The organism is Cupriavidus sp. USMAA2-4, from assembly GCF_001854305.1.
Lineage (GTDB): Bacteria > Pseudomonadota > Gammaproteobacteria > Burkholderiales > Burkholderiaceae > Cupriavidus > Cupriavidus malaysiensis.
The window spans coordinates 1,017,990-1,071,404 of record NZ_CP017749.1 but is presented as its reverse complement, the minus strand read 5'-3'; the positions used below and the strand labels follow the sequence as shown (position 1 = coordinate 1,071,404).

57 protein-coding genes and 1 pseudogene (2 of these 58 running past the window's edge) are annotated in these 53,415 nt (G+C 71.4%); 24 read left to right on the top strand and 34 right to left on the bottom strand.

Features of this window, described 5'->3' with window-relative positions; all coding sequences use genetic code 11:
• Together BKK79_RS24855 and BKK79_RS24850 are read right to left on the bottom strand one after the other, a co-directional pair.
• Positions 1 to 744: the 5' portion of an IclR family transcriptional regulator gene (locus BKK79_RS24855; RefSeq protein ID WP_071017781.1), read on the bottom strand. Its footprint begins 42 nt before the window's first position; 744 of the gene's 786 nt are visible here — the first part of the coding sequence; it begins with the start codon at positions 742 to 744; its stop codon lies off the left edge, out of view.
• On the bottom strand, positions 734 to 1,549 hold the full coding sequence (locus BKK79_RS24850) for an IclR family transcriptional regulator (RefSeq protein ID WP_071039134.1): 816 nt from the start codon (positions 1,547 to 1,549) through the stop codon (positions 734 to 736). Before BKK79_RS24850 ends, BKK79_RS24855 begins: the two co-directional genes overlap by 11 nt.
• A gap of 232 nt (positions 1,550 to 1,781) precedes the next feature.
• On the opposite strand from BKK79_RS24850, the gene BKK79_RS24845 reads away from it, so the two are divergent.
• From BKK79_RS24845 to BKK79_RS24830, 4 genes are read left to right on the top strand one after another with little or no spacing between them, the layout of a single operon-like run.
• Complete coding sequence (locus tag BKK79_RS24845) at positions 1,782 to 2,936, top strand: acyl-CoA dehydrogenase family protein (protein WP_071039133.1); 1,155 nt, start codon at positions 1,782 to 1,784, stop codon at positions 2,934 to 2,936.
• Positions 2,937 to 2,958: 22 nt separating this feature from the next.
• Positions 2,959 to 3,942, top strand: coding sequence for a Bug family tripartite tricarboxylate transporter substrate binding protein (locus BKK79_RS24840; protein ID WP_071039132.1), 984 nt, complete (start codon positions 2,959 to 2,961; stop codon positions 3,940 to 3,942).
• A 20-nt stretch (positions 3,943 to 3,962) separates the two neighbouring features.
• The gene (locus tag BKK79_RS24835; RefSeq protein WP_071017788.1) at positions 3,963 to 5,141 is read left to right on the top strand and encodes an acyl-CoA dehydrogenase family protein; all 1,179 of its coding nucleotides are present in this window, start codon (positions 3,963 to 3,965) and stop codon (positions 5,139 to 5,141) included.
• Between the two features lie 17 nt (positions 5,142 to 5,158).
• Positions 5,159 to 6,391, top strand: coding sequence for a CaiB/BaiF CoA transferase family protein (locus tag BKK79_RS24830; protein ID WP_071017790.1), 1,233 nt, complete (start codon positions 5,159 to 5,161; stop codon positions 6,389 to 6,391).
• 21 nt (positions 6,392 to 6,412) lie between these two features.
• On the opposite strand, the gene ftsH is transcribed toward BKK79_RS24830, so the two are convergent.
• Together ftsH and BKK79_RS24820 are read right to left on the bottom strand one after the other, a co-directional pair.
• Positions 6,413 to 8,350 (bottom strand): ATP-dependent zinc metalloprotease FtsH, encoded by a 1,938-nt coding sequence (gene ftsH, locus BKK79_RS24825; RefSeq protein ID WP_071022022.1) that lies wholly within the window; start codon positions 8,348 to 8,350, stop codon positions 6,413 to 6,415.
• A gap of 55 nt (positions 8,351 to 8,405) precedes the next feature.
• Complete coding sequence (locus BKK79_RS24820; protein ID WP_071017792.1) at positions 8,406 to 8,633, bottom strand: hypothetical protein; 228 nt, start codon at positions 8,631 to 8,633, stop codon at positions 8,406 to 8,408.
• Between the two features lie 1,070 nt (positions 8,634 to 9,703).
• Here BKK79_RS24820 and BKK79_RS24810 point away from each other — a divergent pair.
• From BKK79_RS24810 to mbnC, 5 genes are all read left to right on the top strand, one after another.
• Positions 9,704 to 10,243, top strand: a complete 540-nt coding sequence (locus BKK79_RS24810) for a hypothetical protein (protein ID WP_071039130.1) — start codon at positions 9,704 to 9,706, stop codon at positions 10,241 to 10,243.
• Between the two features lie 18 nt (positions 10,244 to 10,261).
• The gene (locus BKK79_RS24805; protein WP_071022023.1) at positions 10,262 to 10,891 is read left to right on the top strand and encodes a phosphoribosyltransferase; all 630 of its coding nucleotides are present in this window, start codon (positions 10,262 to 10,264) and stop codon (positions 10,889 to 10,891) included.
• A gap of 169 nt (positions 10,892 to 11,060) precedes the next feature.
• Complete coding sequence (mbnA, locus tag BKK79_RS41195; protein WP_083384345.1) at positions 11,061 to 11,153, top strand: methanobactin; 93 nt, start codon at positions 11,061 to 11,063, stop codon at positions 11,151 to 11,153.
• A 63-nt stretch (positions 11,154 to 11,216) separates the two neighbouring features.
• On the top strand, positions 11,217 to 12,074 hold the full coding sequence (gene mbnB, locus BKK79_RS24800) for a methanobactin biosynthesis protein MbnB (protein ID WP_071039129.1): 858 nt from the start codon (positions 11,217 to 11,219) through the stop codon (positions 12,072 to 12,074).
• Positions 12,064 to 12,678 (top strand): methanobactin biosynthesis protein MbnC, encoded by a 615-nt coding sequence (gene mbnC / locus BKK79_RS24795; RefSeq protein ID WP_083384346.1) that lies wholly within the window; start codon positions 12,064 to 12,066, stop codon positions 12,676 to 12,678. Before mbnB ends, mbnC begins: the two co-directional genes overlap by 11 nt.
• Before the next feature lie 26 nt (positions 12,679 to 12,704).
• Here mbnC and BKK79_RS24790 read toward each other — a convergent pair whose 3' ends face one another.
• The 3 genes from BKK79_RS24790 to BKK79_RS24780 all read right to left on the bottom strand — a co-directional run bounded on the left by BKK79_RS24790 (position 12,705) and on the right by BKK79_RS24780 (position 17,021).
• Positions 12,705 to 13,907 (bottom strand): methanobactin export MATE transporter MbnM, encoded by a 1,203-nt coding sequence (locus BKK79_RS24790; RefSeq protein ID WP_071017801.1) that lies wholly within the window; start codon positions 13,905 to 13,907, stop codon positions 12,705 to 12,707.
• Between the two features lie 3 nt (positions 13,908 to 13,910).
• Positions 13,911 to 14,876 (bottom strand): MbnP family copper-binding protein, encoded by a 966-nt coding sequence (locus BKK79_RS24785; RefSeq protein WP_071039128.1) that lies wholly within the window; start codon positions 14,874 to 14,876, stop codon positions 13,911 to 13,913.
• Positions 14,877 to 14,957: 81 nt separating this feature from the next.
• On the bottom strand, positions 14,958 to 17,021 hold the full coding sequence (locus BKK79_RS24780; RefSeq protein ID WP_071039127.1) for a TonB-dependent hemoglobin/transferrin/lactoferrin family receptor: 2,064 nt from the start codon (positions 17,019 to 17,021) through the stop codon (positions 14,958 to 14,960).
• A 267-nt stretch (positions 17,022 to 17,288) separates the two neighbouring features.
• On the opposite strand from BKK79_RS24780, the gene BKK79_RS24775 reads away from it, so the two are divergent.
• Positions 17,289 to 19,577, top strand: a complete 2,289-nt coding sequence (locus BKK79_RS24775) for a TonB-dependent receptor (protein ID WP_084085134.1) — start codon at positions 17,289 to 17,291, stop codon at positions 19,575 to 19,577.
• 23 nt (positions 19,578 to 19,600) lie between these two features.
• On the opposite strand, the gene BKK79_RS24770 is transcribed toward BKK79_RS24775, so the two are convergent.
• Positions 19,601 to 19,888, bottom strand: a complete 288-nt coding sequence (locus BKK79_RS24770; protein ID WP_071017807.1) for a DUF1840 domain-containing protein — start codon at positions 19,886 to 19,888, stop codon at positions 19,601 to 19,603.
• 209 nt (positions 19,889 to 20,097) lie between these two features.
• Positions 20,098 to 20,886, bottom strand: coding sequence for a helix-turn-helix domain-containing protein (locus BKK79_RS24765; RefSeq protein ID WP_083384348.1), 789 nt, complete (start codon positions 20,884 to 20,886; stop codon positions 20,098 to 20,100).
• Between the two features lie 409 nt (positions 20,887 to 21,295).
• On the opposite strand from BKK79_RS24765, the gene BKK79_RS24760 reads away from it, so the two are divergent.
• Together BKK79_RS24760 and BKK79_RS24755 are read left to right on the top strand one after the other, a co-directional pair.
• Complete coding sequence (locus tag BKK79_RS24760; RefSeq protein ID WP_442873290.1) at positions 21,296 to 22,573, top strand: PAS domain-containing sensor histidine kinase; 1,278 nt, start codon at positions 21,296 to 21,298, stop codon at positions 22,571 to 22,573.
• Positions 22,570 to 23,214, top strand: a complete 645-nt coding sequence (locus BKK79_RS24755; protein WP_071017809.1) for a response regulator — start codon at positions 22,570 to 22,572, stop codon at positions 23,212 to 23,214. Before BKK79_RS24760 ends, BKK79_RS24755 begins: the two co-directional genes overlap by 4 nt.
• 65 nt (positions 23,215 to 23,279) lie before the next feature.
• Here BKK79_RS24755 and BKK79_RS24750 read toward each other — a convergent pair whose 3' ends face one another.
• Positions 23,280 to 23,939 (bottom strand): SagB/ThcOx family dehydrogenase, encoded by a 660-nt coding sequence (locus BKK79_RS24750; protein WP_071039126.1) that lies wholly within the window; start codon positions 23,937 to 23,939, stop codon positions 23,280 to 23,282.
• Positions 23,940 to 24,155: 216 nt separating this feature from the next.
• On the opposite strand from BKK79_RS24750, the gene BKK79_RS24745 reads away from it, so the two are divergent.
• Positions 24,156 to 24,998 carry a universal stress protein gene (locus BKK79_RS24745; protein ID WP_071039125.1) on the top strand — a complete coding sequence of 281 codons (843 nt, stop codon included), beginning with the start codon at positions 24,156 to 24,158 and terminating at the stop codon, positions 24,996 to 24,998.
• A 114-nt stretch (positions 24,999 to 25,112) separates the two neighbouring features.
• Here the strand turns inward: BKK79_RS24745 and BKK79_RS24740 are convergent, their stop codons facing one another.
• From BKK79_RS24740 to BKK79_RS24725, 4 genes are all read right to left on the bottom strand, one after another.
• The gene (locus tag BKK79_RS24740; protein WP_071017813.1) at positions 25,113 to 25,589 is read right to left on the bottom strand and encodes a CBS domain-containing protein; all 477 of its coding nucleotides are present in this window, start codon (positions 25,587 to 25,589) and stop codon (positions 25,113 to 25,115) included.
• A 284-nt stretch (positions 25,590 to 25,873) separates the two neighbouring features.
• A complete protein-coding gene (locus BKK79_RS24735) occupies positions 25,874 to 26,698 on the bottom strand; it encodes a universal stress protein (protein WP_071017814.1) in 825 nt (274 codons plus the stop codon).
• Between the two features lie 112 nt (positions 26,699 to 26,810).
• A complete protein-coding gene (locus BKK79_RS24730) occupies positions 26,811 to 27,233 on the bottom strand; it encodes an Hsp20/alpha crystallin family protein (protein ID WP_071017816.1) in 423 nt (140 codons plus the stop codon).
• A 57-nt stretch (positions 27,234 to 27,290) separates the two neighbouring features.
• Positions 27,291 to 27,956: a BON domain-containing protein gene (locus BKK79_RS24725; RefSeq protein ID WP_071017818.1), complete on the bottom strand. Its 666-nt coding sequence runs from the start codon at positions 27,954 to 27,956 to the stop codon at positions 27,291 to 27,293.
• Positions 27,957 to 28,126: 170 nt separating this feature from the next.
• Here BKK79_RS24725 and BKK79_RS41190 point away from each other — a divergent pair, with 170 nt between their 5' ends.
• Positions 28,127 to 28,591 (top strand): TraR/DksA family transcriptional regulator, encoded by a 465-nt coding sequence (locus BKK79_RS41190; RefSeq protein WP_083384350.1) that lies wholly within the window; start codon positions 28,127 to 28,129, stop codon positions 28,589 to 28,591.
• 49 nt (positions 28,592 to 28,640) lie between these two features.
• On the opposite strand, the gene BKK79_RS24715 is transcribed toward BKK79_RS41190, so the two are convergent.
• The 4 genes from BKK79_RS24715 to BKK79_RS24700 form a co-directional block, all read right to left on the bottom strand.
• Entirely contained in the window at positions 28,641 to 29,192 is a 552-nt protein-coding gene (locus tag BKK79_RS24715; protein WP_071017820.1) for a hypothetical protein, read from the bottom strand.
• 97 nt (positions 29,193 to 29,289) lie between these two features.
• Positions 29,290 to 29,571: a DUF1488 domain-containing protein gene (locus BKK79_RS24710; RefSeq protein ID WP_071017822.1), complete on the bottom strand. Its 282-nt coding sequence runs from the start codon at positions 29,569 to 29,571 to the stop codon at positions 29,290 to 29,292.
• Between the two features lie 103 nt (positions 29,572 to 29,674).
• Positions 29,675 to 30,142, bottom strand: a complete 468-nt coding sequence (locus BKK79_RS24705) for a universal stress protein (RefSeq protein WP_071039124.1) — start codon at positions 30,140 to 30,142, stop codon at positions 29,675 to 29,677.
• Between the two features lie 47 nt (positions 30,143 to 30,189).
• Positions 30,190 to 30,681 carry a universal stress protein gene (locus BKK79_RS24700; protein ID WP_071017825.1) on the bottom strand — a complete coding sequence of 164 codons (492 nt, stop codon included), beginning with the start codon at positions 30,679 to 30,681 and terminating at the stop codon, positions 30,190 to 30,192.
• 368 nt (positions 30,682 to 31,049) lie between these two features.
• On the opposite strand from BKK79_RS24700, the gene BKK79_RS24695 reads away from it, so the two are divergent.
• Entirely contained in the window at positions 31,050 to 31,568 is a 519-nt protein-coding gene (locus BKK79_RS24695) for an arsenate reductase (azurin) small subunit (RefSeq protein WP_071039123.1), read from the top strand.
• Between the two features lie 15 nt (positions 31,569 to 31,583).
• Positions 31,584 to 34,070: an arsenate reductase (azurin) large subunit gene (locus tag BKK79_RS24690; RefSeq protein ID WP_071039122.1), complete on the top strand. Its 2,487-nt coding sequence runs from the start codon at positions 31,584 to 31,586 to the stop codon at positions 34,068 to 34,070.
• An 88-nt stretch (positions 34,071 to 34,158) separates the two neighbouring features.
• Here the strand turns inward: BKK79_RS24690 and BKK79_RS24685 are convergent, their stop codons facing one another.
• Together BKK79_RS24685 and BKK79_RS24680 are read right to left on the bottom strand one after the other, a co-directional pair.
• A complete protein-coding gene (locus BKK79_RS24685) occupies positions 34,159 to 35,460 on the bottom strand; it encodes a type II toxin-antitoxin system HipA family toxin (RefSeq protein ID WP_071017829.1) in 1,302 nt (433 codons plus the stop codon).
• Positions 35,461 to 35,463: 3 nt separating this feature from the next.
• On the bottom strand, positions 35,464 to 35,805 hold the full coding sequence (locus BKK79_RS24680) for a helix-turn-helix domain-containing protein (protein ID WP_335582885.1): 342 nt from the start codon (positions 35,803 to 35,805) through the stop codon (positions 35,464 to 35,466).
• A gap of 283 nt (positions 35,806 to 36,088) precedes the next feature.
• Here BKK79_RS24680 and BKK79_RS24675 point away from each other — a divergent pair, with 283 nt between their 5' ends.
• From BKK79_RS24675 to arsB, 4 genes are read left to right on the top strand one after another with little or no spacing between them, the layout of a single operon-like run.
• Positions 36,089 to 36,418 carry an ArsR/SmtB family transcription factor gene (locus BKK79_RS24675; protein ID WP_071039121.1) on the top strand — a complete coding sequence of 110 codons (330 nt, stop codon included), beginning with the start codon at positions 36,089 to 36,091 and terminating at the stop codon, positions 36,416 to 36,418.
• 11 nt (positions 36,419 to 36,429) lie between these two features.
• Positions 36,430 to 36,930 (top strand): ArsI/CadI family heavy metal resistance metalloenzyme, encoded by a 501-nt coding sequence (locus tag BKK79_RS24670; protein ID WP_071017834.1) that lies wholly within the window; start codon positions 36,430 to 36,432, stop codon positions 36,928 to 36,930.
• A 10-nt stretch (positions 36,931 to 36,940) separates the two neighbouring features.
• A complete protein-coding gene (locus BKK79_RS24665; protein ID WP_071039120.1) occupies positions 36,941 to 37,444 on the top strand; it encodes an arsenate reductase ArsC in 504 nt (167 codons plus the stop codon).
• A 3-nt stretch (positions 37,445 to 37,447) separates the two neighbouring features.
• Positions 37,448 to 38,527 carry an ACR3 family arsenite efflux transporter gene (gene arsB, locus BKK79_RS24660; protein WP_071039119.1) on the top strand — a complete coding sequence of 360 codons (1,080 nt, stop codon included), beginning with the start codon at positions 37,448 to 37,450 and terminating at the stop codon, positions 38,525 to 38,527.
• Positions 38,528 to 38,828: 301 nt separating this feature from the next.
• On the opposite strand, the gene BKK79_RS24655 is transcribed toward arsB, so the two are convergent.
• A complete protein-coding gene (locus BKK79_RS24655; RefSeq protein ID WP_071039118.1) occupies positions 38,829 to 39,191 on the bottom strand; it encodes an ArsR/SmtB family transcription factor in 363 nt (120 codons plus the stop codon).
• Between the two features lie 373 nt (positions 39,192 to 39,564).
• Here BKK79_RS24655 and BKK79_RS24650 point away from each other — a divergent pair, with 373 nt between their 5' ends.
• On the top strand, positions 39,565 to 39,825 hold the full coding sequence (locus BKK79_RS24650; RefSeq protein WP_156811422.1) for a hypothetical protein: 261 nt from the start codon (positions 39,565 to 39,567) through the stop codon (positions 39,823 to 39,825).
• Positions 39,826 to 39,853: 28 nt separating this feature from the next.
• Here BKK79_RS24650 and BKK79_RS24645 read toward each other — a convergent pair whose 3' ends face one another.
• Entirely contained in the window at positions 39,854 to 40,507 is a 654-nt protein-coding gene (locus tag BKK79_RS24645; protein WP_071017842.1) for a BON domain-containing protein, read from the bottom strand.
• 151 nt (positions 40,508 to 40,658) lie between these two features.
• On the opposite strand from BKK79_RS24645, the gene BKK79_RS24640 reads away from it, so the two are divergent.
• Both BKK79_RS24640 and BKK79_RS24635 read left to right on the top strand, forming a co-directional pair.
• Complete coding sequence (locus BKK79_RS24640; protein WP_071017844.1) at positions 40,659 to 41,114, top strand: universal stress protein; 456 nt, start codon at positions 40,659 to 40,661, stop codon at positions 41,112 to 41,114.
• A gap of 30 nt (positions 41,115 to 41,144) precedes the next feature.
• Positions 41,145 to 42,677 (top strand): thymidine phosphorylase family protein, encoded by a 1,533-nt coding sequence (locus BKK79_RS24635; protein ID WP_071039117.1) that lies wholly within the window; start codon positions 41,145 to 41,147, stop codon positions 42,675 to 42,677.
• 88 nt (positions 42,678 to 42,765) lie between these two features.
• Here the strand turns inward: BKK79_RS24635 and BKK79_RS24630 are convergent, their stop codons facing one another.
• The 10 genes and pseudogenes from BKK79_RS24630 to atpD form a co-directional block, all read right to left on the bottom strand.
• Positions 42,766 to 43,050, bottom strand: coding sequence for a hypothetical protein (locus BKK79_RS24630; RefSeq protein ID WP_071017847.1), 285 nt, complete (start codon positions 43,048 to 43,050; stop codon positions 42,766 to 42,768).
• Between the two features lie 196 nt (positions 43,051 to 43,246).
• Positions 43,247 to 44,125, bottom strand: coding sequence for a F0F1 ATP synthase subunit gamma (locus tag BKK79_RS24625; protein ID WP_071039116.1), 879 nt, complete (start codon positions 44,123 to 44,125; stop codon positions 43,247 to 43,249).
• A complete protein-coding gene (locus BKK79_RS24620) occupies positions 44,122 to 45,897 on the bottom strand; it encodes a F0F1 ATP synthase subunit alpha (RefSeq protein WP_084085130.1) in 1,776 nt (591 codons plus the stop codon). Before BKK79_RS24620 ends, BKK79_RS24625 begins: the two co-directional genes overlap by 4 nt.
• Complete coding sequence (locus tag BKK79_RS24615) at positions 45,881 to 46,636, bottom strand: F0F1 ATP synthase subunit B family protein (protein WP_071039115.1); 756 nt, start codon at positions 46,634 to 46,636, stop codon at positions 45,881 to 45,883. The genes BKK79_RS24620 and BKK79_RS24615 overlap by 17 nt, the downstream gene beginning before the upstream one ends.
• Before the next feature lie 12 nt (positions 46,637 to 46,648).
• On the bottom strand, positions 46,649 to 46,897 hold the full coding sequence (locus tag BKK79_RS24610) for a F0F1 ATP synthase subunit C (RefSeq protein ID WP_071017853.1): 249 nt from the start codon (positions 46,895 to 46,897) through the stop codon (positions 46,649 to 46,651).
• A 128-nt stretch (positions 46,898 to 47,025) separates the two neighbouring features.
• Positions 47,026 to 47,700 (bottom strand): annotated as a pseudogene (locus tag BKK79_RS24605) (F0F1 ATP synthase subunit A); the annotation flags it as partial.
• Complete coding sequence (locus BKK79_RS24600) at positions 47,697 to 48,038, bottom strand: N-ATPase subunit AtpR (RefSeq protein ID WP_084085126.1); 342 nt, start codon at positions 48,036 to 48,038, stop codon at positions 47,697 to 47,699. The pseudogene BKK79_RS24605 and the gene BKK79_RS24600, both read right to left, overlap by 4 nt.
• Positions 48,035 to 48,475 carry an AtpZ/AtpI family protein gene (locus BKK79_RS39280; RefSeq protein WP_084085124.1) on the bottom strand — a complete coding sequence of 147 codons (441 nt, stop codon included), beginning with the start codon at positions 48,473 to 48,475 and terminating at the stop codon, positions 48,035 to 48,037. Before BKK79_RS39280 ends, BKK79_RS24600 begins: the two co-directional genes overlap by 4 nt.
• The gene (locus tag BKK79_RS24590) at positions 48,472 to 48,930 is read right to left on the bottom strand and encodes a F0F1 ATP synthase subunit epsilon (RefSeq protein WP_071022048.1); all 459 of its coding nucleotides are present in this window, start codon (positions 48,928 to 48,930) and stop codon (positions 48,472 to 48,474) included. The genes BKK79_RS39280 and BKK79_RS24590 overlap by 4 nt, the downstream gene beginning before the upstream one ends.
• Positions 48,931 to 48,938: 8 nt before the next feature.
• Positions 48,939 to 50,333, bottom strand: coding sequence for a F0F1 ATP synthase subunit beta (atpD, locus tag BKK79_RS24585; protein WP_231908198.1), 1,395 nt, complete (start codon positions 50,331 to 50,333; stop codon positions 48,939 to 48,941).
• A gap of 369 nt (positions 50,334 to 50,702) precedes the next feature.
• On the opposite strand from atpD, the gene BKK79_RS24580 reads away from it, so the two are divergent.
• On the top strand, positions 50,703 to 51,425 hold the full coding sequence (locus BKK79_RS24580; protein WP_071017857.1) for a response regulator transcription factor: 723 nt from the start codon (positions 50,703 to 50,705) through the stop codon (positions 51,423 to 51,425).
• Between the two features lie 38 nt (positions 51,426 to 51,463).
• Here BKK79_RS24580 and BKK79_RS24575 read toward each other — a convergent pair whose 3' ends face one another.
• Both BKK79_RS24575 and BKK79_RS24570 read right to left on the bottom strand, forming a co-directional pair.
• Entirely contained in the window at positions 51,464 to 53,086 is a 1,623-nt protein-coding gene (locus tag BKK79_RS24575; RefSeq protein ID WP_231908199.1) for a sensor domain-containing diguanylate cyclase, read from the bottom strand.
• A gap of 322 nt (positions 53,087 to 53,408) precedes the next feature.
• Positions 53,409 to 53,415: the 3' end of a glycosyltransferase family 2 protein gene (locus BKK79_RS24570; RefSeq protein WP_083384354.1), read on the bottom strand. 1,028 nt of this gene lie beyond the right edge of the window; only the last 7 of its 1,035 coding nucleotides appear in the window; its start codon lies off the right edge, out of view — the gene reads right to left on this strand; its stop codon occupies positions 53,409 to 53,411.

Below are 53,415 nucleotides of genomic sequence, written 5' to 3'. Positions count from 1 at the left end.
GGCGAGGCGCGCGCCCGCCTGGGCCTCGACGGTGGCGAAGCGGCCGCGCTTGCGGTGCACCGCGCAATTGAGCACGAACCACTGCGAGTCGACCTGCGCGCACAGCGGCGTGGCGAAGCCGTAGACGTCGGGGTGCCATTCGGCCGGGCTGGAGCAGAAGCCACGCCGCTCCAGGCTCTCGCGCGCGGCGGCCAGCGCCGGCATGGCGCGCCGCACCGCCTCGGCATCGTGCAGGCGCAGCCGGTTCAGCACGGCTTCGCGCTCGGCGGCGCCGCAGCGGCATAGCCAGGCGCGGCCGATGGCGGTGCTCAGCATCGGCACCGCCGCGCCGATGTCCGGCGCGGTCAGCAATTCCTCGGTGGAGCGCGCCGTCTCCACGTACAGCATCTGCGTGCGGTCGCGCACGCCGAGCGATACCGCGCCGCCCAGTTCGTCGGCCAGCGCCTTCATCAGCGGCCGCGCGACCTGGCGGATATGCATGCCGGCCAGCAGCGGATAGCCGCTCGCCAGCACCGCCGCGCCGAGCCGGTACTTGCCCAGCGCGCGCTCGTGGCGCAGGTAGCCGAGCACCGTCAGCGTATGCGTGAGCCGCGCCACGGCCGACTTGGACAGGCCGGTGCGCAGCACCAGCTCCCGGTTGCCCAGCAGCGTCTCGCCTGGGCGGAAGGCCAGCAGGATGTCGAGGCCCTTGGCCAGCGTGCTGGCGAACTGCGGGTCGCGCCCGCTTTCCGCTTCAGCCGCCATGCCGGCGCTCCAGGTCCTGCCCCAGGTTCTGCTCCAGGTCCGCCTCCACCGCCGCCACCAGCCGCGCCAGTTTCGGGCCCATCTCGCGCTCGAGCTTGCGCGGCGTCATGCGCAGCGCCGGCACGCCGCAATTGAAGACCAGGATCTCGCCGTCGGTCTCGGCGCGCATCGGCACCGCCACCGCGTGCACGTCGCGCTGCCAGTCGCCGCGCGAGCGGCAGAAGCCCAGCGCGGCGAGGTCGTCGCAGGCCTGCGCCACGGCGCCGGCGCAGCGCTCCCATAGCTCCGGTTCGCCGGCCCGCAGCGCCTCCAGCACCGGTGCGCGCGCCTCGGCCCCGGCGCGCGCCAGCCAGGCGCGGCCCATGGCCGTGCTCAGCATGGGCAGCGCGGCGCCGATGTCCGGCCGGAAGGCGACCGCGTCGTGGCCGCGGCTGGTCTCGACGTAGACCATCTGCAGGCGGTCGCGCATGCCCAGCGAGACCGAGCCGCCGACCTCGTCGGCGAGCGCGCGCATGCGCGGCCGCGCGACCTGGCGCACGCGCAGTCCCGCCAGCAGCGGATAGCCCAGCGACAGCGCGGTGGGGCCGAGCCGGTAGCGGCGGTACTGCTGGTCGTACAGCAGCAGCCCGCGCGCCGCCAGCGTATAGGTCAGCCGGCTGATGGTGGCGCGCGACAGCCCGGTGCGCGCCGCCAGCTCGGCATTGCCGAGCATCGGCTCGCCGACGCGGAAGCACTGCAGCAAGGCCAGGCCGTGCGCCAGCGTGGTGGAGAACTCGTGGTCGGGATGGCGTGGGCGCGGCGGCATGCGGACGGCGACGGGCGGGCGGTGGGGGCGGTGGGGGCAGTGGAAGTGGATGGAGGCGTCGCAGGGGCGAGCGGCGGCTCGGCTCGATCATACGCCGCGCCGTGCGGGCCGGCGCGGCGCGCGTTCCGGATATCGAAACAGCAGTCTCGCATTCCGGGCCCCGCTGCTAGGCTGTGCCTGACCTGCTGCCCCGGCGGCACGGAACGATGCACAGCACGATGGAGACAGACAGATGATCCGCGACCCCGGCGCCTTCGACGCCTTCCTGCACAGCCTGCGCCGCTTCGTGCGCGAGCGCCTGATCCCGCAAGAGGCCGAGGTGGCCGCGCGCGACGAAGTGCCGCCGGCGCTGGTCGACGCGATGGCCGCGCAGGGCCTGTTCGGCTATTCGATCCCCGAGGCCTACGGCGGCGCGGGCATGAGCACCGAGGAACTGGTGCTGGCGGCGATCGAACTGTCGCAGTGTTCGGTCGCCTTCCGCGCGCGCGTCGGCACCAATACCGGCATCGGCTCGGAGGCGCTGGTGGCCGACGGCACGCCGGAGCAGAAGCAGCGCTACCTGCCGCGCCTGGCCCGCGGCGAGCTGACCGGCGCCTTCGCCCTCACCGAGCCCGAGGCCGGCTCCGATGCCACCGCGCTCGCCACCAGCGCGCGCCGCGAAGGCGACCACTACGTGCTCAACGGCACCAAGTGCTTCATCACCAACGCACCCATCGCCGGCCTCTTCACCGTGATGGCGCGCACCGATCCGCAGCAGGCCGGCGCGGCCGGCATCTCCGCCTTCATCGTCGAGCGCGGCACGCCGGGGCTGACCACCGGCGCGCCCTACCAGAAGATGGGGCAGGCCGGCTCGCCGGTGTCGGAGGTGCACTTCCAGGACTGCCGCGTGCCGGCCGCCAACCTGATCGGCGGCGTCGAGGGGCAGGGCTTCCGCACCGCGATGAAGGTGCTCAACAAGCAGCGCATCCACCTGGCCGCGCTGTGCACCGGGCCCGCCATCCGCATGCTCGACGAGGCGCTGCGCTTCGTCAGCGGCCGCAAGCAGTTCGGCCAGCCGCTGGCCGACTTCCAGCTGGTGCAGGCGATGATCGCCGACTGCCAGACCGAGATCCACGCCGCGCGCGCGCTGATCCTCGAAACCGCGCGCCAGCGCGACCGCGGCGAGGACGTGACGATGCAGGCCTCGATCTGCAAGTACTTCGCCTCCGAGATGTGCGGGCGCGTGGCCGACCGCTGCGTGCAGATGTTCGGCGGCTACGGCTATATCGCCGACTTCGGCATCGAGCGCTTCTACCGCGACGTGCGCCTGTTCCGCCTCTACGAAGGCACCAGCCAGATCCACCAGCTCAATATCGCCAGGCGCACGCTGGCCCAGGCTGCGCGCTGAGCCCCCGCAGGAGACCTCCGCCATGTTCAAGTTCCTCATCGCCGCCGCCCCGCTGCTGCTGGCGCTGCTGTGCCCGCCGGCGTCCGCGCAGGCGCAGGCCGCCGCCACCTATCCGAACCGCGTGATCCGCCTGGTGGTGCCGTTCGCGCCGGGCGGCTCCACCGATCTCGTCGCGCGCCTGCTGGCCGAGCAGCTGCGCGCCGAGCTCGGCCAGACCGTCATCGTGGAGAACAAGCCCGGCGCCGGCGGCAACATCGGCGGCGAAGCGGTGGCCAAGGCCGCGCCGGACGGCTACACGCTGCTGCTGGCCGCGGCCGGCCCGACCGTGATCAATCCCAGCCTGTACGCGCACATGCCGTTCAGCCCGCTGCGCGACCTGGCGCCGGTCACCATGATCGCGCGCGAGCACAACCTGATGGCGGTCAACGCCGCGCTGCCGGTGCGCAACGTCAAGGAGTTCGTCGCCTACGCCAAGGCGCATCCGGACTCGCTCACCTTCGGCTCGCCCGGCAACGGCAGCCCGGCCCAGCTTGCCGGCGAACTGCTCAATCGCAGCGCCGGGCTCAAGCTGCAGCACGTGCCCTACAAGGGCACCGGTCCCGCGGTGGCCGACCTGGTGGCCGGCCACATCACGCTGCTGATCGACAATATGCCGGCGCTGCTGCCCCAGGTGCAGGCGGGCCGGCTGCGCGCGCTGGCGGTGGCCAGCGAGCAGCGCGCGAGCGCGCTGCCGGACCTGCCGACCGCCGAGGAGGCCGGGCTCAAGGGCTTCGTGGTGACCGCCTGGAAGGGGCTGATGGTGCCGGCCGGCACGCCGCCGCAGGTGATCGCCCGCCTGCATGGCGCGGTGGTGAAGATCCTGGCCCAGCCCGCGCTGCGCAAGCGCCTGACCGACCTCGGCGCCGAGCCGGTCGGCAATACGCCGGAACAGTTCGCGCAGCAGATCCGTGCCCAGACCAGCTGGTGGGCGGCGCTGGTCAAGGCCACCGGCACCAGCCTGGAGTGAGCGCCGTGGAGCCTGCCGCCATGACCGCCCCCGCCGAACTGGACGCGCTGCGCGCCAAGGTGCGCGACTTTATCGAGCAGCATGCCATCCCGCGCGAGGATCCCGCGCTGGCCCATGATGTCGGCCGGCTCGACGCGGCGGTGGCCGAGCTGCGCGCCATCGCGCGCGCCGCCGGCATCTACGCCCCGCACCTGCCGGTGGAGATCGGCGGCCTCGGCCTGGACTGGCAGCAGCGCGCCGCCATCCTCGAAGAGGCCGGCCGCAGCTTCCTCGGCGCGCCGGCGCTCAACTGCGCGCCGCCCGACCAGCCGAACATGGTCAACCTGCTGCGTCACGGCACGCCGGCACAGCGCGAGGCCTACCTGATGCCGCTGGTGCGCGGCGAGCTGCGCTCCTGCTTCGCCATGACCGAGCCGGCACCCGGCGCGGGCTCCGATCCCGCCATGCTGCGCACCACCGCCACGCGCGTGCCGGGCCGCGGCGGCGCGCCCGGCAAGTGGGTGATCGACGGCCACAAGTGGTTCATCAGCGGCGCGGTCGGCGCCGCCTTCGCCATCGTGCTGGCGCGCACCGGGGACGGCGCCACGCTGTTCCTGGTCGATACCGGCAATCCTGGCTACCGGCTGCTGCGCAATATCCCGGGCATGGACGGCTACCAGGTCGGCGGCCATGGCGAGATCCTGCTGGAGCGCTGCGAGGTCGGCGACGGCGCCGTGCTGGGCGAGCCCGGCCAGGGCTTCGCCTACGCGCAGGCGCGCCTGGAGCCGGCGCGGCTGTCGCACTGCATGCGCTTCATCGGGCGCGCTGCGCGCGCGATGGAGATCGCGCAGGACTACGCCCTGCGCCGCGAGTCGTTCGGCCAGCGCCTGGCCGACCTGCAGCAGGTGCAGGCCATGGTGGCCGATTCGCACATCGACCTGCACGCCAGCCGGCTGCTGGTGCAGGACTGCGCGCGCCGCATGGATGCCGGGCAGTCGGTCAAGCACGAGTCGGCCATGGCCAAGATCTTCGTGTCGGAAGCGGTCTGGCGCGTGGCCGATCGCGCCGTGCAGATCCTGGGCGCGCTCGGCATCTCCGACGACACGCCGGTATCGATGATCCAGCGCGAGCTGCGCCCCTTCCGCATCTACGACGGCGCCTCCGAACTGCACCGCGCCACGCTGGCGCGCCGCATCTTCACCCAGGGACTGCGCCCCTGAGACCTGACGAGACAACCATGACGACGAAGCAAGGCGCCGCCGCGGCGCATGGCGCGGGCCCGCTGGCGGGCATCCGCATCCTCGACATGGCCACCGTGGTGGCCGCGCCGTTCTCCAGCACCCTGTGCGCCGACATGGGCGCGCAGGTGGTCAAGCTGGAGCTGCCCGGCGGCCCCGACCCGCTGCGCGGTCTCGCCCCGGTCAAGGACACGCTGCCGCTGTACTGGAAGGTGACCAACCGCGGCAAGCGCGGCATCACGCTGGACGTGCGCCAGCCCGCCGGGCGCGCCCTGTTCCTGCGCATGCTGCCGGAATTCGACGTGCTGGTGGAGAACTTCCGCACCGGCACGCTGGACCGCTGGGGGCTGGACCTGGCCACGCTGCATGCGGCCAACCCGCGCCTGACCGTGCTGCGCCTGACCGGCTTCGGCCAGACCGGCCCCTATGCCGGGCGCGCCGGCTTCGCGCGCATCTTCGAGGCCATGAGCGGCTTCACCAACCTCGCCGGCGAGCCGGGCGGCCCGCCGCTGCACATGAACTATCCGATGGGCGACATGGTTGCCGGGCTGTTCGGCGCCTTCGCCATCGCCAGCGCCATGGCCGAGCGCCGCCGTCCGGAAAGCGCCGGCATGCCCGGCCGCGAGATCGACCTGTCGGCCACCGAGGCCCTGTTCCGCCTGCTCGAACCGCTCGCGGTCGAGTACGAACAGCTCGGCGTGGTGCGCCAGCGCGCCGGCAACCGCGCCACCTATACCGCGCCGTCGAACATGTACGCCTGCGCCGACGGCCAGTGGGTGTCGCTGGTGGCGTCGTCGGACCCGATCTTCCGCCGCCTGTGCCGCGCCATGGGCCGGCCCGACCTTGGCGACGATGCGCGCTTCGCCAGCAATCCGCTGCGCACCGCCAACCTGGAAGCGCTCGACGCGGAGATCCGTGCCTGGTTCGCCGCGCAGCGCTACGCCGACCTCGCCGCCGTGCTGGCCGCGGCGGAGATCCCCTTCTCCAAGATCTTCACCATCGCGGACATCGTCGACGACCCGCATTTCCAGGCGCGCGAGGCCATCGTGCGCCTGCCCGACCCGGACCTCGGCAGCATCCCCGCGCCCTGCGTGGTGCCGCGCTTCTCCGGCCACGCACCGGCGCCCGCGCGCAGCGGGCCGGGCGTGGGCGAGCACAATGCGGAGGTCTACGGCGCGCTCGGGCTGGGCGCGGCCGAGCTGGAAGCGCTGAAGCGCGAGGGCGTGGTGTAGCGCAGCCTGCGCGGCGCGGCCTCAGGGTTGCTGCAGGTCCTGATCCGGCCTTGGCGCGGCGCGCCCGGGTGTACTGTCCGCCTGCGGCCGCGCGGGCGGCAGCGGCAGCACCTTGCCGCTCAGCAGGCGGTCGAGATCGTTGCGGTCGACTACCTCGCGTTCCAGCAGCAGCCGCGCCAGCGCGTCGAGCCGGGCGCGCTGGCCGGCCAGCGTGGCGCGCACGCGCAGGCCGGCCTCGGCCAGCGTCTTGCGTACCTGCGCATCGATCATCTGCGCGGTGCGTTCGCTGTACTCCTTGCGCTCGCGCTGCGGCAGGCCGCTGCTGGAGAAGAGTGGATTGGGCGGGCTTTCGTAGGTGGCCAGGCCGAGCGCCTCGTCCATGCCGAACTGGGTGATCATCCGGCGCGCCATGTCGCTGGCGCGCTGCAGGTCGTCCTGTGCGCCGGTGGAGACGTCGCCGAACACCAGTTCCTCGGCGATGCGACCGCCCAGCAGCACGTCGAGGCGGTCGAGCAGTTCACTGCGCTTGAGCAGGTAGCGGTCCTCGGCCGGGGTCTGCTGCGTGTAGCCGAGCGCCGCGATGCCGCGCGGGATGATGGAGATCTTGGTGACGCGGTCGGCATGCGGGCGCAGCTCCGCCACGATGGCATGGCCGGCCTCGTGGTAGGCGATGGTTTCCTTTTCCAGCGCGTTCATCACGCGGTTCTTGCGCTCCAGGCCGCCCACGATGCGGTCCAGCGCCGCATCGAAGTCGGACATCGAGACCGCCGCCTTGCCCTCGCGCGCGGCCAGCAGCGCGGCCTCGTTGACCAGGTTGGCGAGGTCGGCGCCGGCGAAGCCGGGGGTGCGCGCGGCCAGCGCGGCGAGTTCGACGTCGGGGCCGAGGGTCACGCGCCTGGCATGCACCTTGAGGATCTGCTCGCGCCCGCGCAGGTCGGGCCGGTCCAGCGCGATGTGGCGGTCGAAGCGGCCGGGCCGCAGCAGGGCCGGGTCAAGGATCTCCGGCCGGTTGGTGGCCGCCATCAGGATCACGCCCTTGTTGGTGTCGAAGCCATCCATCTCCACCAGCAACTGGTTCAGCGTCTGCTCGCGCTCCTCGTTGCCGCCCACCGCGTTGAGGGCACGGGTCTTGCCCAGCGCGTCGAGTTCGTCGATGAAGATGATGCAGGGCGCGCGCGTCTCGGCCTGCTGGAACAGGTCGCGCACGCGTGCCGCGCCGACACCGACGAACATTTCGACGAAGTCGGCGCCGCTCAGGCTGAAGAAGGGCACCCCGGCCTCGCCGGCCACCGCCCGCGCCAGCAGCGTCTTGCCGGTGCCCGGCGCGCCGAGCAGCAGCACGCCCTTGGGAATCTTGCCGCCCAGGCGCTGGTAGCGGCCCGGCTCCTTGAGGAAGTCGACGATCTCCGCCAGTTCCTGCTTGGCTTCGTCGATGCCGGCGACATCGGCGAAGGTCACGCCGGTCTCGGTCTGCATATAGACCTTGGCCTTGCTCTTGCCGATCTCCATCAGCCCGCCGGCGGCGCCGCCGATGCGGCGGATCAGCAGGCTCCAGATGGCGAAGAAGATCAGCGCCGGCAGTACCCAGGAGAGCACGGTGCCGAGCACCTTGTTATCCATCTGACCCGTGAAACGCACGTGGGCAGCTTCCAGCTCCTGCACCAGCGAGGGATCGGCCACGCGCACGCTGCTGAAGGCGCGCGGGCCGTCGCCGTGGCCGCGCGCGGCTTCGGCGCGCGCCTTGCCGAGCACGTCGTCGATGCCGGCGGTGGAGAAGGTGCCGCTGATGACCTGCTCGCCGACCGACACTTCCTCGATCTTGCCGGCGTGCAGCAGCGCCTTGAAGTCGCTGTAGGGCAGCGTCTCCACCTCGCCGGAGAAGAGATAGGCCTGTAGCGCAAACATGGCCAGCATGGCCGCGGCCAGGTACCAAAGGGAGAACTGCCGGCGCGATTCCATCGGCTTCATGGGGGGCTGTCCTGGTATGGCGGCGAGCCGCGATGCGCTCTGGCGCTCACGCCAGCCAGCGCGCCGCCGCGTCCGGCGCAGCGCGGCGGCTGCGCACGGCCTGCAGCAGGCGCAGGCCTTCGTGGGTGAGCTGGATGCGCTGGGCTGGCGCCTGGGCATCGAGCTGCACCAGGCGGCGCTCGACCAGCACACGAATGTCCTCGGGATCCATGCCGGCTGGCGGCTGTGGATGGCCCAGTACCATCAGCGTCGCGATTTCGTGCGGGCTCAGCATGACTTCGTCTCCCCGTGCATGGGCACCCTGGGTGCAGCGCGTGTCGTGGCCGCAGCGCGGATGCCGCGGCCCGTGCGCAGGCAAATATAGCCGCTGCGCCGGCACCGGGCGCAGCGCTGCGCGCTGCGTTTGCGCCAGGTCAAGCCGTGCGGGCGGGTGGTGCTTCCGGCGCCACGCCGGCCGTGGGAGCCGAGGGCTACGAGGGCGGCGTTGCAGGCCTCGGCCTGCCCTGCAGGTGTGCCGCGCGCGGGCGGCTTGATCCGGGTCAAGCCGCGCGGACGACGCTCGCCTAGCCTTTCCATGGCCAGGGGCGCGCGCATGGCACGGTCGCGCCATCGGACGGCGTGGACAGGAGGTGGAGCATGGAGCGGATGCGGCAGGCGGGCCGACAGCGGCATGGCCGATGGCGCGGGTACGCGAGGCGCTGCGCCGGCCTCGTGCTGTGCGCCGCTTGCGCGGCTTGCGCCGGCCCGGATTGGCTGCGCCCGCCCAGGCCCAGGGCGGATGCCGTGCCGGCCGCGCCCGCGCAAGGGCTGGCCAAGGTGCGCCCGCTGGCCGACGAACTGGTCTGCCTGACGGCGCCGGCGGGCGAGCGCATCGATCTCGCCGAGCATTTCGCGGATTTTCCCCTGATCACCGCCGCGCGGGACGAAGCCGGCGAGATGCACCAACACCGAGCGCCAAGCATAGTGTCTTGGCTCCCTCTCCCCGCACGGGGAGAGTGTGGGGGAGAGGGGTGGTTTAGCAAGGCGCCGCATCCAGCGAAGCCAACGGTGTGATCCAGCACGCGAGCGCAGAGACGAAGCCAACGGTGCGATCCCGGCCACCACGGCCAGCCAGCGCCTGCCCTCACCCCCGGCCCCTTTCCCATGGGCGGAAAGGGAGCACACCGGTCGGCTGGTTCGAGCGGCTTGGGCGCATCCTGCCCGCACTCACGTCTTTCTTGATCCACGCCAAGCCCTGCCGCGCCGCATGGCCTAGTCTCGAAGCAAGCATCGCGGCGTGGCCCCGTCCGCTCCGCGTGAGCCGGCCGGGGCGCCCCGACGCCTCCAACCAGCGAGGAGGGCAGCATGCGCGCCCTGGCAAGGAAACTGAGTCTGCTCGGCATCACCGGCCTGGCGCTGGCGGCTGGCGTGCCGGCCGTCGGCATCGCGGCGGACGCGCCTGCCGTGCAGGAAGGCGGTGTGCCACCGCTGCACCATGTGAACGGGATCACCTACGTGTCCGGCGGCATCGGCAGCGATGAGGCCGCCGCGCTGCGCCGCATCGCGCCGCGCTTCAATGTGCGCATGCATTTCCTCGACAGCGGCGGCGACGGGTCCTTGTCCGATGTGTCGGTGACCCTGTTCAACGCGCGGCGCGAGATCGTGCTGCTGGTGCTGAGCGAAGGCCCCTACCTGTTTTTCAAACTGGAGCCGGGCACCTACCGCGCGGTGGTCCGCTATGGCGTCACCATCGAGTCCCACGGCATCGAGGTCAAGCCGGGCGGGCGCGCGCTCGACCTGCAGTTGCGCTTTCCCGCGCGGAACGAACCGGCCGAGCTGCTGGCCGCGCCGCCACAGGCCGGCGCGCCTTGCCAGCGCGCGGCGGCACCTTGCGGGCGGCGGTGAATGGAAGAGGGGCCGAAGATGCGATTCGTAGACAGGCAGGACGCGGCCGCGCAGCTGGCCGATGCGCTGGGCCACTACCGCGGGCAGCGTGCCCTGGTACTGGCCCTGCCGCGCGGCGGCGTGCCGCTGGGGCGCGTGCTGGCCGACGCGCTGCAGGCGGACCTGGACGTGGTGCTGGTGCGCAAGCTCGGCGCGCCGGGCGACCCCGAGTTCGCGCTGGGCGCCGTGGCCGAAGACGGCTGGACCTATCTGGCGCCCTACGCCGAGCCCACTGCCGGCAGCGCCTACCTGGAGCGCGTGCGCGCCGAGGAACTGGAGCGCATCCGGCAGCGGCGCGCGCGCTATACGCCGGGCCGTGCGGCGGCACCCTCTGCGGCCGGCCGCGTGGCCATCGTGGTGGACGACGGGCTGGCCACCGGGGCCACCATGATCGCCGCGCTGCACGCCGTGCGCGCGCAGGCGCCGGCGCGGCTGGTATGCGCGGTGCCGGTGGCAGCGCCCGATGGCCTGCGGGAGGTGCAGGCGTATGCCGACGAGGTGGTCTGCCTGTACGCGCCGGCAGGCTTCCAGGCGGTGGGGCACCACTATCTGTCGTTCCCGCAGGTCAGCGACGAGGAGGTGGTGGACTGCCTGGCGGGCAGGGCCTGACAGCGCACGGGCCGGAGGCGATCGGGGTTGCGGCAATCCGTCACGCTGCGCCGGAGGGCGCCACTGCTTATGCTGTGGACGCTCCTGCATGTGCGATATGGCGCGCAGGGGCTTGCAGATATTCCCTGTCCCAACCCCAACCCCAACCCCGACAGCAAGAGGAATCGACATGAAGATCCGTATCGCAAGCCAGCAGACCATCGAAGTCCCCGGCCGCGCCGGCGCCTGCTGCGGCGCCTGCTGTGCCGCCCTGGGTGCCTGACGGCACCGGTGCAACGGCGCCCGCGGTGCGGGCGCCGCCCTTCCTCCGTTGCGCTCCCGACCCATGCTGATCGGCTTCAACTACACGCTGGGCAGTACCTATCCCTTCGTACGGCAGATGGCGCAGGACGGCGAGATCGACTACTGCGAACTGCTGATCGACAACTTCCTGCAGGTCCCGCCCGCCGAACTGGCCGCCGCCTTTCCCTGCCCGCTCGGCCTGCACATCATGTTCTCGCGCTTCCTCGAGAACGACCAGGCCGCGCTGGAGGCGCTGGCGCAACGCCTGCGCGACTACATCGCGGTGCTGCGCCCGCTCTATGTCTCGGACCATGTGGCTACCTTCACCCACCAGGGCCGCCACCTCTACCACCTGGCCGAGGTCGACTACCGCGCGGGCTATGCCGCGCTGCGCGCGCGTGTGCAATGGTGGCAGCAGCAGCTGGGCGTGCGCCTGCACCTGGAGAACTACCCCTCGCTGCTGCCGGGCGGGCACGATGCACCGGACTGCTTCACGCGCCTGATGGACGATACCGGCTGCGGCCTGCTGTTCGACCTCTCCAACGCGGTCTGCGCGCAGCGCAACTGCGGCCTCGCGCTGGATGCCTGGCTGCCGGTGGCGGCGCGTGCCAGCCATTTCCACGTGGCCGGCTATGGCGAATCGATGCTGGCGCCGAAGCTGGCGCTCGATACCCATGACGCCGACCTCGCCGACGACACCATGGCCTGGCTGCGGGCGCTGCGCCCGCTGATCGACGCGCCCGGCCATACCCTCACCTACGAGCGCGACGCCGCCATCGATGCCGCTGCGGTGCGCGCGGAGGTGCGGCGCCTGCGCGCGCTCTTTGCCGCCGACCCCGCTCCCGCCGACCCAGATCGCGACCCAGATCGCGACCTTGATGCCGACCTTGATGCTGACTGACATTCACGCCACCCGGCCGGCGTACGCGGTCCCGCCACGCACGGTGCGCACTGATGCCGAACTGCTGCCGGCGCTGAGCGTGCCGGCGCTGCAGTCGGATTTCGCGCGCGAGTCCGCCGCCTTCGTGCGCATCGATACCAGCCTGCGCGCCTACTGGCACACGCTGTTCGACGTCTGTCCCGCGCTGCTGGAGCTGTCCGGCCCCGACGGGCTGCGCATTTTCCGCCCGTTCATGGCCTGGGCCGAGGCGCAGCGGCTGTCGCTCGGCTGGAGCGTCTACCTCTGGGTCTACCGCTGGCTGTGCCAGTCGGAATTCGCCGCGCGGCTGCCGCCCACGCTGGCCGAGACCCTGCTGGCCGCCTCGGCGGCGCGCTGGGCCGCGGTCGATCGCGGGCGCCACGCCGGCATCGTGCTGGCCGACGCGCAGGCAGCCTCGCCTGTGCTGGTGGCGGGCTGGAAATGCGCCAGCGTGGACGGCGCGCGCCGGGTCGAACGCATCGCGCTGGACGAGCCGCTCGACGCGCCGCCGGACCGCTTCGGCCATTTCCTCGTGCCCGGCTTCACGCTCGACACCTTTCCCGGCTGGATGGCGGTGCCGCGCTGAGGCGGCGCGCCGGGCCGACCGCCGCCTCAGCGCGCCGCCGCGCCGCCGGCCGGCCACGGATCGGCCAGGCGTGGGTCGGTGAGGAAGCCGTGGTCGGTCAGCGCTTCGAGGAAGGCCACCACGTCGTCGAGTTCCTGCGCGCTGAGCGTGAAGCCTTCGATGAACTCGCTGCGCAGCGGGCTGGGGCCGTGCGGGCCGCTGGCGGCGCGGCCCTGGATCGCATAGTGGTCGCGCAGTACCTCGCGCAGCGTGGCGATGGAACCGTCGTGCATATAGGGGGCGGTCACCGCGACGTTGCGCAGCGAGGGTGTGCGCATCCTGCCCTCGTCGGCGGGGTCGCCGGTGAACTCGCGGAGGCCGTGGTTGCCGGCCGGATAGCCACCGTGGCCGTCCCGGTTGTAGAGGCCGGTGTTGTGGAAGCCGGACTCGGCATCGGCCAGGCGTGCGTGCAGGTTGTTGTCGGTGAAGTTGAAGCCGCCGTGGCAGTGCGCGCATTCGAGCCGCTCGCTGAAGAACAGCGCCTCGCCGCGCTTGGCGGACGCGCTGATGGCGTCGGGCCGGCCGCCGTACTTGTAGCGGTCGTAGGGCGCATCGAAGCTGAGCAGCGTGCGCTCGAAGGTGGCCAGCGCGCGGCTGATGGTGGCCAGCGAGACCAGGTCCGGCGTGCCGGCGCGTTCGGGGTAGGCGGCGCGGAACAGCGCCGGGTAGCGCGGGTCGGCGCGCAGGGTGTCGAGCAGGCGCGCCTCCTGGCCGGCCATGCCCATTTCCACCGGCGTCTCGCCGAACAGCGGCACCAGCAGCTGGCGCTCCAGCCGCTTGAGGTTGGGGTTGGCCCAGGTCAGCACCGGCAGGTAGGCCACGTTGCCCAGGCTCATCGCATTGCGCACGCCGGGTGTGCCGTGCACGCCGAGCGGCAGCTGGCGGCCGTCGGTGAAGGCGCGCGCCTGCAGGTGGCAGCTCGCGCAGGCGATGCTGCCGTCGGCCGACAGGCGCTTGTCGTAGAACAGGTGGCGTCCCAGTTCGGCTTTGGCGGCCGACATCGGATTGTCGGCCGGTACCACCGGACGGGGCATCCAGTCGGGCAGCGCCCAGCGGTAGTCGTCCGCGGGGGTGGCGGCCGGGGTGGCGGCGGAGGTGGCCTCGGGTGCGGCCGCTCCGGTCAGGCCGGCCAGCGCGACCACCACCGCGGCCGCCAGGGCCAGGCCGGTGCGCAGGCGTCGCATCGGCATGGCTCAGCCGCGCGGCGCGGCGCGGAAGACGCGCTGCGGCAGCGCCGGCTGGCCGTCGAAGGGCAGGCCGAAGGCCGGCATCACGAAGCGGCAGTCGGCATCGTCCGGGCCGGCCATGCAGCCGGGCGCGCTGTCCGGCGCGTTGACGTCCACGTCGGTGTCGCGCAGCAGCGCGGCGAGATCGAATTCGACCTGCTCGGTGGCTACGTCGAAGGCGTCCAGGCGCACCGTGACGCGGTTGGGCCGCGCGCACGAAGACGGCGCCGCGGTGGCCGCCGGCGACACGCAATCCGTGCTGCCCAGGTGGATGGGGAAGCCGGCCGCGCGGCGGCGCGGTGCGGCCGCCGGCACGGGGGCGGCGTCTGCGGGAGGGGCGGTGCCGCCCCGTGCCTGGCCGCGCGTGGCCATGTCGATCTTGACGAACTTGTAGCCGGCCTGCCAGCTCCAGAACATCGCGCTCAGGTTCAGCGGCGGTGGCGCCACGGCAGGGTCGCCGTGGTTGAGGTCGGCCGGCACGCCCAGCGTGAACTGCAGGCCGCGGTAGCGGCCCGCCGGCACGTGCCCGGTGACGGCCTCGTGCAGGCCGGCGTTGCCGTTGCGGCAGGGACCGCTGCCGTCCTCGAAGTCGAGCAGGGCCACGTCGCGGTACTGCCAGCGGCCGTCCTGCTCCAGGCGTAGCGGCACGGCGCGCCCATCCTCGTCGAGCAGCGCCACCGACGACACGTAGAAGCGGAAGTCGGACGGCGTGATGCGCGAGGCCGTGCGGCCGATGCCGTCGTAGCCGGCGCCGCAGCGGAACGGCTGCGCGCCGACACGCGCGGCGAAGCGCACCGCCACCGGGACTTGCACCGGCACCGTGCCCTCCGCGCCCGCGCCGGGTAGCTGCGCCGGCAGTGGCGCAGCGCAGGCGGCCAGCAGAAGAAGGGGCGCGGCGGGAGGCAGCAGGCGGATGGCGGGACGGGGCAGCATGGCGTGGCCTCAGCGGATGTCGGGAAGCGGCGCCCGCTGGCGGGCGCCGGGGAAGGCGGGGCTCGCGGCGCGGCGCGGCGCTCAGAAGCTGGCGCTCAGCGCGATCTTGAAGTTGCGGCCCGTGTCCGCGGTGTAGGCCACCGCGTTGCCGGACTGGTAGGGGAAATAGCGCTTGTCGAACAGGTTCTCGATGCCGACGTCCAGGCGCAGCCGGTCCTTGACACCGGGCGGGGTCCAGCTCGCGTAGAGGCTGTGCACGCCATAGCCGGGGCGCCGCCGCAGCAGCGTCGAGTCATAGTCCTGCGCGGCCACCAGGGAGCTGGTCCAGCCGAGCGTGGTGCGCCAGCGCGGCAGCGCCTGGCGCAGCGTCAGCACCACCTTGTCGGGTGGCGAGTACAGGTAGCCGCCGTTGCCGTCGTCGGTGGTGCGCACGCGGCTGTAGGCCGCGCCGAAGCTCAAGCCGCCGGACTGGTACAGGCCTTCGACCTCGGCGCCGCGGCTGGTGGCATTGCTGACGTTGCGGTACTGCGTGATGGTGCCGACGCCGGCGAAGGGCGCGGTGCGCGCATAGGTGCCGATCACCGTGCTCGCGATCAGGTCCTTGATCCAGGACTGGAACACCGAGGCGCGCAGCCGCGCGCTGTCGCCCGCCGCCAGCAGGTCCCTGCCCTGCAGCGAGCCGCCCAGTTCCAGGGTGCGCGCGGTCTCGGGTTTGAGGTCGGGGTTGGCGGCGAAGTTGAACAGGTAGTGGCGGCCCGACAGGTTCTGGAAGGACTCGCTGATCGACGGCGCGCGGTAGGCCTCGCCGAAGCTGGCATACAGCTTGCCGCGAGCGGCCGGCTGCCAGGCCAGCGTCAGCTTGGGCGAGAGGTGGCTGTCCGCCGCGCTGCGGGCGCCGACGTGGGTGTCATAGCGGTCGGCGCGCAGGCTGGGTGTCAGGCGCCATGGCTCGCCCAGGCGGATCTCGTCCTGCACGAAGGCGCCGTAGACCTTCTGCGCGCCGTTCGGGATCACCGGGTTGGCCGCGCCGGCGCTCGACGCGTATTGCTCGTCGCGGTAATAGTCCAGGCCGTAGGTGATGCGCTGGCCGACCACCTGGCCCGGCAGCGCGATCGAGTGCTGCAGCGAGGCGCCGGTGGTGGTGGTCACGTTGGCCGTCACCGGAAGTGCGCGCAAGGACGGGTTGGCGTCCGCGCTCAGGTTGAGGCGGGTGCGATACAGCGTGATGTCGAGCTCGGGCCGGCCCTCGGTGTCCTTGAGCGTGCCCTTGAGCACGGTCTGTGCCTGGCTGACGCGATTGTTCTGCACCGGCACCGTCGACGACGTGCCCAGGCTGCTGTCGGCTTCCGGATTGTTCGGGCGCAGCGTGCCGCTCTGATAGGACAGGTGCGACAGCTCGAAGCGCAGCCGCCCGGTCGGCTCCAGGCCGAGCTTGAACAGGCCGCTGCCGGTATGGCCGTCGTTGGGCGACAGCAGCGTGCCGCCGCCCTGGCGGATGGGTCCGGACTCCGCGTAGCCGAAGGCCGCCAGCGCATCGAGCGGGCCATACTGCCCGTAGGCGCGGCCGTTATAGTGCGGCGAGCGGTCGGCCGAGGTGTAGCCTGCGCGCGCGTCGCCCCCGGCCGCCTGGCCGGGGGCGAGCAGGTCGCGCGCCGACAGCGTGCGGAACACCATGGCACCGCCCAGCCCGCCGCTGCCATACAGCGAGGAGGCGGCGCCTCGCATCACTTCCGTGCCGGCGAGGAAATAGGGGTCGAGGTAGAGCGGCGAGGTGATGCCGGCCGCGCCGTTCTGGCGCGCGCCGTCGATCGTCAGCGTGATTTCCTTGCCGGTGAAGCCGCGGATCGAGGGGATTTCGCCGGCCTGGCGCGGACCGCCGCCGAAGTCGACGTTGGGCAGGGTGCCCAGCACGTCGGATACCGAGCCAGCCTGGCGTTCCTCGTAGTCGTCGCGCGTGACCACGCTGACCGAGGCGGCTGTGGCCGACAGCATGTTGCCGGTACGGGTGGCCGACACCACCACCGGGTCGAGGGTGGCCGCGGCGCGCTTGCCCCCGTTCTCCTCGGCGGCCAGCAGCGGCTCGCTGCACCATGCCGGAGCGAGCGCGGTGCCCAGCGTGCAGGCCAGCAGCACATGTCGATTCATCGCGGTCCTTCCTCCTTGGCGTCTTGTCTTGTCGCGCGGCCGCAGCCTGCGGGCCGCCCGCGCTTCATTTTTTTCGGCGCCACTTTATCGGCGCACGCTCGCAGACACGATGTGGCATTTGGCCGCGCCGGCGGTCCCGCGTCGATCTGTCGCACGCCGCGCGGCGGTGGCGGCCGCTAGAATCGTCCGGCATCCGCGGGATGCGCCGCGCATCGGCCGGCGCCGCCCGACTTCCGTCCCGCGGCCTATCGTTCCCGCCCCTGCGCAATGCCACCTGACCGATCGCGCGCCGACCGGCGCCGGCGCCATGCCGCCGCACCCGCGGCACAGGCGTCTTCCTCGCCGTCTCCATCCGCCCCGCGTCCCGCGGCCCGCCTTTGCGCCGTTCCGGCCGCCCCGAGGGGCAGGCCGCGCCGCCGCTGGCTGGCAATCGGCACCATCGCGCTGGCCGGCGGCGCCTGGGCCGGGACCGGGGCCGGCGATGGCGACGCGGCCGGCGGCGCCACGGAGGTGGCGGCCGAGGTGGCGGCCGATGTGGCGGCTGAAGGAGAGCGCGGTGTGGCGAGCGGCAAGGCGGGCGCGCGCCGCGGCGCCGACGCGCAGCGCGCGGACTCCACGCTGACGCTCGGCGGCGTCACCGTGCAGGCCAGCCGGAGCGGCAAGCTCTCCACGCGCAATGTGCTGACCTCGGTCGACGTGCTCGGCGCGGACCGCATGGTCGACCAGAGCGTGGGGTATGCCTGGGAACTGTTCGGCCAGATGCCCGGCGTGCTGCTGACCGATTTCAACCAGGGCACCACCTCGGGCAAGCTGTCCTTCCGCGGCTTCAACGGCGAGGGCGAGATCAACGCGGTCAAGCTGCTGATCGACGGTATCCCCAGCAACAGCAACGATGGCAACATGCCCTTCATCGACGGTGTGTTCCCGCTCGAGATCGCTTCGCTGGAGACGGTGCGCGGCACCAACGATCCGCGCTACGGGCTGCACAACATCGCCGGCAATGCCGGCATCCAGACGCTGCAGGGCGGCAACTATGCGCGCGGGCGGGTCGGCTACGGTAGCTTCGGCACGGCCGATACCGAAGCGGTGGCAGGCTACGACAACGGCAACCTGGCGCAGAACTATGCCTTCGGCTACCGCCGCAGCGATGGCTGGCGCGACCACTCGCGCTATGACAAGCTGGCGCTCTCGGGCAAGTGGTTCTTCACGCCGGACGACGGCAGCTGGCGCGTGGGCGCGATGGCGCGCTACTACAGCGGACACGCGCAGGAGCCCGGCTATCTGACCGGGGCCGACGCCTACACCCGCCCGTCCGCGTCCTACGCCTTCAACAGTACCGACGAAGGCACGCGCGAAACGGGGCAGTACAGCCTGCACGCCGACACCGACCTCGGTGAGACCGTATCTTGGGCCAGCAAGATCTACCTGAACACCTTCCGCGACCGGCGCTACGTCACCTACTCCGCCAACGTGTCGCAGCAGGAGCGCTTCGCCGACGAGCAGCAGTTCGGCGCCAGCAGCGTGATGACCTGGCGGCCCCGCCTCGAGCCGTCCTGGCTGCGCGGCTTCGCGCTGGAAGGGGGCGTGGACATGGAGCGCCAGCATAACCGCAGCCTGCGCTATACCACGGTGGCCCAGGTGCGCACGGCGCAGACGCGCGACCAGGCGTTCGATTTCGACGTCTATGGCGCCTACGTGCAGGCTGTGCTGCAGCCGCTGCCCGCGCTCAGGCTGGTGCCGGCCTACCGCGTCGACGTGATCCGTGGCGGCTTCGCCAACGGCCTGAACGGACAGGACTACGCCATCAACGACTACGGCACCATCGGCCAGCCCAGGATCAGCGCGGTGCTGGCCGTGGCCGACGGCTACAGCCTCTACGGCAACTGGGGCCGCACCTTCCAGGCCGGCACCGGCGCCGGCGCCTACAAGATCCCGCCACGCACCGCCGACCTGTCACCGTCGCTCAACGACGGCTGGGAGGCCGGGGTCAAGTTCCGCCCGGCCGCGTGGCTGGAAGGGCGCGTCGCCTACTGGGAGCAGTTGGCCTCCAATGAGGTCAAGCGCAAGCTCAACGATCCGTCGGGCGACTACGACAACCTGGGCAAGACGCGGCGCCGGGGCGTGGACTTGCAGGCCAATCTGCGGCCGATGGCAGGGCTGAACCTGTGGTTCGCCTATGCCTTCCAGATGGCCCGCATCGTCGATCCGGGCCCCGGCGATGCCGCCACCGCCGGCAAGCAGATCGACCACGTGCCCGACCGCATGGTCTCGGCCGGGCTCGACTACCAGGCCACGCCCGCGCTGCGCCTGTCGCTGTGGGGCAGCGCGCAGAGCAGCTACTACCTGGAGAAGACCAACAGCACGGGCCGCTACGGCGCCTATGCCTTGCTCAACGCCGGGCTCGGCTACCGCCTCGCCAAGTCAGTGATGCTGGACCTGCAGGTCAAGAACCTGGCCGACCGCTACTACGAGTACGTGTGGAACGACGGCACGCAGAACCTGCATTCGCCCGCTCCCGGCCGCTCCTTCCAGGCCACGCTGACGGTTGGCTACTGAGCGCGGGCAGGCCGCGCCCGTGCTCAGATGCCCCACAGGATGTCGGCCTGCTGCCGCCGGGCGGCGCGCAACATGTCGAGGAAGGGGTAGGCGCGCCGCGACAGCACCGCGCTGCGGCGCGCGTCCGCGAGCGGCGCCTCGCCGCCGTGGCCGAGCGCGCTCTCCAGGCGCTCGATGGCGCCCGGAAGCTCGTCGGGGCGGATCACGCCGCGCTCGCCGATGCGCTTGCCGACCAGGCCGAGCAGGTATTGGGCGAGGTCCCGGGGCAGCGTGATGTCCGGGGCGGCCTTGCTGTGCAGGGTGAGCAGCATGTCGACTCCTTGTCTTGGCGGGCGGCGCGTGCCGCCGGATCGTTCGATGGCGTGGCGTGGCGGTGCGCCGGCGCGGGCGGCAGGGCCTGCGCGGCGGACCGTTGCCTGCAAGGTAGGCGGCCAGGCTTAAGCCTGGCTTAAGAGGAGCCGGCGTCGCGCGACGACGATGCGATGGGCGACGCTGCGGGGCCTGGTGAAGGCAGCCCCGGCTACAGCAGCACGCGCAGCGCTGCGGGGTCGAGCAGGGTGATCGACTTGGAGCGGACCTGCACCCAGCCCTCGCGCTGGAAGCGCGACAGGATGCGGCTGACGGTTTCCAGCTTGATGCCGAGGTAGCTGCCGATTTCCTCGCGCGTCATGCGCAGCGAGAAGGCCGTCGACGAATAGCCGAGCGCGCGCAGCCGCGCCGACAGGTTGAGCAGGAAGGAAGCGACGCGCTGCTCGGCGGAAAGGCCTGCCAGCAGCATCGCGTGCTCGGATTCGCGCACGAGGCCGGCGCTCATCACCTTGAGCAGGCGGTGCTGCAGGTCGCGCGTCTCGCGGCACAGCGCCTCCAGCACGCCGAAGGGAATCACGCACACGGCGCTGTCTTCCAGCGCGACCGCATCGCAGGTGTGGGTCTCCGAGTCGATGCCGTCCAGCCCCAGGGTCTCGCCGGCCAGGAAGAAGGCGGTGACCTGGTCGCCGCCGCCGGGCGCGGGCACCACGGTCTTCATGGTGCCGGCGCGCAGCGTGTAGACGCTCTGGAAGGCGTCACCGGCACGGAACAGGTACTGCCCGCGCTTGACCAGGCGCCAGGTGCGCCCGTCGGCGGGCGCCGGGCGCGCCTGCCCGCACATGCCGGAGCAGACGCCTTGCAGCATGCAGCGGTTGCAGCGCGCGGCGCCGTCCGGGCCCGGGGCGGCGCTGTCCTCGGTGCCATGCGCTGGCTGCGGGCGGTGCGACGGCAGGGAGATGGGAAAGGTATCCGCGCTGACGTGGGGGCAGGTATCAAGCATGTCGGTATCCCTGTGGCTGGCTCGGGCGCGCGCAGCAGCGCGGCAAGCCCCGGTGGGCTGCCCGTCCGCGGGCGCGCCGGTGATCTGTGAATCCAGTATTCCACCTGCGCGGCGCCGATCCAATCAGGCTGCGCTGAATCGGCTGTCATCCGCGCGAAGAGAGATGTCAGGTTTCCCTGACGGGGCGGGAAGCGACGGGACGGGGCGGGAAAGGGCCGGGCGTGGCGACAGGGCAGGCATCCTGGCTACGGCATCGCCCGGGAAGGGGAAGGCATGCCGGATGTGGATCATGCGGCGCGGGTGGAGAGGGTCGGCCATCTCCTCCGAGCGGTGGAGTTTCCAAGTCGGCAAAACTCGCCTAACGTATCTCATGCCCCCGCCAAGGCATTTTTCCGCCCCCTTCCCCCGCATGCTGCGTGGTCATTCCTCCACTTCTTCGGATCCAGCCGGGCGTACCGCACCGAAGCTGGCGGCCTGCGTTGCCGCTATCGCTGCCGTTGCCGCGATGGCCGCCGCGGCGCTGGCGGCGCGGCGGCGCACGGTCCGGGTGCCGCTGCCGGTGCCGGACGGCAAGGCCGCGGCGGGCGCCGCCGCGCTGGCCACCGAAAGCGAGGCCCGCCTGGCCGGCATCATCCGCTCGTCGATGGAGGCCATCATCACCGTCGACGAGCAGCAGTGCGTGGTGCTGTTCAACCCGATGGCGGAGACCCTGTTCGGCTGGAAGGCGGAGGACGCCCTGGGCCGCCAGCTCGGCGATTTCATCCCGGCGCGCTACCGCGCCGCCCACGAACGCCATGTGCGCCGTTTCGGCGTGACCGGCGTCACCGAGCGGCAGATGGGACAGCAGCGCACCCTGTACGCGCTGCGGCGCGACGGCGTCGAGTTTCCCATCGAGGCCTCCATCTCGCAGACCCCGGACGGCGGCGGCAAGCTGTACACCGTGATGCTGCGCGACACCACCGAGCGCGTGCTGGCCGAGCAGGCGCTGCGCCGCTCGCGCGAGGAACTGCAGCAGCTTTCCGACAGCATCCTGGCCGCGCGCGAGGAGGAGAAGCGGCGCATCGCGCGTGAACTGCACGACGATCTCGGGCAGCGGCTGAGCGCACTCAAGATGGATCTCGCCATGCTCGACGAGGACCTGCGCCAGACCGCCGCCGCCGATGCCGCGCGCGCGCAGATCGCCGCCATGCAGGCGGTCATCGACGAGACCGTCGGCTCGGTGCGGCGCATCGCCGCCGACCTGCGGCCGGCGCTGCTCGACGAGCTGGGACTGGTGCCCGCCATCGAGTGGCTGGCCAAGGACTTCTCCACGCGCTATGGCATCCGCATCGAGCCGCACGCGCTCGGCGACGAGATCGAGGTGCCCGAGCGCACCGGCACCGCCGTCTACCGCATCGTGCAGGAGGCGCTCAACAATGTCGCGCGCCATGCCCACGCGACGGCCGTCGAGATCGCGCTGGTACGTGCCGGCGACTGGTACCAGCTGACCGTGCGCGACAATGGCTGCGGCTGGGACGGCAAGATGCCGGAGCGCGGCAGGCGGGTGTCGTTCGGCCTGCTCGGCATCCGCGAGCGCGCCAGGCTGATCGGCGGCAGCGTGGCCATCGCGCACACGCCGGGCGCAGGCTTCGGCCTGACCGTGCGCTTCCCGGCGGTGGCGGGCTGCGGCGAGGAGGAGCACGCATGATCCGGGTGATGATCGCCGACGACCACGCCGTGGTGCGCGACGGCCTGCGCCATATCCTGGAACGCGCTGGCGGCTTCGAGATCGTGGCCGAGGCGGCGGACGGTGCCGAGGTGCCGCGCCTGGCCAGGGAAAGCGAGCCCGAACTGCTGCTGCTCGACCTGTCGATGCCCGGGCGCAGCGGGCTCGAACTGATCCGGCAGCTGCGCGCCGAGCGTCCCGCGCTGCGCATCCTGGTGCTGACCATGCATGCCGAGGAACAGTACGTGATGCGCGCCTTCCGTGCCGGGGCCGCCGGCTACCTGACCAAGGAGAGCGCGGCGATGGAACTGGTCAATGCCATCGCCAAGGTCGCGGCGGGCGGCACCTATATGAGCCAGGCGATCGCCGAGAAGCTCGCCACCGGCCTGCAGGAAGGGCTGGAAGCTCCGCACCTGCGCCTGTCGGACCGCGAAATGGAGGTCTACCGCCGCCTGGTCGCAGGCGAGGCGCTGGTGGACATCGCCGCCGCGCTGTGCGTGAGCGCCAAGACCGTCAGCACCTACAAGATGCGCATCATGGAGAAGCTCGAACTGGCCAACGACGCGGCCCTGGTGCGCTACGCGATCCGCCACCGCCTGTTCGACGAGGCCGACGATCTGTGAGGCCGCCGCGGTGCGCTGCGGCCGGGCGCTTCTTCTTTTCTCCCCCTCTCCTTTCCTTTCCTCTTCTACTGCACGCCGTTGCCCGTGGTGTAGCCCACCGTCTGCGCCAGCAGCGGCACCTCGTCCTCGTTCAGCGACAGCGCCTCTGCCAGCAGGCGCTGGTTCAGCCAGCCGCGCACCACGGTACCCAGCCCGCACGAGGCGCAGTACAGGTAGACGTTCTGCGCGATGGCGCCCGCCGCGATCGCCGGGAACACTTCCTGCCCCGACTTCGGCAGTCCCTGCAGGCGTGCGCGCCGGACCACATAGATCAGGTCGAGCGGCGCGGTGGCGACGAAGTCCTGGTAGCCGGTCAGGTTGCGCGCATCGACCGCGCGCTTGAGCACCAGGGTATGGTGCAGCGGTTCGTAGCGGTAGACGCCGGTCGGCAGTGCCACATAGATGTCGATCTCGTTCAGGCCGTGCGCCGACGGCGCGGTGCGCCCGCCGGTATCGCTGCGGTTGACGCCGCCGGCGGCCCACAACAGTTCGCCCAGCCGCGCCAGCGGCAGCTCGCGTGCGGCGAACTCGCGCGTGCTCTTGCGTTCCCATAGCGCGCCCATCAAGGGCAGGCCGGAAGCCATGTCGGGCGCCGGCAGCGCGATGGTGCGCTCGGATTTGCCGCGCACCGCCTTCGGCTCCTTGCCGGCGAGCGGTTGATACGTGAGCGACTTGACCTCTTCCATGCTTGTCTCCTGGACCCGTGGCGGCAGCGGTGCGCCAGGCAGGCCTGCCGCGTGCCGCTCCGTTGTCCAACTTAGGCCATCCCTGCCGGCGGGGCTTGATGGGCGTCAAAGGACAGGTGGCGCGCCATCTTGCGCTGGGTCAAGCCGCGGCCGCGGGGGCACGCTACAGTCAATGCAGCCGGCGCTGCGGCGCCCTGTCTTCACAGGAGCCTGAACATGCCTTACTCGACCATCATGGTGCTGCTCGACAACAGCCGCAGGGCCTATCACCGCCTGGAGATCGCCACCCGGCTGGCGGCCGCGCAGCGGGCCAGGCTGCTCGGCCTGCCGCTGATACCGCAGCCGGACCCGGGCCTGGCCCTGCTGCGCCAGCAGGATCGCGGCTTCATGGATGCCCTGCAGGCGCGCCACGAGGCGGCCATCAGCCAGATGCGCCATGCTTTCGAGGGCGCCGCGGACGAGGCGCCGGTGGCGGTCGAGTGGCGCGCGGTGGCTGGCGCTCCGGCCGACGTGGTGCGGCGCGAAGCCTGCCTGGCCGACCTCGTCGTGGCCGGGCAGAGCGATCCCGGCGACGACGAAGCCTGGATCGGCGAGCGCTTCGTCGAGTCGTTGCTGCTGGGCTGCGGCCGCCCGGTGCTGGTGGTGCCCTATGCGGGCCGCTTCGCCAGCGTCGGCGCCACGGTGATGGTGGCGTGGAGCGGCACCCGCGAAGCCACGCGCGCGCTGCACGATGCGCTGCCGCTGCTGCGCCTGGCGCGGACCGTGCATGTCGTCTGCGCGCCGCACGATGGCGGCGCCGCGCGCGAGCGCGAGGCGCCCGGCGAGCACGCCGTGGCCAGCCTGCGCTACCACGGCATCGACGCCACGCTGCATACGCTGCCCGGTGTCGCGGGCGATGCGGCGCTCGGCGAACTGCTGCTGTCGCGCGCCGCGGACCTGGGCGTTGACCTGCTGGTAATGGGGGCCTACGGCCACGCGCGCATGCGCGAGGTGGTGCTGGGCGGTGTCACCCAGACCCTGCTGGGCGCGATGACGGTACCGGTGTTCTTCTCGCACTGAGACCGGGATGCCCGCGCGGGGGCGCAAGGCGCCGCCCGCCGCCGGCAGGTGGTGGCAGGCGGTGGCAGGTGGCGGCCACGAACGAACGCGCTACAGCTACAGGTACAGAACGCGCTACAAGCGGAACGCGGGCGTCGCCGCCATCTCGCCGGGCAGGCCGTTCTCGCTGCGCTCGCGCCGCAGCACGTTGGACACCATGTCCACCTCGGCGCTCAGCGAGCGCACCGCATCGTCCAGCGTCAACAGTCCGATCACGGCGGATTCGCCATCGCGCACGGCCAGCCGGCGCACGCCGTGCGCCAGCATGCTGCGCAGGGCGTCGCTGACGGCGGCGTGGCGTTCGGTGGTGATCACCCCGGGCGTCATCACGCAGGTGACAAGGGCTTCTCCGCAGGCGGGCAGGTCGGCCAGGCCATGCACCACCATGTCGCGGTCCGTGACCACGCCCAGGATGCGCTGGTAGGGCCCGTCCTGCTCGGTGACGAACAGCAGCTTGGCGCGGCGGTCGCGCATCAGCTGCGCCGCTTCGCGCAAGGTACAGGTCGCGGAAACGTGGTGCAGCGCGTGGGAGCACACTTCGTCGACTCTCATGGGTGGCTCCTGTTATCGGTGCGGGGTCCGGATTCACTATATGGTGGCCGTGCCGCGCCACCTTGATCGAACGCAAGGGCGGTGTCGGCGCACTCACGGCGACCGGCGCCAAGCGCCGCGGACGGGTCGGCATGCTCCCGTCCCAGCCCGCCTTCGCCGCGCTGACCGCATGCCGGCTCGGCATCGGCCTGTGCGCGCTGTGCGGATCAGGGCGGCGCGGCCGAAGATTCCGGCGACGCCGCCGCCGGCGCCGGTCAATGCGCATCAATGCGCATCAATGCGAATCAATGCGCCATCAGCACCGGCACCGTCATGCTGGACAGCAGCGCCTGGGTGACACCGCCCAGCACCAGCTCGCGCATGCGCCCACGTCCGTAGGCGCCCATCACGATGAGATCGGCACCGAAGTCGGCGGCACGCGACAGCAGCAGTTCGCCGACGCCGGCATCGGCCAGCGGCGGCGAACGCTCCAGTGCGGCCTGCACGCCGTGCAGCGCCAGCGCGCGGCAGGCGTGTGCCGGCGGTGTCGCGCTGGCACGCAGGTCGCCCGCGCACAGCAGCAGGGCCTGCGCGCCGGACAGCAGCGGGATGGCGTCATGCAGGGCACGTGCCGCTTCGCGGCTGCCGTTCCAGGCCACGATGGCGCGCGTACCGATGGTGTCGAAGCGGCCGGCGCAAGGCACCACCAGGACCGGCCGGCCCGATTCGAGGATCAGGGATTCGAGGAACTGCGGCCCGACATAGCCCTCCGGCTCGGAAGGATCGGTCTGGCCCGCCACCACCAGTTCGGCCTCGCGCGCTTCGCGCAGCGCCGAGGTGACGGCGTCGCCGTCGGCCTGGCGCCACTCCGATGCGATCGGCAGCGCGTCGACGGCGGCGTGGAAGGCCGCCTCGGCGCGTGCGCGGGTGGCGTCGCGGCGCGCCATGTCTTCGGCCATATAGGTCTCGGCGCCTTCCATCATCGCGTACCAGGCGGGATCGGGTTCGAAGGCGGCGTACAGGCCGATCAGCCTGGCCTGGGCAGCCTGGGCGAGCCGGGCCGCGAGTGCCAGGCGCAGGCTCGAACGCGCCGAGCTGTCGAGATGGACAAGGATGCTGGCTGGGCGCATGGCGGATCCTCCAGGGCGATGCGCGGCGCCGGCGCACTCGCGCGCGCCGGCGGCCGACAGCAGGAAGCGGCAGGAAGCGGCAGGAAGCCGCGGGAAGCGGCGTGCGCGCGCCTCAGCGTATCGTGATGCGCTGCTGCGGCGTGGCTTCCTTCTTGGGCAGTACGACCTTCAGCACGCCGTCCTCGTAGCTCGCATCGACGCTGCCCTCGTCGATATTGCTGTCGAGCGTGAAGGCGCGCTGCATGGTGCCGGCGTAGCGCTCGCGGCGGATCACGCGCTCGCCTTCCTTGGTCTCGGAGGCGCGCTCGACCTTGGCCGAGATCATCACCGTGCCGCGCTCCACCGCGACCTGGATGTCCTCCTTCTTGGCGCCGGGGATTTCCGCCACCACGGTGTAGGCCTTGTCGGACTCGCTGACATCGACCTTGAACGGCATGCCGCTGTCGGCGCTGCCGCGCAGCGCGCGCAGCATGCCTTGCATCACATCGCCGATCGGCTCGAGCGAGAAGGGGTCATGCAGTCGGATATTGCTCATCGTTCTCTCCTGGGAAGACAGGCGGCGCAACGCCGCCTTGCAAGATGCGCGGCGGATTCAGCGGTGCGCCGCCGGCGCGCCGTTCACGCGCAGTTCATCGATCACATTGACCACCCCCGGCGCGGACCAGGCGGCGCCGACCGTGGCGTCGCGCTCGGCCAGGGAATCCACCTGCCCGCTGAGGGTGACCACGCCATGCTCCACGCGCACATCGATGTGGCGGGCCTCGCGCTGGGCGTGGCGGCACAGGGCGGCCTCGATGCGGCGGGCGACGTCGGGCGGCGTCATGCGCGACTGGACGGTCAGGTAGTTGTGCAGGCCGGTGACGCCGCGCAGATGGCTCACGGTGCGTTCGGCCAGGGCGCGCTGGTAGCCCCACTCGACCTCGCCGCTCAGCGTGATCCAGCCCTTCTCGACGCGCACCTTGATGGCGCCGGCGGGCAGGTTGGCCTGCCACTGCAGCGCCGCGTGCGCGGCCTGGGCCAGCGCTTCGTCGCCGATCGCTTCGCCCGGACGCACTTCGAGCTGCACCACCACGCCGCGTACGCCCGCGACGCGCTCGGCGGCGCGCTCCGCCGCCAGCTTCTCCGCGTGGCTGCGCAGGTGGCCGCTGAGCGTCACGATGCCGTCGTTGACCTCGACGCCGATGGCGGCGGCGTGCACCGCCGGCTCCCATTCGAGTTCGGCGCTGACATCCTGGTGGAGCTGGGCATCCGTCTTCATGTCGTCCTTCCTCTGCGTTGGCCGGGCCTGTTCGCAATATAGGCGGCGCGCCGCGACCGGCTTTGACCTGGCGCAAGGCCGCGGTGGCGCGCGCGGAGACAATCGGAGACAGGGCGGATGCCGCGCGCGGTCCGCCATCGACGAGGCAGCCGGACAGGCGAGGGGGCACGATGACAACAGCGGAAGGCAAGGCCTGCACGGGCACGTGCGGTGCCCTGTGCAAGGGATGGCGGGGAGAGGTGGCGACGCGCCTGGACCAGGCCGAGCAGCGTGCGCTGGCGCAGTGCGGCGGAGCCGGGGCCGGCGCGGTCCCGGTGGAAGCGGCGGCCGGTCCGGCCGACCAGGTCGACCGGATCGAGCCGACCGACCAGACCGACCAGACCGACCAGGTCGACTACAAGGACCTGGCCGGCCGCGCCGCCTCGGCGCAAGTGAGCGAGGCGGCGCAGGCGCACGCGCGCCGCGAGCTGGCGGAGATTGCCGCGGCGCGGGCGCGGCTGGCGGCGGGCGACTACGGCATCTGCGCGGACTGCGGGCAGGGCATCCCGCAGCCGCGCCTGCTGGCCTGCCCGACCGCGCGGCGCTGCCTGCCCTGCCAGCGCCAGCACGAGCGGCTGCGGCCGGGCCGGCCGTAGGCGTGGCGGCGGCCTCCGTGGCGCCGCCCGGGTGGCACGGGTGCAGGACTCAGGCGGCTTCGCTGCCGGGGTCCTTCACCAGGCCGATCTCGCGCAGGTAGGACGCCAGCGCCGCGTGGTGCGTGGCCAGGGTGCGGACGATGCCGCTCAGGTCGTCGAGCGAGTAGGCGTCTTCTTCGGCGGCGCGCGCCGGCGCCGGCTCGCCGCCATCATCGGGCACCTCGTGCAGCGCCACGATGCTGCGCGGCAGGCCGAACACCCAGGCGGGCTGCAGCGAGCCCGGCAGGCGTCCCGGCGCCCAGCGCGCGTGGGCAATGTCGTGCAGCAACTGCCGATGGGTATGAGGCACCAGCAGGTAGGCGTGGATCCGGTCGAAGCGGTCCACCGGTACGTGGCGGCAGCGCAGCAGGTCGAGCAGCGCCTCGCGCTGGGCGCCGAAGTCGAGCCGGCGCACGAGCAGCATCACCGCGGTCGGATCGGCGCCGCTCAAGGTGGCGATGGCCTCCTGCATCAGCAGTTCATAACGTGCGAACCACTGCGTGACGGCACCGAACAGGCGCAGGTGTTCGCTGCCCAGGCAGCCCAGGTCTTGCGTGGACATGTCGGTTTCCTCCTGTGCGCGCCTGGGTTTGCGCACGGGCGCGCAAGCGCGCGCGCTTGCGCGCCGCGAGCGCCGCGGCCGCCTTGCCGGGCCGCCCTCAGCCGGCGAAGCGGAAGTGCCCGCTGTGCAGGACGATGCGGTGCGCACCGGTCATCTCGAACAGCGCGCGCGCGACGTCCTGGATTTCCTGCCGGTGGTGCTGGAAGGCGCAGAGCAGGTCGTCGGCGCGCAGGGAGCGCGCGCCGAAGTGGTCTTCCAGCGCCTCGGCCGTGACCGAGTAGGTGGCGGGGTGGCCGTCGACCGTGGCCGCGCAGTCCAGGCAGGGGCCGGCCGCGCAGTAGTCGGGCGTGGCGTCCGGAAAGGCAATCTGCTTGTTCATGCCGTGCTCGCTGTGCTGGCTGGATTCCTCCAGCTTCCCTCTACCTACTGTAGCCACTGCCGCCGCAGAACGTGCGCGCCAGCGGTCCCGTGCCGGATGCCGGCTAAGCCGCCGCCGGCTGGCGCGAATCGCTGCGCACCAGCAGCACCGGCAGCCGGCTCTTGCGGACGACGCCCTCGGCCACGCTGCCCATCAGCGCGCGCGACAGGCCGCGCCGGCCATGCGTGCCGAGCACCAGCAGGTCGGCGCCGCAGGCCTCGGCTTCGGCGACGATGGATTCGGCGAAATGCCCCGGCGCCGCCGGCCGGGTCACCAGGCGTGTCGTGCAGGGCACGCCGGCCGCCTCGCAGCGCCTGGCGGTGGCGGCGAGCACCTTCTCGCCCCAGGCCTCCAGTTCCCGCCGCATCTGCCCGGGGTCGTAGTAGCGTGCGTCATACAGCATGTCGATGTCGTCGGCGATGAAAATCGCCTGGACGGCGCCGCCGCCGGCCTTGGCCAGGCCGATGGCCTGCTCCATGGCCAGTTCGGCGCAGTGGCTGCCATCCACCGCCAGCAGGATGCGTTGATACATGGTAGGTCTCCCGGCCTTGCGGCGAGCAATGAAAAAAGGGGAAGGGCTCAGGCCGCGGCGCGCGCTTCGGCCTGCTGGCCGCCTGCCGCGGCGGCCGGCTCGCGCACCAGCAGCACGGGCACCTCGCACTCGCGCGCCAGGCTTTCGGCCACGCTGCCGAGCAGCAGGCGGCGCAGGCCGTGGCGCCCGTGCGTGCCGATCACGATCATGTCGGCCTTGCATTCGCTGGCGGCCTGCCGCACCGCGGACGGGATGTCGCCCAGCGTCAGCACGTCGTTGACCAGGTGCACGCCGCACGAGACGCCGGCCGCGTCGGCGGCGGCCGCGGCGTCGCGCAGCAGTTCTTCGCCCGCCACTACCAGTTGCGGCCCGAGTGCGCCGGCGTCGACATAGCCCAGGTCGTACTTCAGGTAGCCGTAGTCCACCACGTGCAGGATCTCCAGCCGCGCCTGGGTCGAGGCGGCCAGGGATACCGCCTGCTGCAGGGCCTTTCTGGCGCAGCTGCTGTCATCGATGGCGACGAGGATGGTCTGGGGCATGGCGGGACTCCTGATGATGGGTGGGGGCTGGCGCGGGAGGGCAAGCGCGCTTGGCATGTTTCCGCTCTCTTGATCCACAGTGTGGCGCGGCGGCGGCGGCGCGGCTTGACCTGGATCAGGGAAAGCCGCTGCGGCGCCGCGTGCGCAGCCGGGCGCGCAGATCCGGGCGGCCGGTGCCGCGTTGCAGCGTGCATTTGCCGCCCCGTTAAGCTAGATAATTTCTATATTTCCGAAAATATCGGCTATCAAAGCACGTGGCCCATGATGGGTCGCGGCCGCTCGGCATCCATCGCCCCCATGCCAACGACCACGGCACGCCCGTAACCCGCGTCCCTGATGGCTGCGGTTCCTGTCTGGAGGGGGCAACCATGTCGATATCGCGCAGGCAGTTCCTCAAGGCCACCGGCGGTGCCGCGGCCGGGCTCAGCGTCGCCGGCAATGTACCGGGTCCGGCGCAGGCGGCATCGCCCCCCGCCGACCTTGGCCGCACGGCCCTACCGTTCCCCACCCGCCCGGTCGCGCGCCTGGCGCAACTCCAGGTGAACATCCCGCTCGCCTTTTCCTATCCGGACGCCGCGTCGCCCTGCGCGGTGATCAAGATGGGCGCGCCGGTGCCCGGTGGCGCGGGACCGGATCACGATGTGGTTGCCTACAGCACGCTGTGCACGCACATGGGCTGTCCCGTTGCCTATGACGCCAAGGCGCGCACCTTCAAGTGCCCGTGCCACTTCAGCATCTTCGATCCGGAGAAGTCCGGGCAGATGGTGTCGGGCCAGGCGACCGAGAACCTCCCGCGGGTGCAACTCGAGTACAACGCCAGCGACGGCACCTTCCGGGCCGTCGGTGTCGAGGGGCTGATCTACGGCCGGCAAGCCAACCTGTTGTAAGCGGAGCGTACCGCCATGGCTACCAACAAGGACCGGGTCGCGCTGCCCCCGGCGAACGCGCAGCGGACGGATCTGACCTGCCACTTCTGCATCGTCGGTTGCGGCTACCACGTCTACAAATGGCCGGAAAACAGCGAAGGCGGGCGGGCGCCGGGCCAGAATGCCCTGGGGCTGGACTTTCGCAAGCAGTTGCCGCCGCTGGCCGTGATCATGACGCCGAACATGCAGAACACGGTCACCGATCGCGACGGCAGCCGGCACAACATCCTGATCGTGCCCGACAAGCGGTGCAGCGTGAACAAAGGGCTGTCGTCGACACGCGGCGGACAGCTCGCCAAGGTGATGTTCAACCCCGATGGGGTCGGCCGCGCCCGCTTGCGCAGCCCGCGTCTCTACCTGGCCGATCAGTGGGTCGATATCGGCTGGGACGATGCGCTGGCGCTCTACGCAGGGGTTACCAAGCGCGTCCTCGATCGCGATGGCCCCGGCGAGCTCGCCTTCGATTGCTTCGACCATGGCGGCGCCGGCGGCGGCTTCGAGAACACCTGGGGAACCGGCAAGCTGATGTTCACGGCACTGCGCACGCCGCTGGTCCGGATCCACAATCGTCCGGCGTACAACTCGGAATGCCACGCGACGCGCGAGATGGGCATCGGTGAACTCAACAACAGCTACGAGGACGCCGAGCTGGCGGACGTGATTGTCGCCATCGGCTGCAACTCCTACGAGACGCAGACCAACTACTTCCTGGCGCACTGGCTGCCCAACCTGCAGGGCCAGACCGTCGATAAGCGCAAGCAGCGCTTCCCGGGCGAGAGCATCGCGCCGGCCAAGGTGATCTTCGTCGATCCACGCCGCACGACAACCATCGCGGTGGCCGAGCAGGCGGCCGGCAAGGACAACGTGCTGCACCTCGATATCGAACCGGGTACCGACATCGCCCTGTTCGACGGGTTGCTGACCTACGTGGTCGACCAGGGCTGGCACGACAAGGAGTTCATCGGCGCTTACACCAAGGGATTCGACGCGGCCCTGCGTGCGAACCACCTGTCACTGGAGGACACCAGCCGGATCACCGGCGTGCCCGTCGGGCGCCTGCGGCGCGCGGCCGAATGGGCCTACAAGCCCAAGGCGTCCGGCCACCGGCCGCACACCATGCACGCCTACGAGAAAGGCATCATCTGGGGCAACGACAACTACCTGATCCAGTCGGCGCTGGTCGACCTGGTGCTGGCAACCCGCAACGTGGGCCGGCGCGGGACGGGCGTGGTCCGCATGGGCGGCCACCAGGAGGGATACGCGCGGCCGCCTTATCCCGGCAAGACCAAGATCTATGTGGACCAGGAGATCATCCACGGCAAGGGCATGATGTACACGGCCTGGGGCGCCAATCCGTTCCAGACCACGCTCAATGCGCAGGAGCACCGCGCCGTGATTCTGCGCCGCACGGCGATCGTGCGGGAGGCGATGGGGCGCCTGCGCGGCGCCTCGGTACCGCAGATGGCCGACGCGGTCTACGACGCCGTGAAGAGCAAGGGTGGGCTGTTCCTGGTCAACATCAACCTCTACCCGACCATGCTGGCCGACGGCGCCCACCTGATGCTGCCGGCCGCGCACCCCGGCGAGATGAACCTGACGTCGATGAACGGCGAGCGCCGCATGCGCCTGTCGCAGCGCTTCATGGATCCGCCGGGGACGGCCCGCCCGGATTGCCTGATCGCCGCCGATATCGCCAATGCGCTGAAGCGGCTCTACCAGGCCGAGGGCAAGCAGGACATGGCCGCCCGCTTCGACGGCTTCGACTGGCGCAGCGAGGAAGATGCCTTCAACGACGGCTTCCGCCAGGCCGGGCAGCCCGGCGCGAGCCCCATCGACAGCCAAGGCGGCGGCACCGGCAACCTGGTGACCTACGAACGCTTGCGTGCCATGGGCAACAACGGCGTGCAGCTGCCGGCCAAGGCCTATCAAGACGGCAAGTTGGTCGGCACGGAAATGCTCTACACCGAGGGCAAGTTCGATACGGCTGACGGCAAGGCCGAGTTCAAGCCGGCGACCTGGCCCGGCTTGCCGAAGCCGGTCGAGGCGCAGAAGGCCAAGTACCACTTCTGGATCAACAACGGCCGTGTCAACGAGGTCTGGCAGACGATGTACCACGATCAGTACAACGAGTTCGTGCGGGCGCGGGTGCCGATGGCCTACCTGGAGCTGAACCCCGAGGACGCGCGTCCGCTCGGCATTGCTTCGGGCGACGTGGTCGAGGTGTTCAACGACTACGGCACGACCTATGCTATGGCTTACCTGGAGCCCGACATCAAGCACAAGCAGGCCTTCATGCAGTTTGCCCACTACAACGGCATCGTCGGCAACGTGACCACGCCCTGGACCGACCGCAATGTCGTGCCCTACTACAAAGGCACCTGGGCGGATCTGCGCCGGGTGGGCAGCAGCGAGGAGTTCAAGGACACCGTCAGCTTCAAGCGGCGACGGTTCGATCCGGCCTGATCTCTGTGCCGTCATGCGTGAGCAGGCACGGCCCGGGCGAAGACGACGGGCCGTGCCCGTAGCCGCTATCGGCCTGTCTGCCTATCTGTTATTTCAAGAGCGTCTTGGCGATGCGCATCTGCTGGTTCTCGAAGGCAGGCGCAAAGTCTTCCAGGTCACGGCCTGACATGCCGACCGCTGCCGATGTCGCCACGGTTTTCCAGGTGCGGATGGCGGCACAGACCTCGCCCAGCACACGCCGGACCGTGGCGGAATCCAAGCGAAAATAGCCCGCCACGCTGACTACCGCCTCAATGGAATCGACAGGGCCATAGGCCTCATCGAGCCACAACTTGAGTTCCTGGTCCTTGTCCGGGAACGGATTGATGTCGAATGCGGGCGCCAGGCGCCATTGGCCGTGTGCGACATGCAGGAAGCCGTGGTTCTGCACGTGGTCGTCGACGTTCGTGATGAGCAGATTGAAGGCGAGCCGGCGCCACAGCTCCTGGAGGTCCTGGCCCGGGTCGACGCTGTTTGCGATGATGGTGTCCGCAATCTGCGTGTAGGCATGGTCCTCCTGTCTGGACGCCTGCATCATCGAGCCCGCCGACAGGTAGGGAATCCGGCCGCCGCCTGCAACCCGGTCGAAGCGGCGGATGAGTGCGACGGGGGTGTCCTCAGACATCACGATGCGCGAATCGGCGACGGAGATGCCGGCGGCTGCAGCCAGGTGCAGTGCGAGGACTTCACCGCGCGTCACACTGCGGTCATCCTTCACGCTCGGGAACTTGCCGATGGCCAGGTGTCCGTCTTCGTCTACGATCGTGCATTTCGGTCGCATGCCACCGATGGAGGTGCCGCGGCCGCGAAGGTATCGCAGATCGGCCTCGGTCTCCTGGTTCATCTCCACCGCGCGCGACGCAGCCATCAGCGGCGCGAGCTCGAGCAACGGCGGTGTACCGCGCCCGCCTTCTTCGATGACGCGAAGGAAAGCCCGGGTGTCCGGGGCCCGGAGCCGGATGGCGCCGATCCGGCTCATATCATCGACGCCGAGCAGGTAGTCCATCTCGCTGAGTTCGGCATTCGAAACGGGCTTGCCGTCCTGCTGCGCGGATTTGCGACGCTTGGCGTGATCGCGCGCGATGACCCGGCAGCCCCAGCCGTCCGGCTCGGTGTCCGCGAATGCGAAGTGGAAAATGGAGTCCTCTTTGGATGGTGCCTTGCGGAACTGGTTGCCGTCTACGAGTGGGAGGTCTGGCGAAATGGAAAACTTCGCCGCGTTGGACAGCCAGGTGGCATCGTAGGCGAACGTCGAATGTTCGCGCCGCCCGTCCTTGGCGTAGGCGAGCTCGCCGAGAGGGATGGCACTCTGGCCCAAGGCCACGCCCACATTCTTCTGAGTCAGTGCCATGGGTCAGAGGGCCCCAGAAGGAGGTTTGCGGCCTTTCCCACGTACACGCTGCGGCAATTGCTCGTTCATGAGTGTCAGCCCGATGTCGTCGGCGGCCGTGTCGAGCATGCCGGTGATCTTGTTCAACTCGCCCAGGACGAAGAAGGCCTGCGCAACGGTGCCGATCGGAACGCGGGGGTCGCCTTTCTCCAGCCTGCGCAGCGTGGCCACGGATGTCTGGATGCGTTCCGCCATCGACACCTGTGTCAGCATCCGCCGGCGGCGGGCCAGCGACAGGTCCTGGCCGAGCTTGATCAGCGCACGAGTCACCGGCGTCGGCATGGTGACATCCTTCTTTGCGCTCACATATGAGCGCTTATCGTCGTTAGAGGGGGCCATGTAAGCGCTTACGGATTCCGATTCCCAAGCTTCCAGTATTGGGTCGGACAGCGTGCATGTCAACCGAGAGCGCATATTAGCGCTCACACATGAGCGATTATGATGGATTGCCGCTCAAACGTGAGCGGTAAGCTAAACAAGGCGCGTGCGGCCTATCCGTAGCGCGTTGGCTGTATCCATCCAGTGCCGCCACCATGCTACTGCGCGCTCATGGCTTGTTTGTATTTTATATTTCCATTAATATGGAAATATGGAAGAACGAGATGCGATCCGCTCCCTCGCCGCACTGGCCCACGGGCTGCGTCTCGAGGTCTACCGCCTGCTGGTGGTGGCCGGCCACGCCGGCATGACGCCGGGCGCGATCGCGGCGCGCCTGGAGGTGCCCGGCGCCACCTTGTCCTTTCACCTGAAGGAATTGATGCACGCGGGCCTGGTCCTGCAGCAACGGGATGGCCGGCACCTGATCTATCGGGCGGCGTTCGAACATATGAATTCACTGCTGGGCTTCCTGACGGCGAACTGCTGCCAGGGGGACGCCTGCCCGGAAACCACCGCCGCCGGCGGTGTCTGCGAATGTTGAGGGAGAACCCCATGAAGCGCTTTCACGTACACATCCACGTCGATGACCTCGGCAAGAGCATCGCCTTCTATTCCAAGCTGTTCGCGGCGGAGCCGGCGCGGGTCGAAGCCGACTACGCCAAGTGGATGCTCGAGGATCCGCGGGTGAACTTCGCCATCTCGACGCGTGGTACCCAGGCGGGCCTGGACCACCTGGGCTTCCAGACCGACGATGCGGCGGAACTGGCGGAGCTGAAGACGCGCGCCGAGGCGGCCGACATGGCGCTGCTGGACGAGGGCGAGACCACCTGTTGCTACGCGCGTAGCGAGAAGCACTGGATCACGGATCCGCAAGGCATCGCCTGGGAGCACTTCCACACGCTGGGCAACGTGCCGGTCTTCGGCGAAAGCCGGCCGGCCGAGGCGCCCGCTGCTGCCGCTGCCCCTGCTGCCGAATCGGCCTGCTGCGCGCCGCGTGCGCCCAGGGGCAAGCCCATCGGCGTGGCCGTGACGTCCAAGACGTCCTGCTGCTGAGGAGGCCGGCATGGGCGGCAAGACCACCAACGTCCTGATCCTCTGCACCCACAATTCGGCACGCAGCGTGCTGAGCGAGGGCATGCTCAATCATCTGGCGCAGCAGCTCGGCCGCGACGTCCGCGCGTACAGCGCTGGCAGCGCGCCGAGCGGCCGCATCAACCCGTTCGCGATCGAGGCCCTGCAGAATGCCGGTGTGGAAACGGCCGGTTTCCGCAGCAAGAGCTGGGATGAATTCGTGGCGGATGATGCCCCGCGCATGCGGGTCGTCATCACCGTGTGCGACAGCGCGGCGGCGGAGCAGTGTCCCTACTGGCCGGGAAGCCCCGTGAAAGTGCATTGGGGCTACGCCGATCCGTCGAACGCACAAGGTGGCGACGACGGCAAGCGGATTGCCTTCGAGCTGACGCGCCAGGCCATCGGCTATCGCATGCTGCAACTGCTGCAACTGCCGCTCGAGGAGATGAGCGACGCGGAGCTGCAGCAGCATCTCGAACGCATTTCGCAGAGCTGAGCCATGACCACGCAACACGCCACTTCCTCCGGCCAGGTCTCCACGAAGCCGGCCATCGGCTTCTTCGAGCGCTACCTGACCGTCTGGGTCGCCCTTTGCATCGTGGCCGGCATCGCGCTCGGACAGGCATTGCCAGCCCTGTTTCAAGCGATCGGCAAGATGGAGTACGCCCAGGTGAACCTCCCCGTGGGGATCCTGATCTGGGTCATGATCATTCCGATGCTGGTCAAGATCGACTTCGGCGCGCTGGGCCAGGTCAAATCCCATTGGCGCGGGATCGGGGTGACGCTGTTCATCAACTGGGCGGTCAAGCCGTTCTCCATGGCATTGCTGGGCTGGCTCTTCATCCGCCATGTGTTTGCACCGATGCTGCCGGCGGAGCAGCTCGACAGCTACGTGGCTGGCCTCATCCTGCTGGCGGCGGCGCCCTGCACGGCGATGGTCTTTGTCTGGAGCCAACTCTGCAAGGGCGATCCGTACTTCACGCTGTCTCAGGTCGCGCTGAACGACGCCATCATGGTGGTCGCCTTTGCGCCGGTGGTGGCAATGCTGCTCGGCCTGTCATCGATTACCGTGCCTTGGGATACGCTGCTGACCTCGGTCGCCCTGTACATCGTGGTGCCGGTCATCCTCTCGCAGATCATCCGCAAGGCGTTGCTCGCCAAGGGCGCTGCGCACTTCCAGCGCGTGGTGCAACACCTGGGGCCGTACTCCATCGCTGCGCTGCTGCTGACGCTGGTTCTTCTCTTTGCATTCCAGGGCAAGGCGATCATCGATCAGCCGCTGGTGATCGCGCTGCTGGCGGTGCCCATCCTGATCCAGGTCTTCTTCAACTCCGGGTTGGCCTATCTGCTGAACCGGAAGATGGGTGTGGCCCATTGCGTGGCGGGTCCGTCCAGCCTGATCGGCGCCAGCAACTTCTTCGAGCTGGCGGTGGCCACGGCGATCAGCCTGTTCGGTTTCAAGTCGGGCGCAGCGCTGGCAACCGTGGTGGGCGTCTTGATCGAGGTGCCGGTGATGTTGCTGGTCGTCAGCATCGTCAATCGTTCTCAGCAATGGTATGAGCGAGGTGCCCGGGCTTGAACGGCTCAGCCCTTCGATCCCCGCTTGTGCGCCCGGCCATGGCCGGGCGCTTCATTCCGGCCGCCTGCCATGACGAACGGCAGAGCAGGCGGTACGGTGCCCGGAGGCGCTGTCGATCGCGGGGGCTTCCGCATGACGCAATAGACCAGGGGCCCCCACCTTCGGGGCATCGCATCGGACCGACGCTGCACCCTGCTACAGCGGCGTTCCCACGCGGACCCTGTTCGATCGCTTGGCCAGTATGATGTGCTGGCCGCTGACGACCTTCCTGGATGGCACGCCAGCGCCGATGCGTCTCGGTCTAGCGGCGCTGTCCGCCGGGGCGCTTCGACTCGATGTCCGGCGCACAGGCGACAGCCTGCACGCCGCAGCCCTGCGCATCACCTTCGCAGCAGTGCTCCACCAGGAAGCCGATCAGTTCGTTCATCTGCGCGAACCGGACCTGGTACAGCACGTTGCGGCCTTCCTGCTGGCCGGCGACCAGCCCGGCATGCGAGAGCTCCTTGAGGTGGAAGGACAGGGTGGCGGGCGGGAGGCCGAGCGCCTCCCCGATCTGCCCGGCATAGAGGCCGGTGCGGCCGGCCCGGACCAGCAGGCGGAAAATGGCCAGGCGCGAAGGCTGCGCCAGCGCGGCCAGGGCTTTGACGGCGGCGTCGCTGTTCATGAGGCTTGGGATCGATGCGTCGGCACGGAAAGGGGGTATTGTCCGCCGAAACCGGGGCGGGCGGGGCGTCGCGTCGATGCGCTGCCGCCGGGCAGCGAAGGCGGAGAGCGGAAATCGCGTCGCCATGCGGAATCGTCGCCGGCCGCTGGCCCTTGGGCGGCACTATATTGTCCGCATCGTCGATACAGCGGCGAACGGGATTGGCGTCCCGAACACTTGTGCGTGGAAAGCCGCCGGTTGGCGGCGTTTTGAAGCAGTGCCCGAACCGCACACAGGAGTCCATGTCATGGCTAGTTCACCGCCCTCGGCGCCTCGTTTATCCCACTCCCTGGCGGCCGCCGCAGCCACTTCTCCCTGCTCTTTCCGCGGGGGCGTGCGTGCCGAACAGGTCGGCGCCAGTCTTTACCTGAACACCGAAGTCATCGCGGAAACGCCGCTGAGCCTTGCCGCCGAGAAGGCGGCGCAACTGCACGCGCTGCTGGTCGCAAGCCTGGAGTACGGGGCTGGCTGCGGTGACTTGGGCGGTGACGCACCGGAGGCTGGCATCCAGTCCCGCCTGCTGTCGGTGGCCACCACACTGGCCGGCGAAGTGCTGGCCTTGAGCGAGCTGGCGGCGCGGGATGCGCCGCCCTGAGCGCCGCCCCGCACCGGCCGCCGCGGCCTTACAGCGTGACCTGGATCTGGTTGTGCACCGCGCTCACCCCCGGCGCCGACCACGCCGCCTCGAAGGCGGCCTGGCGTTCGGCCCAGGTGCGCAGCGTGCCGCGCAGCGTCACCACGCCTTCGCTGACTTCCACGCTGACGTGGCCGGCATCGTCGCTGGCCTGCCGTTCGATGGCCTGGCGGATGCGCTGCCTGACGTCGTCGGCGGCCATGGCGGGGCGGACCGCCAGTCCGTTGCTGACGCCGCGCACGCCGAACAGGCCCGCCACCGCCTGTTCGGCGGCCACCCGCTGGTAGTTCCAGTCGACTTCGCCGCGCAGCGTGACCGCGCCGTGCTCCACCATCAGGTGGATGCGGTCGGCAGGCAGTCCGCTCATCCAATCGAGGACATGGCGCGCCGCGCGCGCGATGTCGGCGTCGGTGCGCTGGGCGTCGTCGGGCAGGCGCACATCGAGCTCCACCGCCAGGCCCTTGAGCCCGGTCACGCGCTGCGCGGCTGCCTCGGCCGCGTATTTCTCGGCAAAGGTCGGCAGGTGGCCGCTCAGCGTCACGATGCCGTCCTGCACCTCGACGCCGATGCCGGTGGCGTCGACGGCCGGATCCCAGGCCAGTTCTTCCATCACGTCCTGCTTGAGCTGGATATCGCCCTTCATCTCGGTTCTCCTCGCGGCGGCACACCTGCAGACTAGGCGAGCCGCGCGCGGCGCCCTTGACCCATGTCAACGTGGCGGCATGCGCCTTGGCTAGGCTGGCAGCAGCGGTCCGTCCGGCACGGATCGCCCTGCGCGAGCGCAAGGAGCACCCATGTATCGAACCATCCTCCTGGCGGTGGACGGCAGCCATGCCTCCCGCCTGGCCACGTTCGAGGCGGCGGCACTGGCCCGCGCGATGGCCGCGACCGTGCACGCGGTCTATGTGCTGGATGACCGCGAGCCCCTGCTCGAAGTGGCTTACCTCGACCGTGACGCGCTATGGCGCAGCATGGCCGAGTTCGGACGCGGTGTGCTGCGTGCCACCGGCGACCAGCTCGGCGCGGCGGGTGTCGCCCATACGCTGGCACTGGTCGAGCACTGCGTCGCGCCGGGCCAGGTCGCGCGCACGCTGGTGGCGCGCGCCGAGGCCTGCCACGCCGATCTCATCGCGATGGGTACCCATGGGCGTCGCGGCCTGCGCCGTGCGGTGATGGGCAGCGTGGCCCGCGCCGTGCTGCGCGAATGGGCCGGTCCCATGCTGCTCACGCGCAGCAATGCCGATGACTGAGCCGGGCCGGCGCGCCCCGGGGAGACTGCCATGAACGACACGGTCCGCTTCGACAGCCCCTGCGTGCTGGAGCCCCTGCACTACCGCGCGCTGGATATCGATACCTGGCAGGAGCACGTGATCTACCTGCACCGCGACTGCGCGGTGTGCCGCGCCGAGGGCTTCCGCGCGCAGGCGCGCGTGCAGGTGCAGGTCGGCGCGCGGCGGCTGATCGCCACCGTCAACGTGGTCGGCTCGGGCGTGCTCGGCCGCGCCGAGGCGGCTTTGTCGGCCAGCGCCAGCGGCGCACTGGAGGCGCGTGCGGGGGATCTGGTCTACGTCACCCACGCGCCCGGGCTGGAATCGCTGCGCTGGGTGCGCGCCAAGGTCTACGGCAACGAACTCGCGGGCGCGCAGCTCGACGCCATCATGCAGGACGTGGCCAGCGGCAGCTACACCGGCGTGCCTATCGCCGCCTTCCTGGCCGCCTGCGCGGGCGGGCGCATGACGGAGCGCGAGACCATCGACCTGACCCGCGCCATGATCGGCACCGGCGAGCGGCTGTCCTGGAATCGGCCCGTGGTGGCCGACAAGCATTGCGTGGGCGGGCTGCCCGGCAACCGCACCTCGCCCATCGTGGTGGCGGTCGCCGCCGCGGCCGGCCTGCTGGTGCCCAAGACCTCCTCGCGCGCGATCACCTCGCCGGCCGGCACCGCCGACACCATGGCGGTGCTGACCCGCGTCGACCTCGATGCCGCCACGCTGCGCCAGGTAGTGGAGCAGGCCGGGGCGTCGCTGGCCTGGGGCGGGGCGCTCGGGCTGAGTCCGGCCGACGACATGCTGATCCAGGTCGAGCGCGCGCTCGACCTGGACAGCGACGCGCAGCTGGTGGCGTCGATCTTGTCGAAAAAGGTGGCCGCGGGCTCCACCCATGTGCTGATCGACGTGCCGGTGGGCCCAACCGCCAAGGTGCGCGAGGAAGCCGACCTGGAGCGCCTGCGCAGTCTGCTGACGCTTGCCGCGCAGGCCCTCGGCGTGCGTGTGCGCATCGTGCGCACCGACGGCACCCAGCCGGTCGGGCGCGGCATCGGGCCGGCGCTGGAGGCGCGTGACGTGCTGGCGGTGCTGCAGGGCGCGCCGTCGGCGCCGCACGACCTGCGCGAGCGCAGCCTGATGCTGGCCGGCGAACTGATGGAGTTCTGCGGGGCCTGCGGCGCCGGCGAGGGGGCGGCGCTGGCCGCGGCGCTGCTGGCCGGCGGTGCCGCCTGGACCCGGTTCCAGGCCATCTGCGAGGCGCAGGGCGGTTTGCGCGCGCCTGGCCGCGCGCTGTTCCTGCGCGATGTACCGGCGCCACGCGACGGCGTGGTGGCCACCATCGACAACCGCCGGCTGGCACGCGCCGCCAGGCTGGCCGGCGCGCCCGAGCGCCAGGTCGCGGGCATCGACCTGCACGTGCGGCTGGGCGACACGGTGCGCGCCGGCCAGCCGCTGCTGACGCTGCATGCGCAGGCCTCGGGCGAACTGGCCTACGCGGGCGGCTTTCTCGCCGCGCATCCGGCCATCGTGATCGGCGAGGCCGGCTGATCCGCGCGCCGTGGCCGGCACCGGCCGCGATCCAGGTCAAGCGCCGCCCGAGCGCGGCGCGGCGCTGCGTCGGGCCTGCCGCTGGCGCTCAGGCCGGGTGGCCGCCGGAGTCGAAGTCGGGAAATTCGGCGTCGAGCACCTCGAACACCTGGGCCGCGCGGCCGGACAGCAGGCTCGAATCCATGCCGCGCAGCAGGTGCTCGTCGGAGCGCAGCCATTTGTAGGCAAGCCGTACTTCATCGAGGGTCGGTTCGAGGGCAAGGATCTGCGCGATCACTTCGGCCTCGAAGGGGCCGATCACGGCGCGGATCTCAGCGGCGCTGGCGGGGCCCGGCGTGGCCGCGTGCGGCTGGGTGGATGCGGTCTGGGTCATGGTGTGGTCTCCTGGATGCCCCGGGGTGGCGGCGGACGCCGGTGGGCGCGCCGGGCCGCGACGGGTGCGTTGTGATGGTTGCCTGTGATGCTGGCACAGCCGGTGGTGCACATCTTGTCCTGCGTCAAGGCAGCGCGGGTGGCGCGCCTGTGGCCGCAGCGCGGCGGCAGGGGTGGCGGCCCGCGCGGCCCAGGGCTCATGCCTCCTCCCCGGCGCCGGCAGCGCCCAGTTCGATGATCTCGTTGGTGATCTGTTCCTGGCGCTCGCGTCCCGCCTGCATCTCCAGCCGGGCCAGGGTCGCGCGCACGTGGTCGCGCGCCGACAGCATGGTGCGCATGCGTGCTTCGTTCTCGGCGGCGAAGGACTGCAACAGCGCTTCACACAGCTGGGTGTGGATATACGACTCGGCCAGGCGCGCCAGCAGCAGCGGCGCGGGCAGGCTGGCCAGCGGCGGCTGGCGGTGGGCGGGCCGGGTGAAGCGGCCGTAGTCGAAGGGCAGCAGGCGCAGTTCGCGGATGGGCGACGTGGCCGGTGGCGGGCACGCGTGCCAGGCGCTGAGCGCGGCGGGCCGGGCGGCCGCCAGCTGCGGTTCGAGCGCGTGCGCCAGGCGTGTGGCCAGCGCGGCCACATCGCCCGGGTGGGCGGCCATCGGCGCCGACCAGGCCGGTGCCAGGCCGCGCTCGGCGGCCAGCGCGGCGGCGCGCTGGCCCACGATGTAGTAGACCGTGCCGTGGGCGCCGGCGCCGGCCTGGGCGGTGTCCAGCAGCCGCTCGTTGAAGGTGCCGACGAAGCCCTGGTCGCTGCCGATCACCACGCTGACGCGCGGGGTGGCTGGTGCGGCCGGTGCCTGCAGTGGCGGCTGCGCGGCGGCACCGGCCGGGTCTGCCGCGCCGGCCAGCGCCAGCGCGTCGCCGATGGCCTGCGCCAGCATGGCCGCGCAGGCGTGCACGCCGGGCAGGTGGGCGCGCGCCTCGGCCGACCGGCTGGCCGCCATGCCGCGCACGGCGCCGACCACGGCCTCGAGCTGGCGCACGCCCGCGATGCGGGCCTGGAGTTCGCCGCGCCGCGTGCTCATGGCGGGGACCCCGGTGCGCGCTGCGGCGCGGGCTCCGCTGCGGTCGCGGTGGCAGTGCCGGACGCCTCGCTGGCATGCGCCGCCTCGTGCGCCGTGTCCTGTGCCGCCGCTTGTGCCGCCGCTTGTGCCGTCCCCCGAGCGGACTCCTGCGCCATCCCGCGCAGGCAGGCCCGCACCGCCTCCGCCAGCGACGCCTCGGCCTCGGCGCCGAGCGGGCCGCCATCGGGCAGGGCCGCGCCATGTGCCTGCAGCCACGCGGGCAGCCGCGCACGCAGGCGGCCCACGTCCTCGACCGGCAGCCCGTCGAAGGCGCCCGCCGCCAGCGCCGCCAGCAGCGCCACCTGGGACAGCGGCGCCAGCGCGGCGAAGCGGGGCTGGCGCAGCAGCGCGCGGGTGCGTTCGCCGCGCACGATGCGGGCCTTGACGCGCGCATCGGTGAGGCCGCCGAAGCGCGTGAACATCTCCAGTTCCTGGAACTGCGCGTAGTCCAGCCGCAGGCGGCCGGAGACCTGGCGCAGCGCGGCGGGCTGGGCCTTGCCGCCGACGCGGCTGACGCTGAGGCCGATGTCGACCGCCGGGCGCTGGTTGGCGGCGAACAGCTCGCTGCTCATCACCAGCTGGCCGTCGGTGATCGAGATCAGGTTGGTGGGGATGTAGGCGGAGAGGTCGCCCGCCTCGGTCTGCGCGATCGGCAGCGCGGTCAGCGAGCCGCCGCCGAGCGCGGGCGACAGCTTGGCGGCGCGCTCCAGCAGGCGCGCGTGCAGGTAGAAGATGTCGCCAGGGTAGGCCTCGCGTCCCGGCGGCTGGCGCGTCAGCAGCGCCAGTTCGCGGTGGGTGGCGGCGTGCTGGCTGAGATCGTCGATCACCACCAGCACATGTTCGCCGCGGTCGCGGAAGTACTCGCCCATGCTGAAGGCCGCGAACGGCGCGATCCACTGCAGGCCCGGCGCCGCCGCCGCCGAGGCCACCACGAAGATGCAGCGCCCGGCCGCGCCCTGCGCGCGCACGGTCTCGATGGCGCGTTCCACGGCGCCGGCGCGCTGGCCCACCGCGGCATAGATGCAGATGAGCCCGCTGTCCTTCTGGTTGACGATGGCGTCGAGGGCGATGGAGGTCTTGCCGGTGGCGCGGTCGCCGAGAATCAGTTCGCGCTGGCCGAGGCCGATCGGGAACAGCGCGTCGACCAGCAGGATGCCGGTGGCCAGCGGCTGGCTGACCAGGTCGCGCTCGACGATGGCCGGCGCGGCGCGCTCGATCGGCAGGCGCTGCGCGCACTCCGGCGGCGGCAGGCCGTCGAGCGGCCGCCCGAGGGGATCGACCACCCGCCCCAGCAGGGCAGGCCCCACCGGCACGCTGACCACCTCGCCGGTGGCGCTGACGCGGCAGCCGGCGCCCACCGAGCCGTCGTCGTCGAGCAGCACGGCGCCGATGCGGTCCGCGTCGAGGGTCAGCGCCAGGCCATAGCGGTCGCCATCGAAGCGCAGCAGTTCGTCGAGCCGTGCCTGCGGCAGCCCGGCGACCATGGCGATGCCGTCGGCGGCGCGTTCCACCCGCCCTACTTCGCGCGCCAGCGGGCCGAGCTCGGCCCGCGCCAGCGCGCCGCGCGCCTGCGCCAGCCAGGCGCCGGCGGGCGGGTGGCGGTCGTCTGCCGCTCCCGCTGCTCCCGCTGCTTCTGCAGACGGTGCAGATAGTGCAGATTGCGCCGATTCAGCCGGCCCGGCCTGCGGCGGCAGGGGAGCCCCCTCCAGCGGCGGTTCAGGCGGCAGGGACATCGTCGTGCTCCTGGGCGAGGGCGGCGCGCACGCGCGCCAGGTCCTCGCGCACATTGTTGCCGATCACCTGGCGGTCGCTTTCCAGCGCCAGGCCGGCCACCAGCCCGGGGTCCACGCGCGTGGCCAGGACCGGGGCCGCGCCCAGCGCCGCGCCGAGTGCCTGCGCGCAGCGCGCCAGTTCATCCGCCGCGAGCGCGCAGGGCGCGGCCAGTACCAGGCCGGCGTCCGCCTGCAGCAGGCCGGCGCGCGCCGGGGCCGGCAGCGCGGCCACGGCGGCGGCCAGGCCGTCGATGAAGGCGCCGATGCGGGCCTCGCGCGGCAGCCGCGCGAACAGCCGCGCGGCGATGTCGAGCGCGAGGCGCGCCGCATCCTCGCCGCCGCGCTGGACGGCGGCGCGCCGGGCGGCCGCGATGTCGGCCTCGGCCGCGGCGCGCTCGGCCTGGACCTCGGCCCGCGCCGATTGCGCCAGGGCGTCGCGCAGCCGCGCCGCTTCGGCGGCGGCGCCGGCTGCCGCCGAGGCATGCTCGGCCTCGGCCTGCGCGCGCGCCGCGGCGGCGGCTTCGCGCTCGCGCCCGGCCTCGTCGCGCGCCGTGCGGGCCTGGGCCAGTGCGTCGTCGCAGGCCTGCTGCCGCGCGGCGATGATCCTGGCGACCGGCCGGAACAGGAAGCGCGACAGGATCCACACCAGCACCAGGGCGTTGACGGCCTGCAGGCCGAGCGTCCACCAGTCGATGCGCATGATGGGCCCCGCCTACTTGAGGAAGGGGTTGGCGAACAGCACCAGCAGCGCCACCACCAGGCAGTAGATGGCCATGGTCTCGATCATCGCCAGGCCCACGAAGAGGGTGCGCGAGATGGTGCCGGCCGCTTCGGGCTGCCGCGCCAGCGCGTCCATGGCGGCGGCCACCGCCCTGCCTTCGGCCAGCGCCGGCCCGATCGCGCCGAACGACACCGCCACTGCCGCCGCGATGATGCTGACCACTTCCACGAGGTTGTTCATCTTGCGCTCTCCTTTTCCTTGTCCTGATCCAGCGCTGTCCGCGGCTCGCGTGCGGCGCCCCGGGCCGGCCGCTCGTCCGGCCGCTCGTCCGGCCGCTCGTCCGGCCCGCGCGGCCGCATGCCTTCGACCGCGCCCGGCTGCGCGTCGGCCACCGCCGCGCCGATGAAGACCATCGCCAGTACCGTGAAGATGTAGGCCTGCACCGCGCCGGTCAGCAGGTCCAGCGCCATCAGCGGGATCGGCACCAGCAGGCCGGCCAGCGACAGCACGATGCCGACCACGAAGACGCCGCTCATCACGTTGCCGAACAGGCGCACCACCAGCGAGAAGGTGCGCGTGAGCTGCTCGACGAGGTTGAGCGGCACCATCAGCCAGCTGGGCTCGGCGAAGGTGCGCAGGTAGCCGGCCAGGCCGCGGCTGCGCACGCCGTGCAGCACCGTCGCGGCCAGCACCAGCAGGGCCAGCGCGGCGTCGGTCTCCAGGTGGGCGGTGGGCGGCTCGACGCCGGGCAGCAGCGAGGACCAGTTGGCCAGCAGGATGTCGAGGAAGAGCGTGCCCAGCAGGGCGCGGTAGCGCTCCGGCGCCACCTGCATGGTGTCGCGGATCTGCTGGTCGAGCGTCGTCACCAGCAGTTCCAGCGCGGCCTGGTGCCGCGACGGGTGCAGCGCCAGGCGGCGCGTGGCCAGCCAGGCGCCCGCGCCCAGCGCCAGCATGATGGCCCAGGTCATCAGCACGGGGGCGGAGACGGGGACCGGCCCGAGGTGGAACAAGGGCTCGGTCAGCAGCGGCGAGTGCAAGGTCATGGCGTGTCCGCGCGCGCAGCGCGTCCATCGCGTGGCCGGGGCAGGCGGCGCAGTACCACGGCGCGCGCCGCCAGCAGGCCGGCGCCGGCGCCCAGCAGCGGTGCCGCGCCTGCCTTGGCGCAGGCGAACAGCAGGGCGCCGATCAGCGCCAGGCGCGCGCCCTGCAGCGCCAGCGCGCCGGCGGTGGCGCCGCGCTGCAGGCGCCGCACCACGGCGTGCAGGCTGCCGAAGTGCGCCAGCCCTCCCGCCAGTCCCGCCACGAGCCCCGCCACCGCGCCCGCCGCTCCACCGGCCAGTCCGCCGGTGAGCGCGGCAGCCGCTCCGCCCAGGTCGATCATTGCCCATCCTCCCCGCCGTGGCGCCGCATCCAGCGCCAGGCGCACCAGAGGCCGATGGCGGCCCCGATCATCAACAGCGGCGCCGAGAAGAAGACGCCGGTATGCAGCCGCCGGTCCAGCCAGCGGCCGGCCGCCAGCGCGAGCACGGTGGGCAGCACGATGGTCCAGCCGAGCACGCCGATCTGGGCCAGGCGGCTGGCCAGCGAGGGCTCCGGCACGCGCGCGGCCTGCCGTGCGCGGGCCAGCGCGCGCTGCGCCACGCGTTCACCGCCGTTGCCGTTGCCGTTGCCGTTGTCCTTGCCCTGGCCGTGAGCGCCGCCCTTGCCGCCGCCCCCATCGACGGCGCCATCGACGGCGCCATCGACGGCGCCATCGGCGTCACCAGGACCGCCAGGACCACCGGCGGCATGTGCGCCATCGTGCTGCGTTGCGCTCATGGCTCCAGCCTCCCGATGCCGTCGACATGCAGGTCCGGGCGCAGGCAGCGCACGATCTCGCGTACCGCGCGCGCATGCAGCCGGGTCTGCTCGACGCGCGCATTGCGCGCTGCCTCCAGGCGCCGCTCGCGCGCTTCGCGCACGCGCGCGGCCACCGCCTCCAGGCTGTCGCCCAGCACCGCGGCGGCGGTGGCGATGGCGACTTCCGCGCCGCCGTCCACGCGCAGCATGCCGCCCTCCACCATGCAGAAGCGATGCGTGCCGTCGGCGCCGTGCCAGCGCACCACGCAGGGCACCAGCACGGTGAGGAAGTCGGCGTGCTCCGGCAGCACGCCGAAGGCGCCGCTGTCGTCCTCGGCGCGCAGCGCGCGCACGCCGGCCTCGTCCACCGCCAGTCCGTCGGGGGTGGCGATGCGCAGGTGCAGGGCGCGCGGCGCGGCGCTGGCAGGCGTCATGGCGGGTGTCATGGCGTGCCCCCTTGCCGTGCCTGCTGCTCGCGCTCGCGTGCCTCGTCCAGCGTGCCGATCATGTAGAGCGACTGCTCCTGCCAGTCGTCGCATTCGCCGTCGAGGATGGCGCGGCAGCCGGCCAGGGTGTCGGCGACGGCCACCGAGCGGCCGGCCACGCCGGTGAAGTTCTCGGTGACGGTGAACGGCTGGGTCAGGAAACGCTGCAGGCGCCGCGCGCGCGCCACCACGCGGCGGTCCTGCGCGCCCAGCTCCTCGACGCCGAGCAGGGCGATGACGTCCTGCAGCTCGCGGTAGTGCTCGATGGCCTGGCGCACCGCGTTGGCGGTGGCCACGTGGTCGTCGCCCAGCAGCAGCGGATCGAGCAGTACCGAGGACGAGGCGATCGGATCGACCGCCGGGTACATGCCCTCGGCCGCCATCGCGCGCGACAGCACGATCATGCTGTCGACGTGGCTGCCTATGGCGGTGACGGCGGGATCGGTGAAGTCGTCGGCCGGCACGTAGACCGCCTCGATCGCCGTGATGGCGGCGTCGCGCGTGGCGGTGATGCGCTCGTGCAGCGCCGCCACCTCGCTGGCCAGCGTGGGCTGGTAGCCGACGCGCGAGGGCAGGCGCCCGAGCAGCCCGGAGACCTCGGCGCCGGCCTGCACGAAGCGGAACACATTGTCCATCAGCAAGAGCACGTCCTGGCGGCGCTCGTCGCGGAAGAACTCGGCGGCGGCCACGGCGGTCAGCGGCACGCGCCAGCGCGCGCCGGGCGGCTCGTTCATCTGGCCGTAGACCAGCACGGTGCGGCCGAGCACGCCCGAGCCGCGCATGTCGAGCAGCATCTCGTGGCCCTCGCGCGAGCGTTCGCCGACCCCGGCGAAGACCGAAATACCCTGGTAGCGCTCAGCCATGGCATGGATCAGTTCCATCACCAGCACGGTCTTGCCGACGCCGGCGCCGCCGAACATGGCGGCCTTGCCACCCTGGGCGATCGGTGTCAGCAGGTCGAGGATCTTGACGCCGGTGCGGAAGATCTCGGTGCCCGGCGCCTGCGCCGCCAGCGGCGGCGCGGCGCGGTGCAGCGGGCGCAGCGGCGTGCCGGCGGGCAGTGCCGGCCCGCCGTCGCGCGGCGTGCCGGTGACGTCGAGCAGGCGCCCGAGCACGGCTTCGCCCACCGGCACCCGCAGCGGTCCGCCGCCCAGGCGCACGGCCGCGCCGCGCCGCATGCCGCTGGTCGACTGCAGCGCGATGGCGCGCACGCTGCCGCGGTCCAGGTGGGCCTGTACCTCCGCCAGCACCTCGCCGCCTCCGTCCAGCGCTACCGCCAGCACGTCGCAGAGAGCGGGCAGCGGCTGGCCGGCGCAGTCGATGTCGAGCACCGCGCCACGGATGGCGCGCACCCGCGCGCTGCCGGGCGGGCCGGCAGCCTGGGCGGTCCGGGCGGTCTGGGGTGGGAGGGGGCGCGTTTCCAACGGTTCGGCGTTGCGGCGATGCGGTCGGGTCCCGGCGGCGCCGTTCGCGGCCAGGTGCAGGCAATCGCGGCCGGCGCCTCGGGACAGTCACTTCCTACTGTAGACGCCGCCGTCACGCCGCGGATTGATATCCATCAAGCGAGGGGTGCGCTCGCAGGCGCCCGGCTGCTATGGTGGGAAGGTGGGCCCTGGCGCGCCCGGGCCGGCCGCGTGGCGCCGGGTTGTGCGCGCGCAACAGGTAGAATCCGGCCCCGCCAGCCGATGGCGGGAGGGCCTGGGCGATGAAAGGGAGGGGCAATGCAGATCGCGGTATTGGAAGACGATCCGGACCAGCGCGATGTGATCCTGGCCTGGCTGGAGGGCGGCGGCCATGTGGCGCAGGGCTTCGGCGACGGCGCGGGTTTCATGGCGCAGGTGGGACGCGGCTGCGAGCTGCTGCTGATCGACTGGATGCTGCCCGACACCGACGGCGGCCACATCATCCATTGGGCGCGCGAGCAGCTCGGCTGGGAGCTGCCCATCATCGTGCTGACCGCGCGCGAGGACGAGCAGACCACCGTCAGCGCGCTCAGGTCCGGCGCCGACGACTACCTCGTCAAGCCGGTGCGGCCGGCGGTGCTGCTGGCCCGTATCGAGGCCCTGGCGCGCCGCTACGGCACCACCACCGGCGCCACCGCCGGCACCACCGTCGCTGGCACGGCGGCCAAGCGCCATGGCGCCTATGAGATCGACCTGCAGGCGGTGCGCATCGCGCTCGACGGCCAGGCTGTCGAACTGACGCAGAAGGAGTTCGACCTGGCCGTCTACCTGTTCGACAGTCCCGGCAAGCTGCTCTCGCGCGACCACCTGCTCAACCGCATCTGGGGCCTGAACGCCGACGTCGACACGCGCACCGTCGACACCCATGTCAGCCGCCTGCGCAAGAAGCTCAAGCTCGACGGCAGCAAGGGCTGGCGGGTGGCGCCGGTGTACGGCTACGGCTACCGCTTCGAACAGGAGGCGGCGGCAGTACGGCATTGAGCAGCGGCCAGCGGTAGCGGACGCCATCGGGCCGGGCCTCAGCCGGCGGAGCGTGGCGCCGGGGGACGGGGCGCGTCCGGCAGGTCGAGGGAGGCGTCGGCCACGGTCCGGTTCCGCCCCTGTTCCTTCGCCGCATAGAGGGCGGCGTCCGCCAGCGCCAGCACCCGCTCCATGCTGCCGTGCGACTCGGGCCAGCTGGCGACGCCGAGCGAGACCGTCACCGCGCAGACGCCTGGCGCGGGCGTGGCGGCGGTGCGCTGGCGCAGCCGTTCGGCGATCAGCATGGCCTCGGCCGCGCCGCAGCCGGGCAGCAGCATGAGGAATTCCTCGCCACCGGCCCGGCACAGGAAATCGCCCTGGCGCGAGCATTCGCGCATGAGCCTGGCGATGTGGCAGATCACCTTGTCCCCCGCCTCGTGCCCGTACGTGTCGTTGACGCGCTTGAAGCGGTCCACGTCGATGGCGATGACCGCGAAGGGCTGGGCGGCGGCGCCCCAGTTGCGCAGCTGCGCCGACAGGGCGCGCCGGTTGCGCAGGCCCGTCATGGGGTCGGTGACGGCGGCCTCGTTGAGGGCGCCGATCTGCGCCTGCAGCGTGGCGAGGCCTTCCAGCACCGCCTGCTTGAGCTGCCTCGCCTCGAAGTACCAGGCACGGATGCCCTGGATGCTGCGCAGGGTGGCTGCCGTGTCCTTTTCCCCGGTCGCCTGCGCGAGCTGGCGCAGGGGTTTGGCGATCAGCCCGGCCAGGTACCAGGCGGCCAGCAGCGAAGCGATCACGAGCGGCACGGTATCGCGCAGCACGGCGAGCGTGAGGCGGTCCATCTCGGCCAGTGTCGCCGCGACAGGGCGCTGCGCCACGATGCCCCAGCCCGCGACCGGCACCGGAGCGAAGCCGGCGAGCATGTCGATGTTCCTGCTGTTGGCGATCCGGCGCGTGCCGGCCTTGCCGGCGATGACGTCCGCGACGATCGGGTTGTCCCTGGCGACCTTGCCGATCCTGCCGCTGTCCGGGTGGTAGAGAATGCGGCCGGCGCGGTCGACCACATAGAGGTAGGAGCCGTCGCGATAGTAGTGCTCGCCCAGCAGCGCATGCAGGATGCCCTTTTCCCGCAGGTAGATCGAGCCCGCCACATAGCCGAGGTAGCGCCCGTCCTTGCCCAGGATCGGCTGCGAGATATTGACCACGAGGTTGCCGGCGGCGGACACGTAGGCCTGGGTGATGCGCGGCTGCCGGGCATCGAGCGCCGCGCGCGCGCCTTCGCTGTCCAGTTGTTTGCCGGCGAGGTTCAGCGTGGTCGGCATCACGGCCAGCACCGTGCCGCGCGCGTCGACGATCAGCACCGAGTTGAACGAGTCGGTCTGGTGCAGCAGGCGCCAGGCTTCGTCTTCCAGCGCCTGCCGCCCGAAGGGCCTGGCGCCCAGCAGGGAGGCGCTGACGGCCAGTTGCTGCTGGGCCGACCTGACGAAGTTGGCGGTGCTGTCGGCCAGTTTCGCCGCATAGACCCGGTTGGCTTCGAGCGCGTTGGTCAGCAGGATCTCGCGCTGCACGCGGTAGGCGGAATAGAAGGTATTCGCGAAGGCAGCAAGCAAGGAGAAGACCGCCAGGGCCAGGACCAGGTGCCCAAGGCCGAGCCGGCGATACAGGCTGCGTAACATCGTCATGCTTTTCTTTTTACTTATCAGTGACAGGGGCTGGCGAGCGGCACGCAGATGGCACGCAGATGGCACGCAGGCGGCACGTGCGGTGCTGTCGCTGTCATCACCCCGCCGGGGCCGTATTCCAGGCGTCCGCACGTTCCGGGGCGGTGGACGATTGCGGCGCCTGCCAGGAGAACCGATATCGGCCCCGGCGCGTTGACGGCTCGGCTCCACTTTCCCGCCTCCTGTTGATGAAGATCAAGCCCGGCACGGGGATCCGGCGCGCGGTGCTACCGGCGCGGGCGCGCGCCGGGGGCCGGCCTTGGCCTGGGCGGGGCGGGGCGCCTCACCAC

Coding starts and splice junctions, on each gene's coding strand:
- BKK79_RS24805 (WP_071022023.1), top strand. CDS start 10,262: ATGCGATTCGTAGACAGGCAGGACGCGGCCGCGCAGCTGGCCGATGCG.
- BKK79_RS24735 (WP_071017814.1), bottom strand. CDS start 26,698: ATGCGCCCAGCCAGCATCCTTGTCCATCTCGACAGCTCGGCGCGTTCG.
- BKK79_RS24695 (WP_071039123.1), top strand. CDS start 31,050: ATGTCGATATCGCGCAGGCAGTTCCTCAAGGCCACCGGCGGTGCCGCG.
- BKK79_RS41190 (WP_083384350.1), top strand. CDS start 28,127: ATGACAACAGCGGAAGGCAAGGCCTGCACGGGCACGTGCGGTGCCCTG.
- BKK79_RS24845 (WP_071039133.1), top strand. CDS start 1,782: ATGATCCGCGACCCCGGCGCCTTCGACGCCTTCCTGCACAGCCTGCGC.
- BKK79_RS24765 (WP_083384348.1), bottom strand. CDS start 20,886: ATGCTTGATACCTGCCCCCACGTCAGCGCGGATACCTTTCCCATCTCC.
- BKK79_RS24630 (WP_071017847.1), bottom strand. CDS start 43,050: ATGACCCAGACCGCATCCACCCAGCCGCACGCGGCCACGCCGGGCCCC.
- BKK79_RS24770 (WP_071017807.1), bottom strand. CDS start 19,888: ATGCTGCTCACCCTGCACAGCAAGGCCGCCCCGGACATCACGCTGCCC.
- BKK79_RS24835 (WP_071017788.1), top strand. CDS start 3,963: ATGACCGCCCCCGCCGAACTGGACGCGCTGCGCGCCAAGGTGCGCGAC.
- BKK79_RS24645 (WP_071017842.1), bottom strand. CDS start 40,507: ATGAAGGGCGATATCCAGCTCAAGCAGGACGTGATGGAAGAACTGGCC.
- BKK79_RS24790 (WP_071017801.1), bottom strand. CDS start 13,907: ATGCCGATGCGACGCCTGCGCACCGGCCTGGCCCTGGCGGCCGCGGTG.
- BKK79_RS24580 (WP_071017857.1), top strand. CDS start 50,703: ATGCAGATCGCGGTATTGGAAGACGATCCGGACCAGCGCGATGTGATC.
- BKK79_RS24750 (WP_071039126.1), bottom strand. CDS start 23,939: ATGGAAGAGGTCAAGTCGCTCACGTATCAACCGCTCGCCGGCAAGGAG.
- BKK79_RS24820 (WP_071017792.1), bottom strand. CDS start 8,633: ATGCTGAGCCCGCACGAAATCGCGACGCTGATGGTACTGGGCCATCCA.
- BKK79_RS24675 (WP_071039121.1), top strand. CDS start 36,089: ATGGAAGAACGAGATGCGATCCGCTCCCTCGCCGCACTGGCCCACGGG.
- BKK79_RS24810 (WP_071039130.1), top strand. CDS start 9,704: ATGCGCGCCCTGGCAAGGAAACTGAGTCTGCTCGGCATCACCGGCCTG.
- BKK79_RS24840 (WP_071039132.1), top strand. CDS start 2,959: ATGTTCAAGTTCCTCATCGCCGCCGCCCCGCTGCTGCTGGCGCTGCTG.
- mbnC (WP_083384346.1), top strand. CDS start 12,064: ATGCTGACTGACATTCACGCCACCCGGCCGGCGTACGCGGTCCCGCCA.
- BKK79_RS24640 (WP_071017844.1), top strand. CDS start 40,659: ATGTATCGAACCATCCTCCTGGCGGTGGACGGCAGCCATGCCTCCCGC.
- BKK79_RS24575 (WP_231908199.1), bottom strand. CDS start 53,086: ATGACGATGTTACGCAGCCTGTATCGCCGGCTCGGCCTTGGGCACCTG.
- mbnB (WP_071039129.1), top strand. CDS start 11,217: ATGCTGATCGGCTTCAACTACACGCTGGGCAGTACCTATCCCTTCGTA.
- BKK79_RS24700 (WP_071017825.1), bottom strand. CDS start 30,681: ATGCCCCAGACCATCCTCGTCGCCATCGATGACAGCAGCTGCGCCAGA.
- BKK79_RS24715 (WP_071017820.1), bottom strand. CDS start 29,192: ATGTCCACGCAAGACCTGGGCTGCCTGGGCAGCGAACACCTGCGCCTG.
- BKK79_RS24685 (WP_071017829.1), bottom strand. CDS start 35,460: ATGGCACTGACTCAGAAGAATGTGGGCGTGGCCTTGGGCCAGAGTGCC.
- BKK79_RS24850 (WP_071039134.1), bottom strand. CDS start 1,549: ATGCCGCCGCGCCCACGCCATCCCGACCACGAGTTCTCCACCACGCTG.
- BKK79_RS24725 (WP_071017818.1), bottom strand. CDS start 27,956: ATGAAGACGGATGCCCAGCTCCACCAGGATGTCAGCGCCGAACTCGAA.
- BKK79_RS24745 (WP_071039125.1), top strand. CDS start 24,156: ATGCCTTACTCGACCATCATGGTGCTGCTCGACAACAGCCGCAGGGCC.
- BKK79_RS24590 (WP_071022048.1), bottom strand. CDS start 48,930: ATGACGCCTGCCAGCGCCGCGCCGCGCGCCCTGCACCTGCGCATCGCC.
- BKK79_RS24665 (WP_071039120.1), top strand. CDS start 36,941: ATGGGCGGCAAGACCACCAACGTCCTGATCCTCTGCACCCACAATTCG.
- BKK79_RS24705 (WP_071039124.1), bottom strand. CDS start 30,142: ATGTATCAACGCATCCTGCTGGCGGTGGATGGCAGCCACTGCGCCGAA.
- BKK79_RS24730 (WP_071017816.1), bottom strand. CDS start 27,233: ATGAGCAATATCCGACTGCATGACCCCTTCTCGCTCGAGCCGATCGGC.
- ftsH (WP_071022022.1), bottom strand. CDS start 8,350: ATGGAATCGCGCCGGCAGTTCTCCCTTTGGTACCTGGCCGCGGCCATG.
- BKK79_RS24760 (WP_442873290.1), top strand. CDS start 21,296: ATGCTGCGTGGTCATTCCTCCACTTCTTCGGATCCAGCCGGGCGTACC.
- BKK79_RS24710 (WP_071017822.1), bottom strand. CDS start 29,571: ATGAACAAGCAGATTGCCTTTCCGGACGCCACGCCCGACTACTGCGCG.
- arsB (WP_071039119.1), top strand. CDS start 37,448: ATGACCACGCAACACGCCACTTCCTCCGGCCAGGTCTCCACGAAGCCG.
- mbnA (WP_083384345.1), top strand. CDS start 11,061: ATGAAGATCCGTATCGCAAGCCAGCAGACCATCGAAGTCCCCGGCCGC.
- BKK79_RS24615 (WP_071039115.1), bottom strand. CDS start 46,636: ATGCGCATCGACTGGTGGACGCTCGGCCTGCAGGCCGTCAACGCCCTG.
- BKK79_RS24775 (WP_084085134.1), top strand. CDS start 17,289: ATGCCACCTGACCGATCGCGCGCCGACCGGCGCCGGCGCCATGCCGCC.
- BKK79_RS24780 (WP_071039127.1), bottom strand. CDS start 17,021: ATGAATCGACATGTGCTGCTGGCCTGCACGCTGGGCACCGCGCTCGCT.
- BKK79_RS24690 (WP_071039122.1), top strand. CDS start 31,584: ATGGCTACCAACAAGGACCGGGTCGCGCTGCCCCCGGCGAACGCGCAG.
- BKK79_RS24830 (WP_071017790.1), top strand. CDS start 5,159: ATGACGACGAAGCAAGGCGCCGCCGCGGCGCATGGCGCGGGCCCGCTG.
- BKK79_RS24670 (WP_071017834.1), top strand. CDS start 36,430: ATGAAGCGCTTTCACGTACACATCCACGTCGATGACCTCGGCAAGAGC.
- BKK79_RS24740 (WP_071017813.1), bottom strand. CDS start 25,589: ATGAGAGTCGACGAAGTGTGCTCCCACGCGCTGCACCACGTTTCCGCG.
- BKK79_RS24655 (WP_071039118.1), bottom strand. CDS start 39,191: ATGAACAGCGACGCCGCCGTCAAAGCCCTGGCCGCGCTGGCGCAGCCT.
- BKK79_RS24625 (WP_071039116.1), bottom strand. CDS start 44,125: ATGAGCACGCGGCGCGGCGAACTCCAGGCCCGCATCGCGGGCGTGCGC.
- BKK79_RS24610 (WP_071017853.1), bottom strand. CDS start 46,897: ATGAACAACCTCGTGGAAGTGGTCAGCATCATCGCGGCGGCAGTGGCG.
- BKK79_RS24635 (WP_071039117.1), top strand. CDS start 41,145: ATGAACGACACGGTCCGCTTCGACAGCCCCTGCGTGCTGGAGCCCCTG.
- BKK79_RS39280 (WP_084085124.1), bottom strand. CDS start 48,475: ATGAGCGCAACGCAGCACGATGGCGCACATGCCGCCGGTGGTCCTGGC.
- BKK79_RS24755 (WP_071017809.1), top strand. CDS start 22,570: ATGATCCGGGTGATGATCGCCGACGACCACGCCGTGGTGCGCGACGGC.
- BKK79_RS24785 (WP_071039128.1), bottom strand. CDS start 14,876: ATGCTGCCCCGTCCCGCCATCCGCCTGCTGCCTCCCGCCGCGCCCCTT.
- BKK79_RS24620 (WP_084085130.1), bottom strand. CDS start 45,897: ATGTCCCTGCCGCCTGAACCGCCGCTGGAGGGGGCTCCCCTGCCGCCG.
- BKK79_RS24600 (WP_084085126.1), bottom strand. CDS start 48,038: ATGATCGACCTGGGCGGAGCGGCTGCCGCGCTCACCGGCGGACTGGCC.